55 protein-coding genes and 2 tRNA genes (2 of these 57 running past the window's edge) are annotated in these 56,429 nt (G+C 69.3%); 36 read left to right on the forward strand and 21 right to left on the reverse strand.

What is annotated here, in order from left to right; translation table 11 throughout:
• From AOP72_RS12675 to gyrA, 3 genes are all read left to right on the forward strand, one after another.
• Positions 1 to 307: the 3' portion of a DciA family protein gene (locus tag AOP72_RS12675; RefSeq protein ID WP_062137803.1), read on the forward strand. 305 nt of this gene lie to the left of the window's left edge; only the last 307 of its 612 coding nucleotides appear in the window; the start codon falls outside the window, past its left edge; it ends in the stop codon at positions 305 to 307.
• Between the two features lie 172 nt (positions 308 to 479).
• The gene (gene gyrB, locus AOP72_RS12680) at positions 480 to 2,483 is read left to right on the forward strand and encodes a DNA topoisomerase (ATP-hydrolyzing) subunit B (RefSeq protein WP_062137806.1); all 2,004 of its coding nucleotides are present in this window, start codon (positions 480 to 482) and stop codon (positions 2,481 to 2,483) included.
• 46 nt (positions 2,484 to 2,529) lie between these two features.
• Entirely contained in the window at positions 2,530 to 5,136 is a 2,607-nt protein-coding gene (gyrA, locus tag AOP72_RS12685) for a DNA gyrase subunit A (RefSeq protein ID WP_084631972.1), read from the forward strand.
• Between the two features lie 106 nt (positions 5,137 to 5,242).
• Here gyrA and AOP72_RS12690 read toward each other — a convergent pair whose 3' ends face one another.
• Positions 5,243 to 6,625, reverse strand: a complete 1,383-nt coding sequence (locus AOP72_RS12690) for an MFS transporter (RefSeq protein WP_062137812.1) — start codon at positions 6,623 to 6,625, stop codon at positions 5,243 to 5,245.
• A 93-nt stretch (positions 6,626 to 6,718) separates the two neighbouring features.
• On the opposite strand from AOP72_RS12690, the gene AOP72_RS12695 reads away from it, so the two are divergent.
• Both AOP72_RS12695 and AOP72_RS12700 read left to right on the forward strand, forming a co-directional pair.
• Complete coding sequence (locus AOP72_RS12695) at positions 6,719 to 7,687, forward strand: alpha/beta hydrolase (protein WP_062137815.1); 969 nt, start codon at positions 6,719 to 6,721, stop codon at positions 7,685 to 7,687.
• Positions 7,684 to 8,454: a glycerophosphodiester phosphodiesterase family protein gene (locus tag AOP72_RS12700; protein WP_062137818.1), complete on the forward strand. Its 771-nt coding sequence runs from the start codon at positions 7,684 to 7,686 to the stop codon at positions 8,452 to 8,454. The genes AOP72_RS12695 and AOP72_RS12700 overlap by 4 nt, the downstream gene beginning before the upstream one ends.
• A gap of 12 nt (positions 8,455 to 8,466) precedes the next feature.
• Here the strand turns inward: AOP72_RS12700 and AOP72_RS12705 are convergent, their stop codons facing one another.
• The gene (locus AOP72_RS12705; protein WP_062137821.1) at positions 8,467 to 10,962 is read right to left on the reverse strand and encodes an FAD-dependent oxidoreductase; all 2,496 of its coding nucleotides are present in this window, start codon (positions 10,960 to 10,962) and stop codon (positions 8,467 to 8,469) included.
• Positions 10,963 to 11,223: 261 nt separating this feature from the next.
• Here AOP72_RS12705 and AOP72_RS12710 point away from each other — a divergent pair, with 261 nt between their 5' ends.
• From AOP72_RS12710 to AOP72_RS12755, 10 genes are all read left to right on the forward strand, one after another.
• A complete protein-coding gene (locus AOP72_RS12710; RefSeq protein WP_062138101.1) occupies positions 11,224 to 11,682 on the forward strand; it encodes a Fur family transcriptional regulator in 459 nt (152 codons plus the stop codon).
• A gap of 40 nt (positions 11,683 to 11,722) precedes the next feature.
• Positions 11,723 to 13,234 (forward strand): catalase, encoded by a 1,512-nt coding sequence (locus AOP72_RS12715; protein WP_062137825.1) that lies wholly within the window; start codon positions 11,723 to 11,725, stop codon positions 13,232 to 13,234.
• Between the two features lie 264 nt (positions 13,235 to 13,498).
• Entirely contained in the window at positions 13,499 to 14,404 is a 906-nt protein-coding gene (locus AOP72_RS13315) for a DUF3566 domain-containing protein (protein ID WP_084631963.1), read from the forward strand.
• Positions 14,405 to 14,489: 85 nt separating this feature from the next.
• Positions 14,490 to 14,563: transfer RNA gene (locus AOP72_RS12725), tRNA-Ile, on the forward strand.
• Positions 14,564 to 14,708: 145 nt separating this feature from the next.
• Positions 14,709 to 14,784: transfer RNA gene (locus tag AOP72_RS12730), tRNA-Ala, on the forward strand.
• A gap of 53 nt (positions 14,785 to 14,837) precedes the next feature.
• Complete coding sequence (locus AOP72_RS12735; protein ID WP_062137828.1) at positions 14,838 to 15,401, forward strand: GNAT family N-acetyltransferase; 564 nt, start codon at positions 14,838 to 14,840, stop codon at positions 15,399 to 15,401.
• Positions 15,402 to 15,540: 139 nt separating this feature from the next.
• A complete protein-coding gene (locus AOP72_RS13920) occupies positions 15,541 to 16,749 on the forward strand; it encodes an ice-binding family protein (protein WP_062137831.1) in 1,209 nt (402 codons plus the stop codon).
• Between the two features lie 392 nt (positions 16,750 to 17,141).
• Positions 17,142 to 19,211: a putative bifunctional diguanylate cyclase/phosphodiesterase gene (locus AOP72_RS12745; protein ID WP_062137834.1), complete on the forward strand. Its 2,070-nt coding sequence runs from the start codon at positions 17,142 to 17,144 to the stop codon at positions 19,209 to 19,211.
• Positions 19,212 to 19,213: 2 nt separating this feature from the next.
• Positions 19,214 to 19,765: a DUF5317 domain-containing protein gene (locus AOP72_RS12750; protein ID WP_062137837.1), complete on the forward strand. Its 552-nt coding sequence runs from the start codon at positions 19,214 to 19,216 to the stop codon at positions 19,763 to 19,765.
• An 84-nt stretch (positions 19,766 to 19,849) separates the two neighbouring features.
• Positions 19,850 to 20,359, forward strand: coding sequence for a gamma-glutamylcyclotransferase family protein (locus AOP72_RS12755; RefSeq protein WP_193746435.1), 510 nt, complete (start codon positions 19,850 to 19,852; stop codon positions 20,357 to 20,359).
• 96 nt (positions 20,360 to 20,455) lie between these two features.
• Here AOP72_RS12755 and AOP72_RS12760 read toward each other — a convergent pair whose 3' ends face one another.
• Positions 20,456 to 21,472, reverse strand: coding sequence for a hypothetical protein (locus AOP72_RS12760; protein ID WP_062137843.1), 1,017 nt, complete (start codon positions 21,470 to 21,472; stop codon positions 20,456 to 20,458).
• A 91-nt stretch (positions 21,473 to 21,563) separates the two neighbouring features.
• Between AOP72_RS12760 and AOP72_RS12765 the strand changes: the two genes are divergently transcribed.
• Positions 21,564 to 22,100: a peptidylprolyl isomerase gene (locus tag AOP72_RS12765; protein WP_062137845.1), complete on the forward strand. Its 537-nt coding sequence runs from the start codon at positions 21,564 to 21,566 to the stop codon at positions 22,098 to 22,100.
• A 10-nt stretch (positions 22,101 to 22,110) separates the two neighbouring features.
• Complete coding sequence (locus AOP72_RS12770) at positions 22,111 to 22,947, forward strand: rhomboid family intramembrane serine protease (RefSeq protein ID WP_152650423.1); 837 nt, start codon at positions 22,111 to 22,113, stop codon at positions 22,945 to 22,947.
• A gap of 156 nt (positions 22,948 to 23,103) precedes the next feature.
• On the opposite strand, the gene AOP72_RS12775 is transcribed toward AOP72_RS12770, so the two are convergent.
• A complete protein-coding gene (locus AOP72_RS12775; protein ID WP_062137851.1) occupies positions 23,104 to 23,352 on the reverse strand; it encodes a cell division protein CrgA in 249 nt (82 codons plus the stop codon).
• A 116-nt stretch (positions 23,353 to 23,468) separates the two neighbouring features.
• Between AOP72_RS12775 and AOP72_RS12780 the strand changes: the two genes are divergently transcribed.
• From AOP72_RS12780 to AOP72_RS12785, 3 genes are read left to right on the forward strand one after another with little or no spacing between them, the layout of a single operon-like run.
• Positions 23,469 to 24,251 (forward strand): class E sortase, encoded by a 783-nt coding sequence (locus tag AOP72_RS12780; protein WP_062137854.1) that lies wholly within the window; start codon positions 23,469 to 23,471, stop codon positions 24,249 to 24,251.
• Positions 24,248 to 24,412: a hypothetical protein gene (locus AOP72_RS13685; protein WP_193746440.1), complete on the forward strand. Its 165-nt coding sequence runs from the start codon at positions 24,248 to 24,250 to the stop codon at positions 24,410 to 24,412. The genes AOP72_RS12780 and AOP72_RS13685 overlap by 4 nt, the downstream gene beginning before the upstream one ends.
• Positions 24,409 to 25,035, forward strand: a complete 627-nt coding sequence (locus AOP72_RS12785; protein WP_062137857.1) for an aminodeoxychorismate/anthranilate synthase component II — start codon at positions 24,409 to 24,411, stop codon at positions 25,033 to 25,035. The genes AOP72_RS13685 and AOP72_RS12785 overlap by 4 nt, the downstream gene beginning before the upstream one ends.
• A 16-nt stretch (positions 25,036 to 25,051) precedes the next feature.
• Here the strand turns inward: AOP72_RS12785 and AOP72_RS12790 are convergent, their stop codons facing one another.
• The 17 genes from AOP72_RS12790 to flgN all read right to left on the reverse strand — a co-directional run bounded on the left by AOP72_RS12790 (position 25,052) and on the right by flgN (position 42,309).
• Positions 25,052 to 25,930, reverse strand: a complete 879-nt coding sequence (locus AOP72_RS12790) for a prenyltransferase (RefSeq protein WP_062137860.1) — start codon at positions 25,928 to 25,930, stop codon at positions 25,052 to 25,054.
• Positions 25,927 to 26,277: a lycopene cyclase domain-containing protein gene (locus AOP72_RS12795; RefSeq protein ID WP_062137863.1), complete on the reverse strand. Its 351-nt coding sequence runs from the start codon at positions 26,275 to 26,277 to the stop codon at positions 25,927 to 25,929. Before AOP72_RS12795 ends, AOP72_RS12790 begins: the two co-directional genes overlap by 4 nt.
• Positions 26,274 to 26,615 carry a lycopene cyclase domain-containing protein gene (locus tag AOP72_RS12800; RefSeq protein WP_062137866.1) on the reverse strand — a complete coding sequence of 114 codons (342 nt, stop codon included), beginning with the start codon at positions 26,613 to 26,615 and terminating at the stop codon, positions 26,274 to 26,276. Before AOP72_RS12800 ends, AOP72_RS12795 begins: the two co-directional genes overlap by 4 nt.
• Positions 26,612 to 28,261 (reverse strand): phytoene desaturase family protein, encoded by a 1,650-nt coding sequence (gene crtI, locus AOP72_RS12805; RefSeq protein ID WP_084631967.1) that lies wholly within the window; start codon positions 28,259 to 28,261, stop codon positions 26,612 to 26,614. The genes AOP72_RS12800 and crtI overlap by 4 nt, the downstream gene beginning before the upstream one ends.
• Positions 28,262 to 28,274: 13 nt before the next feature.
• Positions 28,275 to 29,183 carry a phytoene/squalene synthase family protein gene (locus AOP72_RS12810; protein ID WP_238581706.1) on the reverse strand — a complete coding sequence of 303 codons (909 nt, stop codon included), beginning with the start codon at positions 29,181 to 29,183 and terminating at the stop codon, positions 28,275 to 28,277.
• Positions 29,180 to 30,253, reverse strand: coding sequence for a polyprenyl synthetase family protein (locus AOP72_RS12815; RefSeq protein ID WP_193746436.1), 1,074 nt, complete (start codon positions 30,251 to 30,253; stop codon positions 29,180 to 29,182). Before AOP72_RS12815 ends, AOP72_RS12810 begins: the two co-directional genes overlap by 4 nt.
• A gap of 159 nt (positions 30,254 to 30,412) precedes the next feature.
• Entirely contained in the window at positions 30,413 to 32,509 is a 2,097-nt protein-coding gene (gene pknB, locus AOP72_RS12820) for a Stk1 family PASTA domain-containing Ser/Thr kinase (RefSeq protein ID WP_084631969.1), read from the reverse strand.
• 52 nt (positions 32,510 to 32,561) lie between these two features.
• Positions 32,562 to 33,587 (reverse strand): serine/threonine-protein kinase, encoded by a 1,026-nt coding sequence (locus AOP72_RS12825; protein WP_062137877.1) that lies wholly within the window; start codon positions 33,585 to 33,587, stop codon positions 32,562 to 32,564.
• The gene (locus tag AOP72_RS12830) at positions 33,584 to 35,053 is read right to left on the reverse strand and encodes a peptidoglycan D,D-transpeptidase FtsI family protein (protein ID WP_062137880.1); all 1,470 of its coding nucleotides are present in this window, start codon (positions 35,051 to 35,053) and stop codon (positions 33,584 to 33,586) included. Before AOP72_RS12830 ends, AOP72_RS12825 begins: the two co-directional genes overlap by 4 nt.
• Entirely contained in the window at positions 35,050 to 36,399 is a 1,350-nt protein-coding gene (locus AOP72_RS12835; RefSeq protein ID WP_062137883.1) for an FtsW/RodA/SpoVE family cell cycle protein, read from the reverse strand. Before AOP72_RS12835 ends, AOP72_RS12830 begins: the two co-directional genes overlap by 4 nt.
• On the reverse strand, positions 36,400 to 37,755 hold the full coding sequence (locus AOP72_RS12840) for a PP2C family protein-serine/threonine phosphatase (RefSeq protein ID WP_062137886.1): 1,356 nt from the start codon (positions 37,753 to 37,755) through the stop codon (positions 36,400 to 36,402).
• Position 37,756: 1 nt separating this feature from the next.
• Positions 37,757 to 38,278 carry an FHA domain-containing protein FhaB/FipA gene (locus AOP72_RS12845; protein WP_062137889.1) on the reverse strand — a complete coding sequence of 174 codons (522 nt, stop codon included), beginning with the start codon at positions 38,276 to 38,278 and terminating at the stop codon, positions 37,757 to 37,759.
• A gap of 4 nt (positions 38,279 to 38,282) precedes the next feature.
• Positions 38,283 to 38,990, reverse strand: coding sequence for an FHA domain-containing protein (locus AOP72_RS12850; protein WP_062137892.1), 708 nt, complete (start codon positions 38,988 to 38,990; stop codon positions 38,283 to 38,285).
• 55 nt (positions 38,991 to 39,045) lie between these two features.
• Positions 39,046 to 39,486: a flagellar assembly protein FliW gene (locus AOP72_RS12855; RefSeq protein ID WP_062137895.1), complete on the reverse strand. Its 441-nt coding sequence runs from the start codon at positions 39,484 to 39,486 to the stop codon at positions 39,046 to 39,048.
• Positions 39,483 to 40,382, reverse strand: coding sequence for a flagellar hook-associated protein FlgL (gene flgL, locus AOP72_RS12860; protein WP_062137898.1), 900 nt, complete (start codon positions 40,380 to 40,382; stop codon positions 39,483 to 39,485). Before flgL ends, AOP72_RS12855 begins: the two co-directional genes overlap by 4 nt.
• Positions 40,383 to 40,386: 4 nt before the next feature.
• A complete protein-coding gene (gene flgK / locus AOP72_RS12865; RefSeq protein WP_062137901.1) occupies positions 40,387 to 41,823 on the reverse strand; it encodes a flagellar hook-associated protein FlgK in 1,437 nt (478 codons plus the stop codon).
• A gap of 3 nt (positions 41,824 to 41,826) precedes the next feature.
• Positions 41,827 to 42,309 carry a flagellar export chaperone FlgN gene (gene flgN, locus AOP72_RS12870; RefSeq protein ID WP_062137904.1) on the reverse strand — a complete coding sequence of 161 codons (483 nt, stop codon included), beginning with the start codon at positions 42,307 to 42,309 and terminating at the stop codon, positions 41,827 to 41,829.
• Between the two features lie 418 nt (positions 42,310 to 42,727).
• On the opposite strand from flgN, the gene AOP72_RS12875 reads away from it, so the two are divergent.
• The 16 genes from AOP72_RS12875 to AOP72_RS12950 all read left to right on the forward strand — a co-directional run.
• A complete protein-coding gene (locus tag AOP72_RS12875; RefSeq protein ID WP_062137907.1) occupies positions 42,728 to 43,585 on the forward strand; it encodes a sigma-70 family RNA polymerase sigma factor in 858 nt (285 codons plus the stop codon).
• Between the two features lie 268 nt (positions 43,586 to 43,853).
• Positions 43,854 to 44,984, forward strand: coding sequence for a flagellin N-terminal helical domain-containing protein (locus tag AOP72_RS12880; protein ID WP_062137910.1), 1,131 nt, complete (start codon positions 43,854 to 43,856; stop codon positions 44,982 to 44,984).
• Positions 44,985 to 45,113: 129 nt separating this feature from the next.
• Positions 45,114 to 46,487 carry a flagellar filament capping protein FliD gene (gene fliD / locus AOP72_RS12885; RefSeq protein ID WP_084631976.1) on the forward strand — a complete coding sequence of 458 codons (1,374 nt, stop codon included), beginning with the start codon at positions 45,114 to 45,116 and terminating at the stop codon, positions 46,485 to 46,487.
• Between the two features lie 10 nt (positions 46,488 to 46,497).
• Positions 46,498 to 46,917 carry a flagellar export chaperone FliS gene (fliS, locus tag AOP72_RS12890; protein WP_062137918.1) on the forward strand — a complete coding sequence of 140 codons (420 nt, stop codon included), beginning with the start codon at positions 46,498 to 46,500 and terminating at the stop codon, positions 46,915 to 46,917.
• A complete protein-coding gene (locus AOP72_RS12895) occupies positions 46,914 to 47,255 on the forward strand; it encodes a hypothetical protein (protein WP_062137921.1) in 342 nt (113 codons plus the stop codon). Before fliS ends, AOP72_RS12895 begins: the two co-directional genes overlap by 4 nt.
• Before the next feature lie 184 nt (positions 47,256 to 47,439).
• The gene (flgB, locus tag AOP72_RS12900) at positions 47,440 to 47,754 is read left to right on the forward strand and encodes a flagellar basal body rod protein FlgB (protein ID WP_084631977.1); all 315 of its coding nucleotides are present in this window, start codon (positions 47,440 to 47,442) and stop codon (positions 47,752 to 47,754) included.
• A complete protein-coding gene (gene flgC, locus AOP72_RS12905; RefSeq protein ID WP_062137927.1) occupies positions 47,754 to 48,161 on the forward strand; it encodes a flagellar basal body rod protein FlgC in 408 nt (135 codons plus the stop codon). Before flgB ends, flgC begins: the two co-directional genes overlap by 1 nt.
• Positions 48,161 to 48,481 carry a flagellar hook-basal body complex protein FliE gene (fliE, locus tag AOP72_RS12910; protein ID WP_084631970.1) on the forward strand — a complete coding sequence of 107 codons (321 nt, stop codon included), beginning with the start codon at positions 48,161 to 48,163 and terminating at the stop codon, positions 48,479 to 48,481. The genes flgC and fliE overlap by 1 nt, the downstream gene beginning before the upstream one ends.
• Positions 48,481 to 50,112: a flagellar basal-body MS-ring/collar protein FliF gene (fliF, locus tag AOP72_RS12915; protein ID WP_062137930.1), complete on the forward strand. Its 1,632-nt coding sequence runs from the start codon at positions 48,481 to 48,483 to the stop codon at positions 50,110 to 50,112. The genes fliE and fliF overlap by 1 nt, the downstream gene beginning before the upstream one ends.
• On the forward strand, positions 50,109 to 51,113 hold the full coding sequence (fliG, locus tag AOP72_RS12920) for a flagellar motor switch protein FliG (RefSeq protein ID WP_062137933.1): 1,005 nt from the start codon (positions 50,109 to 50,111) through the stop codon (positions 51,111 to 51,113). The genes fliF and fliG overlap by 4 nt, the downstream gene beginning before the upstream one ends.
• Before the next feature lie 52 nt (positions 51,114 to 51,165).
• Entirely contained in the window at positions 51,166 to 51,720 is a 555-nt protein-coding gene (locus AOP72_RS12925) for a FliH/SctL family protein (protein WP_193746437.1), read from the forward strand.
• On the forward strand, positions 51,720 to 53,072 hold the full coding sequence (locus AOP72_RS12930) for a FliI/YscN family ATPase (protein WP_062137939.1): 1,353 nt from the start codon (positions 51,720 to 51,722) through the stop codon (positions 53,070 to 53,072). Before AOP72_RS12925 ends, AOP72_RS12930 begins: the two co-directional genes overlap by 1 nt.
• Positions 53,069 to 53,512 carry a flagellar export protein FliJ gene (locus AOP72_RS12935; RefSeq protein WP_062137942.1) on the forward strand — a complete coding sequence of 148 codons (444 nt, stop codon included), beginning with the start codon at positions 53,069 to 53,071 and terminating at the stop codon, positions 53,510 to 53,512. Before AOP72_RS12930 ends, AOP72_RS12935 begins: the two co-directional genes overlap by 4 nt.
• Positions 53,509 to 54,873: a flagellar hook-length control protein FliK gene (locus tag AOP72_RS12940; RefSeq protein ID WP_062137946.1), complete on the forward strand. Its 1,365-nt coding sequence runs from the start codon at positions 53,509 to 53,511 to the stop codon at positions 54,871 to 54,873. The genes AOP72_RS12935 and AOP72_RS12940 overlap by 4 nt, the downstream gene beginning before the upstream one ends.
• A 10-nt stretch (positions 54,874 to 54,883) precedes the next feature.
• Positions 54,884 to 55,303 (forward strand): flagellar hook capping FlgD N-terminal domain-containing protein, encoded by a 420-nt coding sequence (locus AOP72_RS12945; protein WP_062137948.1) that lies wholly within the window; start codon positions 54,884 to 54,886, stop codon positions 55,301 to 55,303.
• 28 nt (positions 55,304 to 55,331) lie between these two features.
• Positions 55,332 to 56,429 carry the 5' portion of a flagellar hook protein FlgE gene (locus tag AOP72_RS12950; protein ID WP_062137951.1) on the forward strand. Its footprint extends 108 nt past the window's final position, so the window shows 1,098 of its 1,206 coding nt (coding positions 1–1,098); its start codon is at positions 55,332 to 55,334; the stop codon falls past the right edge of the window.

The following is a 56,429-nucleotide window of genomic DNA, read 5'->3' on the forward strand; positions in this document are numbered from 1 at the left end:
CATGGGGTGGACCGAACAGATCGAGGTCTCTGGGGTCACGGCGAGATGGCGCGAGGTCGTGGGCGATCAGATCGCCGACCACTGCGAGCCGCTGACCTTCGAGGACGGCGTGCTGACGGTGAAGGCCACCTCCACGGCGTGGGCGACGCAGCTGGGGATCATGTCGGGACAGATCCGCCACCGCATCAATGAGGAGTTCGGCCGCGAGATCGTGCGTGAGCTCAAGGTGTCCGGACCCACCACGCGGTCGTGGACACGGGGACAGCGCACCGTCCGCGGACGGGGCCCACGCGACACCTACGGGTAGCCACCGGCCCGCCTCGAGGGGCACTCCGCGCCGCGTCGCTCAGATTGCGCAGTCACGACTTCCCCACAAGTGGCATCCACACGCGAAATTTCGGCCCTAGAACCGTCTAGAATGGTCACCAGTACGTCGCGGGCTGTCTCAGCCCGCGTGAACCGCTTGAAAGGCGAAATCTGTGGCCCAGAACGACGCGCCCGAGGCGCAGCCTGCGTACGGTGCTGCGAACATCACCGTCCTGGAGGGCCTCGAAGCGGTCCGCAAGCGCCCGGGCATGTACATCGGATCCACGGGCGAGCGCGGCCTTCACCACTTGGTCTACGAAGTCGTGGACAACTCGGTGGACGAGGCGCTCGCCGGACACTGCGACACCATCACCGTGACGCTCCTGCAGGACGGCGGCGTCCGTGTCACCGACAACGGCCGCGGCATCCCCGTCGATATCCACCCCACCGAGCACAAGCCCACCGTCGAGGTCGTCATGACGATCCTGCACGCGGGCGGCAAGTTCGGCGGCGGCGGCTATGCGGTCTCCGGTGGTCTGCACGGCGTGGGCATCTCCGTGGTGAACGCGCTGTCCGCCCGCGTGGAGACCGTCGTCAAGCGCCAGGGCAACGTGTGGACGCAGGTGTTCGCCGACGGCGGCAAGCCTCAGGGCACTCTCGAGAAGGGCGAGCTCACCGACGACACGGGCACCCAGCAGACGTTCTGGGCAGACCCCACGATCTTCGAGACCACGGTCTACGACTTCGAGACGCTGCGCGCACGCTTCCAGCAGATGGCCTTCCTCAACAAGGGCCTGACGATCTCGCTCACCGACGAGCGTCCTGAGCACATCGCCGCAGACTCGGACCCCGACGCGGACGAGCATCCCACGTCGCGGGTGGTGACCTACCGCTACGACGGTGGACTCGTCGACTACGTCACTCACCTCAACGACACCAAGAAGTCGGAGAGGGTGCACGCCGACGTCATCTCTCTCGAGGCCGAGGATGTCGAGAAGAAGATCGCGCTCGAGCTCGCGATGCAGTGGACCAACGGCTATTCGGAGTCGGTGTTCACGTACGCGAACACGATCGCGACCACCGAGGGCGGCGCTCACGAGGAGGGCTTCCGGGCGGCGTTGACGTCGCTCGTGAACCGGTATGCGCGCGAGAAGTCGCTCCTGAAGGACAAGGACGAGAACCTCACGGGCGACGACGTCCGCGAGGGCCTCACCGCCGTCCTCTCGGTCAAGCTCGGCGAGCCGCAGTTCGAGGGACAGACCAAGACCAAGCTCGGCAACACCGAGGCCAAGACGTTCGTCCAGAAGATCGTGGGTGAGAAGCTCACCGACTGGTTCGACGCGCACCCGCAGGATGCGAAGGAGATCATCCGCAAGGCGATGCAGGCCTCGCAGGCGCGCCTCGCGGCGCGCAAGGCACGCGAGGCCACTCGCCGCAAGGGCCTGCTCGAATCGGGCGGCATGCCGGGCAAGCTGCGGGACTGCTCGTCGAAGGACCCGAGCATCTCCGAGATCTTCCTGGTCGAGGGAGACTCGGCAGGCGGGTCCGCGGTGCGCGGACGCAACCCCGCGACCCAGGCGATCCTTCCGCTGCGCGGAAAGGTGCTGAACGTCGAGCGTGCGCGCCTCGACAAGGCCCTGGCGAACACCGAGATCCAGGCGCTGTTCACGGCCTTCGGCTCGGGAATCGGCGACGAGTTCGACCTCGACAAGTCGAGGTATCACAAGATCGTGCTGATGGCCGATGCCGATGTCGACGGCCAGCACATCCGGACGCTGCTGCTGACGGTGCTGTTCCGATACATGCGACCGCTCATCGAGGCCGGCTACGTGTATCTCGCACAGCCACCGCTGTACAAGCTCAAGTGGTCGAACTCGGATCACCAGTATGTGTTCACGGACCGCGAGCGGGACGCCTTCCTCAAGGAGGGCCTCGCCGCCGGCCACAAGATCCCCAAGGACAACGGCATCCAGCGGTACAAGGGTCTGGGTGAGATGGACTACTCGGAACTGTGGGAGACCACCATGAATCCCGAGACCCGCACGCTGCTCCAGATCACCATGGACGACGCCGCACTCGCGGACGAGACCTTCTCCATCCTGATGGGCGAAGACGTCGAGTCGCGACGCAACTTCATCCAGCGCAACGCGAAGGACGTGAGGTTCCTTGACATCTGAGATCCACAACCATGGCCGCATCGACAAGGTCGACCTCAATGTGGAGATGCAGCAGTCGTATCTCGACTACGCGATGTCCGTCATCGTGGGTCGCGCACTGCCGGATGTCCGAGATGGCTTGAAGCCCGTTCACCGTCGGGTGATCTACGCGATGTACGACGGCGGATATCGGCCCGACCGCGCGTTCTCCAAGTGCACCCGCATCATCGGCGAGGTGATGGGCAACTATCACCCGCACGGAGACAGCGCGGTCTACGACACCTTGGTCCGCATGGTCCAGGACTGGTCGCTGCGCTACCCGCTCGCGGACGGCCAGGGCAACTTCGGTTCGCCCGGAAACGATCCGGCGGCCGCGCACCGGTACACCGAGGCCCGCATGGCGCAGATCGCCATGGAGATGGTGCGCGACATCGACGAGGACACCGTCGACTTCCAGGACAACTACGACGGCCGTACGCAGGAGCCGGCGGTGCTGCCGGCGCGGTTCCCCAACCTCTTGGTCAACGGCTCCTCCGGCATCGCGGTGGGCATGGCCACGAACATCCCGCCTCACAACCTGCGTGAGGTCGCGGCAGGCGTGCAGTGGCACCTGGACAACCCGGACGCCACCAAGGAGCAGCTCCAGGACGCGCTGATCGCGCGGATCCAGGGCCCCGACTTCCCCACCGGCGCCGTCATCCTGGGTCGCCGCGGCATCGAGGAGGCCTACCGCACGGGCCGAGGCTCGATCACCATGCGATCCGTGGTCACCGTCGAGGAGCTCCAGGGCCGCCAGTGCCTCGTGGTCACCGAGCTGCCGTACCAGGTGAATCCGGACAACCTCGCGCTCAAGATCGCGGAGCTCGTCAAGGAGGGCAAGATCGCCGGCATCGCGGACATCCGCGATGAGACGTCGGGCCGCACCGGACAGCGACTGGTCGTGGTGCTCAAGCGCGACGCGGTCGCCAAGGTCGTGCTGAACAACCTCTACAAGCACACGCAGCTGCAGGACACCTTCGGCACGAACATGGTCGCCCTGGTGGACGGCGTCCCCCGCACGCTCAGCATCGACGCCTTCGTGCGTCACTGGGTCACGCATCAGATCGAGGTGATCCAGCGCCGCACGGCCTACCGTCTGGCGAAGGCCGAGCGCGAAGCACACGTGCTGCGCGGCTACGTCAAGGCGCTCGACATGCTCGACGAGGTCATTGCGCTGATCCGCCGCTCGCCGAACGTCGACGAGGCCCGCACGGGCCTGATGGAGCTGCTCGACGTCGACGAGGTGCAGGCCAACGCGATCCTCAACCTCCAGCTTCGCCGCCTGGCCGCTCTCGAGCGCCAGAAGATCGAGGCCGAGTACGAAAGCCTGATGGCTCAGATCAAGGACCTCACGGACATCCTTGGCTCCGAGCCTCGTCAGCGCGCCATCATCTCGGACGAACTGGCCGAGGTCGTCCGCAAGTACGGTGACGCGCGCCGCACGGAGATCAGCCCCTTCGACGGGTCCGTCGACATCGAGGACCTGATCGCCGAGGAAGAGGTGGTCGTCACGATCACCCGCAGCGGCTACGCCAAGCGCACGCGCTCGGACCAGTACCGGGCGCAGAAGCGAGGCGGCAAGGGCGTGCGCGGAGCGACGCTCCGCAGCGACGACATGGTCGACCAGTTCTTCGTCACGACCACGCACCACTGGCTGCTGTTCTTCACGAACCTGGGACGCGTGTACCGGGCCAAGGGCTACGAGCTTCCCGAGGGCGGCCGCGACTCCAAGGGTCAGCACGTCGCGAACCTGCTGGCCTTCCAGCCGGGAGAGCATGTCGCACAGGTGCTCGACCTCAAGTCCTACGAGGACAAGCCCTACCTGGTGCTCGCGACCAAGCGCGGCCTCGTCAAGAAGACGGACCTCACCGCCTACGACTCGAACCGCACGGGCGGCCTCATCGCCGTCAACCTGCGCGACGTCGAGTCGGAGGACGGCGAGATCCGCCCCGACGAGCTCGTGGCCGCACGTCTGGTGGGCCCGGACGACGACCTGATGCTCGTGTCCCGCAAGGGTCAGTCGGTGCGCTTCCACGCGACCGACGACGAGCTGCGTCCCATGGGTCGCGCCACCTCGGGCGTCAAGGGCATGAGCTTCCGCGGCGACGACGAGCTGCTGGCGATGGACGTCATCGACGCCTCCGTTCCCGATGCGCAGGACCTGGGCGTCTCGGACGAGTCCGACGAGGACGCCGCGGATGCTGCGGCCGATGCGGTCGAGGCTGCCGGCGGCCCGTTCTCCTTCGTCGTCACCGAGCATGGCTTCGCCAAGCGCACCGCCGTGTCGGCATGGACGCCCAAGCACCGCGGCGGCCTGGGGGTGAAGGTCGCGACCCTCACCGAGGAGCGCGGCGACCTCGTGGGTGCGCTGCTCGTCGACGACAACGACGAGGTGCTGGTGATCATGGAGTCCGGCAAGGTGGTCCGTTCCCGCGTGGACCAGGTCCCCGCGAAGGGCAAGAACACCATGGGCGTCACATTCGCGAAGCCCGCCAAGGGCGACGTGATCATCGGAGTGGCCCGCAACGTCGAGCGCAAGGTCGACGAGGAGATCGAGGAGGCCGAGGGCGACGCCCCCGTCGTCCTGACCGCCGACTCAGCCCCAGACGCCCCCACCCCCGCATCGGCCGAGTAGCACTCATCGCGAGGAACCAGACCCCCGTCTCCCACCTTGGCGTCCTCGCGGGCGCTGAGTGTCGGGATACGGGGGTTGGTGTTTTCTAGCGGACCGTCAGGGTCGGTCAGGCGGGCTCGACAGCGCCCCTGTCCGCCGGCGTGCGCACGAACAGCATGAGCACCATGCCGACCAGCACCACGGAGATCACGCCGAGCGTCCCCCAGATGGTGGCCCCGAAGATGGTGATGAACAGCGCCCACATCCCGGGCGCCAGGAACGATGCCGCGCGCCCGGTGGTCGCGTAGAGGCCGAACATCTCGGCCTCGCGACCGGCGGGCGACACCCGCGCGAGCAGCGACCTGGACGCGGCCTGCGCCGGCCCCACCATGCCGGACAGCAGCAGCCCGCACACCCAGAACACGATCGGGCCCACGCCATGGAGCACCACGATCACCCCGCCCGCAGCCACGATGACGCCCAGCGCCACCAGGATGACTCGCCGCGGACCCAGGCGGTCGTCGAACCTGCCCGCGATGATCGTCGACACGCCGGCCACCAGATTCGCGGCGATGCCGAACAGGATGACCTGACTGTCCGAGAAGCCGAAGGCCACGGCGGCGATGATCGCCCCGAAGGTGAAAACGCCTGCCAGCCCGTCGCGATAGACGGCCGATGCGAGCAGGAACCACAGCGTGGAACGCGCCTCGTTCCACAGGCGGCGGAGGTCCGCCACCAGGATCGCGTATCCCTTGACGATGCTGACGGTCGGTCGCGTGCGGACCTGCGTCTCGGGGACATAGCGGAACAGCGGCCAGGCGAAGAGGAGCGTCCACACCGCGCAGCCCACCGCGATCAGCCGGTACGCCATGCCGTTCGACGTGTCCATGCCGAACCATTCGAATGTGTCGAGCAGCACCACGATCACGAGGGCGACGATGCCGCCCATGTATCCCAGTCCCCACCCGAGGCCGGAGACGCGGCCCATGGTGCGGGGCGTCGAGACCTGGACCATCATCGCGTAGTAGTTCACGTTGGCGATCTCGGCCACGATCGATCCCAGGGCGATGAGCCCCACCCCCACCCAGAACGCCTCGGGCGTCGCCTCGACGAAGAAGAGCCCTCCCACGCAGGCGACGAGCACCAGGGTCATCACGCCCAGCCAGGACTTGCGCTTGCCGGACGCATCAGCGCGCTGGCCCAGCACGGGGGCCAGGAGAGCGACGAGGATTCCGGCGGCGGTGATGCCCCAGCCGAGACTCGACGCCAGGTCGTCGATCGCGGCCGAGTACGCAGCGTCGTCCTCGCCCAGCGCGGCGATGGCCGGATCGATGAAGCTGTCGGACGTCAAGTACAGCGCCGTGAAGACGAAGGTGATGATGACGGAGTTGAACGGCTGGGTCGCCCAGTCCCACAGCGCCCACGCCCACACCTGCTTGCGTGGAACGCGGTCGGAGTCGGGGAAGCCGGGCGCGTCCGCGATCGAGGGCAGCACGTCGTCGTTGCTCATGCGCTCAGTGTGCCCGGGCCCGATGAACGGACGGTGACGGGCGCGCCAGGACCCGCCTCGGTCTCCTTCATTCAGCGGGGCTAGCATCGAGGGATGGAACCTGGGAGCGCCCCCACCCGCGTGGAGTGGACAGATGGGCAGTGGCGCGACGATGTGCTGCCCGACTACGAGCAGGCCCCGCTCGGGCCCGCCACCCTCGTGCGCCGCATCGGCCTGCCCACCCGGACACGTGGCGTCGTGCTCCACGTCCACGGGTACAACGACTACTTCTTCACCACCCACGTCGCGGATGCGTTCACGCAGATGGGCCTCGCGTTCTACGCCGTGGACATGAGGCGCGCGGGCCGTTCGCTCTCGCCCGGGGACAAGCCTCACCACATCACCGACATCGCCGAGCTCGGCGAGGACATCACGGCAGCCTCGGCAGCGGCTCTGGCCGATGCGAGGGCTCGGACGGGTGAGGACCGCCTGCCCCTCGTCGTTCACGCCCATTCCACGGGAGGGCTCGCCGCGGCCATCTGGGCGTCCGACACTCCTCACCCCGATCTCGCGGCGCTGGTGCTGAACAGCCCCTTCTTCGGCCTGATGCTGCGACCGTGGGAGCGCTACGCGCTGGCCGCGACGCCGACCATCAGCCGACTGCATGCGGGCACGGTGCTCGCTCGGGTGCCATCGCCATACTCCGTGGCCCTGCGAGACAAGGGCGGCTGGATCTTCGATCCCCAGTGGAAGAAGCCGGGCGGAGAGCCTGCGACTGCGGGATGGCTGGCCGCGACCAGGGCCGCGCAGCGTCGTGTGGCGCGCGGTCTCGACATTCGCGTGCCGGTGCTCGTGGCCAGATCCGATTCGTCCGGCCCCGACCGCGACGACAATCCTCGCCACCAGAGCCAGGACGTGGTGGTCGACACCGCACTCATCGAGGCGTGGGCGCCGGGACTGGGGAGCGACGTCCGCGAGGCCGTAATCGAGGACGCGGTGCACGACCTCTCGCTCTCGGCCGAAGGTCCGCGACGCGCCTTCTTCGACGCGGTGGGCGACTTCGTGGATACAGTGCTGGAATGACGCCTCGACACCCGTACTTCGACAACGGCGGACGGCCGATCGCGCTTGCGCACCGCGGCTTCTCCCTGGAGGGCCTCGAGAACTCCATGAAGGCGTTCCAGGCGGCGGTGGACCTCGGGTACGGATACCTCGAGACCGATGCTCACGGCACGCGGGACGGCGTCGCAGTGGCGCTTCACGATGAGACCCTCGACCGCACCACGGATGCGACTGGCGTGGTGTCGGAGCGCGACTGGGACTCGGTGAAGGCCGCACGCATCGGCGGCGTGGAGCCGGTGCCGCGCCTTGAGGACGTGCTGGCCACGTGGCCGGACGTCCGCGTCAACATCGACGTCAAGGGCGAGTCCGGCATCGGCCCCGTGGCGGAGGCCATCGAGCGCACCCGCTCGCACGACCGCGTGTGCGTGGGATCGTTCTCGGCGGACCGCCGCCGCGCGACCCTCGCGCTGCTGTCGCGGCCGGTCGCGACCCCGGCGTCCGAACGCGAGGCCATCGCGTGGCTGCTCGGTACCTGGATCGGCGGCGACGCGCACGCGAGCCTGGGAGACGTCGACGCCTTGCAGATACCGTGGCGCAAGGGTCCGGTGCCGTTCCTCTTCAGGCGGCAGATCGAGGCTGCCCACGCCGCGGGTCGTGAGGTACACGTGTGGACGGTCAATCGTCGCGACCACATGGCGCACCTGCTCGACCTCGGCGTCGACGGCTTGGTCTCCGACCGCGCGGACATCCTCAAGGAGGTGCTGGTCGCGCGCGGCCAGTGGGCGTAGTGCCCGTTCCTCCTAGATGAACAGGGTGCTTCCCGACTCCTGAGACTCGCCCAGGAACGTCGCGACGCCGCCCAGCTCGACGCCGTCGATCAGGTCCGATGCCGCGATGCCCAGCAGGTCCATCGTCATGGTGCAGCCGATCAGCCGCGCGCCGCCGTCCTGGGCGGCCTGGATGAGCTCCTCCAGCGGCTGGACATCGTGACGCTTCATGACGCTCTTGATCATCGCGGTGCCCGCGCCCGCCATATGCATCTGCGACAGCGTGAGCTTGCTGGCGCCCCGCGGCATCATCACGCCGAACATCTTCTCCATGGCCTTCTTCTCCCTCCGCGGAGGGTCTTCTCGCCGCAGAGAGTTGAGGCCCCAGAACGTGAAGAACATCGACACGTCCTGGCCCATCGCGATCGCGCCATTGGCGATGATGAACGCCGCGATCAGCTTGTCCAGGTCGCCGGAGAAGACCACCATCGACATCTTGTCGGGACCCTGCGCACGGGTCGTGACGGGCGCGAATCCGCCCTTGCGGAAGGTGGCCACATAGCCGGCGCCCTGGGGCTCCAGGTCGACCAGCGTGTGGCCATTCTTGGATGCCCAGGCCGGCCCGTCCAGCGCGAAGCCGGGGTCGGACACGGTGACGCGGATCTCGTCCCCCGCATCGGCCGCCTTCATGGCCGCCGCGAGGCGCATGATGGGGCCGGGGCACGCGAGCCCGGTGCAGTCCAGGTCGGTGCGCGCACCGGTCGCGGTGGCGACGGCCGATGCGACGCTCACCTGCTCCGCGTAGTTCTCCATGGGCGGCTGCGCCTCATACGTGTCGCTCGTGCGGCCGTGCACGTGGGTGAAGGTGGTGGAGCCGCCGGAGAGGGTCGCGACGTCGGCGAACCCGCTCTGCACGAGGATGCGGTGGGCGAGGTAGGAGCGGAATCCCACGGCGCAGTAGAGGCGGAGGGGGGTGGCGCGGTCCCAGTCGGCCATCGCCTCCCGGAACGTGGCCAGCGGCACCGACTCGGCGCCAGGGATGTGCCAGACGTCGTACTCCTCCGGGGTCCGGACATCGATGAGCCGGGCGCCTTCAGTGGTGGCGGGATAGTCCTCGGCATACCAGAGCGTGAGATCGCCCTTCAGCACGTTCGCCGCCACGAAGCCGGCCATGTTGATCGGGTCCTTCGCGGATCCGAACGGGGGCGCGTACGCGAGTTCCTGCTGCTCGAGGTCGTGCACGGTGAGCCCGGCGCGGATGGCCATGGCGAGCAGGTCGAGCCGCTTGTCGACGCCGTCGAAGCCGCACGCCTGCGCGCCGAGGAGTCGGCCGTCGTCCGGGGAGAACAGCACCTTGAGGTGCATCATCGCGGTGCCGGGGTAGTAGCCGGCGTGGCCCGACGGGTGCACGTGCACCACACGGTGCTCGATGCCGGCGGCGTCGAGCTGGCGGCGGGTCGCACCCGTCCCGCCCGCGACCATGTCGAACACCTTGACGATGCTGGTGCCCTGCGTGGACAGATACTCGGTGTCGCGTCCGCAGATGTTCTCGGCCGCCACGCGCGCCTGCCGGTTCGCGGGCCCGGCGAGCGGGTTGAGGTGACTCCCGGGCAGCACGGGATGAGGAGTCTCGATCGCATCGCCCGCGGCCCAGATGTGGGGGTCGGAGGTGCGCATGTGGGTGTCGACTGCGATGCCGCCGTGAGTCCCCAGCTCCAGACCCGACTCGGCCGCGAGAGCGACGGCCGGACGTACACCTGCGGCCAGGATCACCAGGTCCGCCGCGATGGTGGTGCCCGAGTTGAGCTCGACGGAGACGCGATCCGTGCCGTCGGAGTCCGCGAGCGGGCGGAATGCGGCCGCTGCGGTCGACAGGTGCAGGCCGATGCCGCGTGCACGCAGGTGCTGCTCGACGGGTGCGGCGATGTCCGGATCGACCGGCGGCAGGATCTGGTCCGCGAGTTCGACCACGTCCACGTGGACGCCGCGATGATGAAGATTCTCGGCCATCTCGAGGCCGATGTATCCGGCTCCCACGACCACTGCGGTGACGACGCCGCGCCGCCCGGCCTTCTGCTCCGCGAGCGAAGCATCGAGCCGCGCCTTGATGCGATCCATGTCGCCGATGCGCCGCAGCACCTGGACCGACGGCAGGTCGATCCCCGGCAAGGGTGGGCGCACCGGCTCGGCTCCCATGCACAGCGCGAGGGCGTCGTAGCTCTCCGTGTACTCGCGGTCGGTGTCGACCTCGCGCACCGTGACGACGCGCGCGTCGCGATCGATGGCGACGACCTCGGTGGCGATCCTCACGTCGATCGCGAGCGACTCGCGCAGGCTCTCGGGCGTCTGCAGCAGCAGCCTGGAGCGCTCGCTGATGACCTCGCCCACGTGATACGGAAGCCCGCAGTTGGCGAACGACACGTGGTGCCCTCGCTCGAACACGACGATCTCGGCGGACTCGTCGAGGCGGCGCGCTCGCGCCGCAGTGGATGCTCCGGCGGCGACGCCGCCCACGACTACGAGCTTCACGGGATACCTCCAGGGGTATTGGTGCTGTCTCGAACGTACGCTCGCGCCGTGGAGTCCGCCTGGGCCGAAGGTCACGCATCGGCGTGCGGTGCCTGGACGCGCATCGGCCCGTGCACCGCGCTCGGACCACCTGAGCCGCCCGAGTGCGAGCCCCGTCTGAGGGGGTCTTCGCGGCTCGGTTCGTCCGAGTCTCGTGTACGCCACACCACCCCGCACGCTCGTCTTTTGACCGTGTCAAAGAAAGCCGCTAGCGTCGTGTCCATGCCCCTTGCCTCTCCGCTGGACCCCACCGCGATGCTGCGCGGCGCCGGTCTGCGTGTCACCGCCACTCGCGTGGCGGTCATCGAGGCACTGGAGCAGCTGCCCCATTCGGGAGTGGAGACGCTCGTGGCGCGCGTCGAGGCGGACCTGCCCACCACGTCGCGCCAGGCCGTCCACCACGTGCTCGGCGACCTGGCCGGCGCGGGGCTCGTCCGCCGCATCGAGCCGGCGGGACACCCCGGCCTGTATGAACTGCGCGTAGGCGACAACCATCACCACTTGGTGTGCCAGCGCTGCGGCACCGTCGCCGACGTCGACTGCGTCACCGGCCATGCGCCCTGCCTGACGCCGAGCGAGACCAAGGGCTTCGACCTCGCTCAGGCCGAAGTCACCTTCTGGGGTGTGTGTGCCGACTGCTCGACCTCGCCCGCCGGTCTCGCTCCGGCCACCCACGCTTGAAGACCTGTACCCGTCCACCGTCAATCAAGGAGACAACGACGTGACTGAGAAGTTCACCACCACCAACGCAGGGGCGCCCGTCGCCTCCGACGAGCACTCGCAGACCGTGGGCCAGGACGGCCCCATCTCGCTCACCGACCACTACCTGGTCGAGAAGCTCGCGCAGTTCAACCGCGAGCGTGTGCCGGAGCGGGTGGTCCACGCGAAGGGCGGCGGCGCCTACGGCACACTCACCGTCACCAACGACGTGTCGCAGTACACCCGCGCCTCGCTCTTCCAGCCGGGCGCGACCACGGACATGCTCGCGCGGTTCAGCACCGTCGCCGGCGAACAGGGCTCGCCCGACACCTGGCGCGACCCCCGTGGCTTCGCCCTGAAGTTCTACACGGACGAGGGCAACTACGACCTCGTGGGCAACAACACCCCGGTGTTCTTCATCAAGGACGGCATCAAGTTCCCGGACTTCATCCGTTCGCAGAAGCGCCTGCCGGGATCGCACCTGCGCGACAACGACATGCAGTGGGACTTCTGGACCCTGTCGCCCGAGTCCGCTCACCAGGTGACGTGGCTCATGGGCGACCGCGGGCTGCCGCGCTCGTGGCGCGAGATGAACGGCTACGGCTCGCACACGTACCAGTGGATCAACGCCGAGGGCGAGCGGTTCTGGGTCAAGTACCACTTCCACACCGAGCAGGGCGTGCACCACCTCACCGGGGACGAGGCCGCTCAGCTGGCCGGCTCGGACGCCGACCACCACATCCGCGACCTATACACCCACATCGAGGACGGCGACTTCCCGCGCTGGAAGCTGAGCGTGCAGGTGATGCCGTACGAGGATGCCAAGACCTACCGCTTCAACCCGTTCGACCTGACCAAGGTGTGGCCGCACGGCGACTACCCGCTGATCGAGGTCGGGTCCATGGAGCTCAACCGGAACCCCGAGAACTACTTCGGCGAGATCGAGCAGGCGGCGTTCGCACCGTCCAACTTCGTCCCCGGCATCGGCCCGTCGCCTGACAAGATGCTCATCGCGCGCATCTTCTCGTACGCCGATGCGCAGCGCTACCGGGTGGGCACCAACCATGCGCAGCTGCCGGTGAATGCTCCGAGGAACGTGCACCAGGATGCTCACTCGTATTCGAAGGAGGGCTCGATGCGCTACTCGTTCTCCTCTGCTGACACTCCGGTGTACGCGCCCAACTCGCGCGGCGGCGCCCACGCCGACCCGGCCCGCGCGGCCGAGTCCGGCGGCTGGGAGTCCGACGGTGAGATGGTGCGCACGGCCGCGGCCCTGCACGCCGAGGACGACGACTTCGGTCAGGCAGGCACCATGTACCGCGACGTGTTCAACGACGAGGAGAAGGCCCGCTTCCTCGAGCAGATCACCGGTCACGTGGGCGCCGTGATGTCCGACGACATCCGCGAGCGTGCGATCCAGTACTGGACGAACGTGGATGAGGGCCTCGGCGCGCAGCTGCGTGCGAACCTCGCGGGCGACGCTCCCGTGGAGGCAGGCGAGCCCGGCACCAAGTGGGCTCCCGCCGACGTCTGACAGGCACGATCCTGTGACACGACAGCCGGGCCGCTCTGCCTCACGATGGTGTGCAGCGCGGCCCGGCTTCGTCGTGTCGACGGCAGCATCGCTGGACGAACGGCCGGTGCGCGGGGAACCTCTCGTGCACCCCGGAGCGTTCCCGTACAGTGGGCCACGCACATCGAAGGGCGAGTGGGGCGATCCCCGCCACCGGTGTGCCACCGCCCTCCAGTACCCTGGACACCATGCCCGCGCGGCCGCGCGGTCGAGGAGGAGACGCACATGAACGCGGATAACCGCGCGAACCCCGGAACCGGGCCCAGTTCCAGCGCCTGGTCGGACGAGGCGTCAGGCGACGCCGCGCGCACGCCGACGCGCTCCTCGCTGCGCCCCATCACGAGCGAGCAGCCGGTCTCGGGCCAGCAGCCACGCTCGCCCTACGAGTCCCCGGCTGCCTCGCCGACGTCGGCTCAGCAGCCAGTGTCCAGCCAGCAGCCCACCTCGGCTCAGCAGCCCCTCTCGCGCCAGCATTCGGCAGGCGGCGTGTTCTCCCCGGTGAACGGTCCCGGCGCGGACGCTCCGGCGACCCGTGCCCCCTCCGCCCCGAGCAGCGCGCCCACCACGGGTCAGCACCCAGTGAGTGGCCAGCACCCCACCTCAGATGCTCACGCCACCACGACCGGCCACTCGTCCGCGTTCGCGGGCGCGGCGGCCGGCGTGGGCGCCTCCGCGTCGGCCGGATTCGGACGGTTCAAGGATTTCGCCGCGAGGGCCAAGGAGGATCTGACATCCGCTGACGACATCGCGGCCTCCGAGCGCAAGGGCGGCCCCCGCAAGGTTCGCGTGCTCGTCTCCCGCATCGATCCGTGGTCTGCGCTCAAGATCGGATTCCTGCTGTCGATCGCTCTCGGCATCATGATGGTGGTCGCCGTCTACGTGCTGTGGGGCGCGCTCGACAGCATGGGCTTCTTCACTCTCGCGAACGGGTGGGTGCTGGACCTCTTCACCGAGGACCAGGAGGTGGACCTGCTGCAGTTCTTCGCGCTCAACAAGTGGATGTCCGCCACCGTCCTGATGGCCGTGGTCAACGTGGTGCTGCTGACGGCGCTGTCGACGCTCAGCGCCTTCCTCTACAACACCATCTCCAAGGTGGTGGGCGGCATCTACGTCACCCTCACCGACGACTGACCCGAGCCCCGCGCGCCCGGCCGATGCCGGTTTGGTTGGCCGGATGCGCGTGGGGTATCGTAGGTCGCCGCGGCTGTGCCGCATCGGGCCCATAGCTCAGGCGGTTAGAGCGCTTCGCTGATAACGAAGAGGTCGGAGGTTCAAGTCCTCCTGGGCCCACCGAGGTGGACGTATGAAGAGAATGGTCATCATCGCCGCAGTGATCGCAGCGGTCGCCGTCGCCTACGGGTCTCTCGCCCGTGACGCGCGGCGTGACATCTGGGAGGATGTCCACCACGAGTTCTGATCTTCACGGTCAGGGCACGGGGCCTTAGCTCAATTGGTAGAGCGCCTGCTTTGCAAGCAGGAGGTCAGGGGTTCGATTCCCCTAGGCTCCACCATCGAAGGTTCGCCCCCGCTCGGGCACCCGGCCGATGCCGAGGATTCTGTGCACATGACACCCCCCATCCGCACCGCGACCGTCGCAGACGTCGACGCGGGGGCCCTGACCCTCGCCCGCGCCTTCGACCGCTACGCGTGGACGCGGTGGGCGATTCCGGATGAGGACTACGCGGCGCGTCTGGTCGAGATGCAGCGCCTCTACCTGGGGCACGCCCTTCAGCACGGCCGCGTCTTGGTGGAGCAGCACGTGCGTGCCGTGGCCGCGGTCCTCCCGCCCGACGCACCACCTCCCGCGCCGTCCACCCAGGACCGCATCGGCGCTCTGCACGGGGACCGGCTCGGCGCTCTCGCCGCCATCGCACTCCCGAACCCACCCGAGCGGGCATGGCTCCTCGCCACCGTGGGCGTGGCTCCGGCGCATCAGGGGGCCGGACTGGGAACCGCGCTCGTCGAGGCGGGCCTGCGCGTGGTCGACGAGCGGGGCGCGTCGATCGCCCTCGAGACCTCGGATGAGCGCAACGTCCGGCTCTACGAGCGCTGCGGGTTCGCCGTGGTCGCGACGACGAAGGTTCCCGGCGGCCCCGTGGTGCATTCGATGGTCCGCAGCCGCCGCTGACTCTCGCCGCCGGATGCGCGGAGTGATGTTGCCCACTCGGCCTGTGGTCCCGTCCCCCGTGCGTGTGATACTCGACAAATCGGGACCTTCCGGACGTCGTCGGCGTGTGCGTGCGTCTCGCTCGCAGTCAGGGGCCGCCATGGCCAGCACCTTCCTCACCCGTACGCCGTTGTTGGCCGCCGCGGTACTGGGGCTTGCCGCGACGCTGCTCCTCGGCACGGGCGGCCCGGCCTCGGCCGCCACGGTCCTCGACGGTCCCGTGAACCTGGGCACCGCCGCGACGTACGGCGTTCTCGCCACGAGCGAGATCACCAACACCGGTCCGTCGGTGGTCAACGGCGACCTCGGGCTCTCACCCGGGACGGCGATCACCGGCTTCGAAGGTGCGCCGGACGGTGTGGTCAACGGCACGGTGCACCAGACCGACGCGGAGGCGGCACAGGCCCAGGACGACGCGACCACGGCATATACCATCGCCGCATCGCTGTCCCCTACCCAGACCGGCGTCGGCGAACTGAACGGCCTCAGCCTGACCCCAGGGGTCTACACGGGCGGTGAGCTCGCACTTGCGGGCGCGGGCATCCTCACTCTCGAGGGCGCCGCCGACTCCGTCTGGGTGTTCCAGGCGTCGTCGACGCTCACCATCGGTGGGGCGAGCCAGATCGTCATCACCGGCGGCGCGAATGCGTGCAACGTCTTCTGGCAGGTCGGGAGTTCTGCCACGATCGAGGGAGCGGCCGCTTTCCAAGGGACCATCCTCGCCGCAGCGTCCGTGACCGCCGTGACGGGCGCCTCCGTCGAGGGCCGGCTGATCGCGCTCGATGGTGCGGTCACGCTCGACACGAACGACATCACGGCGCCGACCGGCTGCCCGGCGCCTGGCACCGTCTCCGAAGTCTTCGCCCCCACCATCACGTCAGGTGCACCGACGGACGCAACGGCCGGCACGCCCTACGAGTTCACCGTGACCGCAGAGGGCACCCCGACCCCCACGTTCACCCTCACCGGTGAGCTGCCCGCGGGGCTGACGTTCGACGAGGACACGGGCGTCATCTCGGGCACCCCCACCTCGCCGGGCACCACCACCTTCACCGTCACGGCGGCGAACGGCACCACGCCTGACGAGTCGGCCACGTACACGATCACCGTCGAGGCGCCCGCCCCCGAGGGAGCCGTCGCCGCCGCAGCGGCGTCGGACGCCGGAGTCGTCGAGGGTGCGGAGCTGGCGGCGACCGGACCGGTGACTCCCGGGCTCGTGCCCGTCGCGATCGCTCTGATCACTGGCGGCGTCGCGCTGGCAGTCATCAGTGAGCGGCGCCGCGTGCGCGTGACGGGGGTGCCCCGCTGACGGCGCAGGCCCAGCCCACCACGCTCGCGAGTGGCCTCAGCGACCGTGGGGCCCTGCCATGCGCTCCTGCGTCGTCGTGCCTGCTCCGGAGGGTCGATTCGGACAGAAGCGACTCTCACAATGCTGGCCTTGTGCTCTCGAATGCGAGAGTATGAACTGTGGGACGCAGTCCGGCGGACCGCAACAAAGCGGACGATGGCCGCACATTTGAATACCCGGGCCTCCCGGGGACACAGGTGTCGGCAGGCGGGTTTGGCCGTCACCATCGTCTCCTCAGCAAGGGAGAGATATATGAACAAGTGGAGCGTTCTTCAGAACAGCAAGGTCGTGCGTGTCGCGGCGAGCGCGAGCACCCTCGTCGCCGTCGCCGCCATCGTCGGCGCTGGCTATAAGTGGGTCTGAGACCAGACTCTGGCGAGGGCGATGCCGGGGCTCGCGCCTCGGCATCGTTCTCGCCGCTCGCCATCTACCTCGCGGTCGTCAGCACCGCCGGGTTGGGAAGCGTGATCGCAGCGCTCGCGCTGAGCCCGTGGGCGGCCTTGCTCACCGCCTTGCCGCTGGCCTCGGTAGCGTTCCTCGCCGTCGCGGCGATCGCAGGCGAGGTCAAGCCCATCCTGCTCGTCCTGGCGGGCTCGGAGACCAGGTCGCTGTCGACGTCGGCGCCGTTCGTGCTCGCGCTGATCGCCGTGGGAGGCCTCGGCCTCGCGATCGTGGTGCAGGTCGTCTCTAGCCTCGCCGACGACATCGTCAATCGCCGCGAGTTCAAGAAGTCGCTCTTCAACACGGCGCAGTACGCGCTGAGCGTTCTCGCCGCCGGCGTGGTCTACGGGCTCCTGACGGGCAAGGCCACCTTCGGCGTGCCCGAGTCAGTGACGCCTGGGCATGTCGGCGCGCTCCTCGTCGCCGGCGTGGCGATGGTCATCGTCAACTGGTTCCTTGTCGCCGCGGTGGTCGCGCTCGCCTCGGGCCAGCCCCTGACTCTCGTGCTGCGCACCGATGCGCGCAATTCCTTCCTCACGCACCTGGTGCTGCTGAGTGTGGGCGGCATCGCCGCAGACGTCGCCTCCGACGGCGTCGGCGTGCTGGCACTGCTCGCCGCCCCGGTGGTCGCGGCCCACCTCTTCGCCACCGTCGTCGCGCGCCATGCGTATGACGCGGCGCACGACTCCCTGACGGGCCTGGGCAACCGCGGCCAGCTCGACAGCGCCCTCACTCGGGCGTTGCGCGCCTCGCAGCACACCACCACGCAGGGCCCGGGTCTGGTGCTTCTGGACCTGGACCACTTCAAGGACTTCAACGACACCCTGGGCCACCCCGTGGGCGACACGATCCTGCGGGACGTGGCCGAGCGGCTGCGGAACGCCGTGCCGGATGGCGGGTCGGTGCACAGGCTCGGCGGGGACGAGTTCGCGGTGGTCGTCAACGGCGGCCTAGCGGACTCTCGGCGCGTGGCGCGCGATCTGCTGGCTGCGTTGGACGCGCCCATCCGCATCGAGAGCCTCGAGCTGCTGGTCCGCTCGAGCGCGGGTGTTGCGGTCGCTCCGATGCACGGCACCGACGCCGAGACCCTGATGAAGAACTCGGACATCGCCCTGTATCACGCGAAGCTGGAGCGGGACCGGATCAGCACCTACTCCCCGGAGTACGACGTCAACACCGTCGAACGCCTGCAGCTGCTCGCCGACCTGCGCTCTGCGCTCGACTCTCAGCAGCTGCGGGTGGTGTACCAGCCGCAGGTGGACCTCAACTCCCGGCGGACCGTGGCGGTCGAGGCGCTGGTGCGGTGGGATCACCCCACGCGCGGCACCATCGCGCCCGACGACTTCATCCCGCTGGCGGAGAACTCGGGACTGATCTTCCCCGTCACCCACTTCGTGCTCGACGCCGCGCTGGCCCAGCTTGCGAAGTGGCGAGAGGCCGGGCACCAGGTGCGCGTGGCCGTGAACCTGTCGGCCCGCCACCTCTCCGACGTGGGTCTGGCACAACAGATCTACGAGGCTCTCGCGCGTCACCAGATCCCGCCCTCTGCGCTGGTGCTCGAGATCACGGAGACCGGGATCCTGTCCGATACGGTGCGTGCCGACATGGTGATCCGCGCCGTGCGCGGCATCGGGGTCGAGATCGCGATCGATGACTACGGCACGGGAAATGCCTCGCTGAGCTACCTCAAGCGCCTGCAGATCGACGAGCTCAAGGTCGACCGGTCGTTCGTGAGCAACATCGGGTCCGACCACCATGACCTGATCATCGTGCGCTCGACCATCGCACTCGCGCTCGCGTTGGACCTGCGCGTGGTCGCGGAGGGAATCGAGGACGACGCGACGGCAGAGGCCCTCGCCCAATTGGGAGGCGTGATCGGTCAGGGCTACCACCTGGGCAGTCCCGCCTCCGTGGACGAGATCAGCCAGCGGCTCGACCTTGAGCGGCGCACGGCGCCCACCGCACGCGGCGCAGGTCGCTGACGATGCTCCTTCTCGCCGTCTGCGCACTCGTCGTCGTCTCGCCGCTCGTCGTCGGACGGTGGCCCGCGGGTCTGCTGCTGCACCGTTGGCGCTGGCCGGCGCTCGTGTGGGTGGCCCTGGCGCTGCAGGTGGTGATCATGCAGATCGACGCCCTGCACCGGATCGCCCCCGTGATGCACATCCTCACCTACGTGGCCGCAGGCGTGTTCCTGTGGCTCAACCGTGCCATGCCAGGCGCGCTCATCGTGGGCCTGGGAGCGCTGTCGAACGGCGTCACCATCGCGCTGAACGGAGGCGTGCTGCCGGCCCGGGCGGGCGCGGTCGAGGCAGCGGGCCTCGGCGCTGACGACGCGTTCGCGAACTCGGCGGTGGTCGAGGACCCCGTGCTGCCCTGGCTGGGTGACAACTTCGCGTGGCCCGATCCGCTGCCGCTGGCCAACACCTTCAGCGTGGGAGACGTGCTGATCGTGGTCGGCGTGATCGTCGCGGCCTGGGCGCGCACTCGCCGCATCGGCGCGGCATCGGTGCCGGCCCAGGAGCACACGGCGGGCTGAGCTCCTCTCCTCGTGGCAACTCGACTGCACGCTCGTGCGGCGCGTGCGCTCGTGCGGGCCGCCGGTCACGGCAGAATTGCCGTCGTGGACCTCTCTCGCGCCGGGGCGCCTCACGTCGCTTCTTCGCACCGCCAGGCTTCTGACGTCCCCACGCCCGATGCTCCTGCGCTCGCCGGGGGTCTCGACCTGCCGTACCTCGTGTACGGAACTCTGAGGCCAGGCGGCTCCAACGCAGCGCTCGTGGAGCGCCATGGCGGCGTGCACGCCGGGTCCCTGACCCTGGGCGGCTACGCGATGTACGAGGCACCCGCCGGCTACCCGTACATCGTGCCGCGCTCGACCGCGGGAGCCATCACGCTCGACGTCCTGGTCCCACCGGCCGGTGCGGGGGCGCAGGAGTCCCTCCGCGCGGATCTCGACACGCTCGAGGGCTTCGAAGTGGGCGGGCGGCTCAACCACTATGAGCGGGTGGCGGTGAGCTTTCCCGACCCCGCCACCGGCAGCGTGCGCTGGGGATGGCTGTACGTCGCTGGGCCGGGCGCGCTCATCGATGGGCTCGCACAGATCGAGTCGGGCGACTGGTTCGCCCGGTGAACCAGGGGGCTGCGAGGCGGCCCTGAGCTCTGCACAGACGCAGGAAGCCCCGGCCGCATTCGGCCGGGGCTTCCGTGACGGTGATGCGCAGCGGTGCTACTTGCTGGCGCCGCCCGGCTTCTTTGAGGCAGTCGAACCGGTCGACGACGGCTTCTTGGCAGCAGCCTTGGTGTTCTTCGCGGCGGCTGCCGCGGTGGCCTGAACCTTGGCGGTGGGCGTCTCTCCCGTGGAGTCGTCCTCCCACACGTCCTCGGCGTCGTCGATGGTGCTGGCGGCCGCCGCCGTCGCGCGATCGCGAGCTTCGTCGACAGATGCCCTCACGCGGTTGACCTCGGAGGTCGCCGACTCGCGCACCTTGTTGACGCTGGCCTCTGCCTGACCGGCGATCTTCTTGCTCTGCTCGACTGCGGTGTCGCGAAGGCGCTCAGCCGTGGGGCTTGCCTGCTCCTTGACCTTCTCGACGGTCGGGCCGGCCTGCTCCTTCACTGCGGTCGCGGCGGAGGCGGCTGCCTCGGCAGCCTTCTTCGCCGCGTCCACGGCCGCGTCGGTGGCCTTGTTGACGTTGTCGCGGAGCTGGCGCTTGAAGTCGCCGTCGCCTGCGAGCTCCCACTCCTCGTCCTCGCCGGCCCACGTGTCGCGGCCCGGGTCGCGACGCGCCCACACCACGACGGCTGCGGCGGCGGCGCCCACGAGAGCGATCGGGATGAGCACGCGGCCCCAGCTGCGCTTCTCGTCTTCATGCGCGGCGTTCTCCACGGCGTGGAGCGCGGCGGGGATCGCGGCGCTCACGACGGCTGCGTGGGCGACGTCGGCCCAGTGCGTCGCGGTGTCGCCGGCGCGGCGCACGTAGGGCTCAGCCTTGCGAGCGCCGGAGTGGTAGGCCTTCTTGGCGTAGGGCTTGGCCCACTCCTTGGCCTTGTGTGCCTGGGGCACGGCCCAGTCGACGGCCTTGTCATACTGCGGGGCGGCCCACTTCTGAGCCTCCTTCGCCGCCTTCTTGGCGGACTTCGATGCCTGCTCAGCCGCAACCTTCGCGTGCGCGGCGGCCTCCTGAGCCTGCGCGCGATACTGGTCCACGTCGAGATGATCGAGGGGATTCTTCTTGCGTGCCACGTGAGGTGCCTCCAATTAGCAGGGGGTGTCCTGATCCCCCATATTGTCACTTCCATATGAGTAACGCGAGCGGCATGCGAGAATAGTCCCCATGATCGCAACTCTTGAGACCACCGCAGGCGACATCCGCATCGAACTGATGCCGAACGACGCCCCCACCACCGTCAAGAACTTCGTTGGCCTCGCCACCGGCGAGAAGGAGTGGACGGACCCCGAGACGGGCAAGCCGAGCACCGAGCCGTTCTACAACGGGCTCATCTTCCACCGCATCATCGAAGGCTTCATGATTCAGGGCGGCTGCCCCGAGGGCACCGGCACCGGCGGTCCCGGCTACACGTTCGACGACGAGATCCACGCCAACAACCAGTTCTCCGAGCCCTACATGCTCGCCATGGCGAACGCCGGCAAGCGCACCAACCCCATCACGGGCAAGCCCTCCGGCACCAACGGCTCGCAGTTCTTCATCACCGTCGGCCAGACCCCGCACCTGAACCAGGCCCACACGATCTTCGGAAAGGTCGCAGACGACGAGTCGCGCGCGATCGTCGACAAGATCGCCGCGACGCCCACGGACGGGCGGGACCGCCCGCTCGAGGACGTCATGATCACGGCCGTGACCGTCTCCTAGAGGAACTCGCGTGACCCAGCCGCCTGGCGAATCGTCCGCACCCACCTGCCCTCGGCACCCGGACCGCGTCGCGTACGTGCGCTGCCAGCGCTGCGAGCGGCCGGCGTGCCCGGAGTGCCAGCGGCCGGCGGCGGTCGGCGTGCTGTGCGTGGACTGCCTCGCTCAGGCGAAGGCTCAGGCACGGCCGATGCGCTCGCGGCTGGGATTCACGGCGGCCTCGGGGCCGCCCCTGGTCACGTATGTGCTGATCGGGCTGAACATCGCGGTGTTCCTGCTCGCGCCGATGCTCATCGGCGACGGCTGGCAGGGCTACCTGGGGCTGTGGCCCGGGGCGAGCGAGTCGCTGATCGCTCAGTACGTGAACGTGGGCGACGAGTGGTATCGGTGGATCACCGCCGGGTTCGTCCAGTTCGGCTTCTTCCACATCGCGATGAACATGGTCGCGCTCTGGCAACTCGGCAATGCGCTCGAGCCGGCGATGGGACGCGTGCGCTTCGCCGCGCTGTACTTCGGTTCGCTCCTCGGCTCGTCAGCGGGCGTGATGCTGCTGGCGAACGAGGGCGTCCACGGCGGTGCATCGGGAGCGATCTTCGGCCTGCTCGCCGCCTACGGCATCGTGCTCAAGCGCCTGCGGCTGCCGTATCAGTCCGTGCTGGTGATCGCCGCGATCTTCATCGGTGGTCCGCTCGTGTCCGAGTTCATCCCTGCGCTGTCGTTCTTCGCCGGCCTGTCATGGCAGGGCCACCTCGGCGGAGCGGTGGTCGGCGCGATCATCATGCTGGTGATGTTCCGCGGCGTCGACAGCCGTGAGCGCGCCGCGCGCGCCGGTGCCCAGCCCGGCAACTGAGCGTCCGCCGCCCCGGGTCCCGCGCATCGGCCGGGCGCCGGCATCCCCCGTTCCACCCCCAGATGTGAATAACACCGGTGTAGTTGTCCCCAAGGTTGTCCACAGCGGGGGAAAACTACACCGGTGTCACTTCACGGCGAGGACGGGGTCGGTGCGCTACTTCCAGCGGGTGAGCAGCATCATCGCTGCGGCCATGAACGCGAAGCCCACCAGCAGGTTCCAGTCGCCGATGTCGAGCGGGTACTGAGCGCGCGAGATGTAGTACGTGATGATCCACGCCGGGCCGATGATCAGCAGCGTCACCGCCGTGGGCAGCAGCCACCGGGGGTTGTCGGTGTCGTCCGGCTTCCCCAGGTTGCGGGGGGCCTTGTAGACGTTCTTGTCGCGCTTCTTCGAGACGGCCACGGTGGTACTCCGATGCAGGGTTCGGCCCGCGGCGTGCGGGCATGAATGGGGTCCAGCGTACCTACGCACGGGCCAGACGTCAGCACCCCCACGCGCTCGCGTACGCTTGTCGCATCATGACGACCGATACCCGCGTCCGCGACCACGCGGACGTCCCCGCGCCGGCGCGGCCCCCGCAGCGTCGCCTCAGCGTGGTGGGGATCCTGGGCGAACTGTTCATCGCGGCGGGCGTGCTCATCGCGCTGTTCGTCGTGTGGCAGCTGTTCTACACGGACGTTCAGGGCGAGCGCGTGCAGCGCGAGGCCGTCGAGGAGACGGAGTGGGTGCAGCCGGCCATCGTCGCCGCCGACATCGTCGAGACCATCCCGGACGAGTTGAAGATGCGCGACACGGACCCGCCTGAGATGAGGTACCCCGACTTCGCCGAGAAGCTCGCGGCGCTGATGGTGCCGCGCTGGGGCGAGGACTACACGAAGATGATCTACGAAGGGGTCACCCGTGCGGACGTGCTCGACCCGCTCGGGATCGGCCACTACCCCGACACCGCGCTCCCCGGTCAGACCGGCAACTTCGCGATCTCCGCGCACCGGACCACCTACGGCAAGCCGTTCGTGGACATCGACCAGCTCGCTGTCGGCGACGCGCTGATCGTCCAGACCGGGGACGCCTGGTTCGTGTACACGGTCGAGTCCTGGGACATCGTGACGCCGCAGGACGTCCAGGTGATCGCACCGATGCCGGGCGAGCCCGGCGTCGAGGCAGACGACCGCTACATCACGCTCACCACCTGCCACCCCAAGTTCTCCGCTGCCGAGCGGTGGGTCGTGCACGGTCGCCTGGACTACTGGGCCCCGACCGGGAACGGCGTTCCCGAAGAGCTGCTGGTGGCAGCGCCATGATCTCGACCATGATCTGGAACGCGCTGCCGGGGCCGGCGGTGCTGCGCGTGCTGCTGCTCCTCCTCATGCTCGCCGCGGTGGTCTTCGTGCTGTTCGAGTATGTGTTCCCCTGGGCGTCCGAGTACTTTGCGATCCAAGAGACCACCGTGGAGGAGCCATGACCCGCATCCTTGTGATCGACAACTACGACTCGTTCGTCTACACGATCGTGGGCTACCTGCGCCAGATGGGCGCGGAGACCGTGGTGGTGCGCAACGACGCGGTGGCGGAGGCCGATGCGATCGCTGAGTATGACGGCGTGCTGGTGTCACCGGGTCCCGGCACTCCTGCGGAGGCGGGCGCCTCGAACGACGTCATCCGCGAGTGTGCGCGCACCCGCACCCCCATGCTGGGCATCTGCCTGGGCCACCAGGCCCTCGCCGAGGTCTACGGCGGGGTCGTCTCACACGCCCCCGAGCTGATGCACGGCAAGACCTCCCACGTCAGGCACGAGGGCGGTTCGGTGCTGCGCGGGCTCGCATCGCCGTTCACCGCCACGCGCTATCACTCGCTCGCAGTCGAGACCGACACGGTCTCGGATGAGCTCGAAGTGACGGCCCGGACGGACAACGGCATCATCATGGGCCTGCAGCACCGCGAGCTGCCACTGCACGGCGTGCAGTTCCACCCCGAGTCGGTGCTGACCGAGGGCGGCCATCGCCTGCTGGCGAACTGGCTCGAGGTGTGCGGGATGCCCGATGCGGAGGGGCGGTCAGCGGGCCTGTCCCCGCTCGTGCGTCAGTAGGCGGTCAGCGCCGCCGCTAGAGCCAGCCGTTCCACACGACGATCAGCAGCATCGTCACGAGGAACCCCACGGGCTGGTTGAGCCACAGGAAGGTCCGCCACCCGCGGTTCGCCTGTTCGCAGGTGACGTCGGTCACGTTCCAGAACCGGGCGGTCGACGCCGCGTACGCGAGCGGCAGCGCGGCCGCCAGGATGCCGGGCCACGGCATCGCGAGCAGCACGGCCGATGCGGCGACGTAGAGCACGGTGGCGAGGCGGGCGGTGGCGCGCGCGCCGAGCACGGTCGCGATCGAGCCGATGCCTCCTTCGCGGTCCGCGCGGACGTCCTGCACCGCGCCGAAGGCGTGGCTCGCCATTCCCCACGCGATGAACGCCGCCCACACGGGCCAGACGCCCGGGTCCGTGAGTGACACGCCGGCGAGCACCAACGCATACAGCAGCGGGCCCACGAAGTGCAGCGACGAGGTCAGGGAGTCGAGGAATGGGCGCTCCTTGAACCGCAGTCCCGGCGCCGAGTAGGCGACGACCCCGAACAGCACCAGCGCCAGCGTGATCGCCGCCGCGACGCCGCCCTGCAGCGCGAGCCAGATCGCCGGAGGCAGCGTGGTGAGCGCGCTCGTCCACAGGATGCCTCGGTGGATGCGGGCCGCCTCGGCCCGGTCGCGGATGACGTCGCCCTCGACGCCGCCCTTGCGCGGGTTCGCGAGGTCGGACTCGTAGTCGAAGACGTCGTTGACGCCGTACATCAGGAGGTTGTACGGGACGAGGAAGAACAGGGTGCCCACCACGAGCACCGCGTCGATCTCGCGCACCGCCATGAGAAAGGCGGCGGCGAACGGGAACGCGGTGTTCACCCAGCTGATGGGGCGCGAGGCCCTCACGATGGCCGCGATCACGGCTGCGGCTCCTGGGCATCGTGGTCCGCGGCGCCGGTGCTCGTGGCGCCCGCGCTCCCGTCTCGACGTCGCCCGAACAGGATCCACAGTGCCGGCACCAGCATGACCGAGCCGATCGCGTACGCGAGGTCTTCGATGGGGGCGATGGGCATGAGCACGCCGCTGATGAGCGACTCGTCGTAGGCCACGAGCCCCACTCCGACGATGATGTTGTCGAAGACCACCGTGAGCACGAGCAGCACCAGCGCGGTGAGCAGCAGTGGCGGTCGCTCGACGCGCCTGAGGACGGGCACGGTCGCGGCCGCGATGAGGGCGAGCGCGACCACGGACAGCACCACGTAGGTCACAGCTCCGCTCCGCCCTCGACGGCTCGGGAGCGGCGCGAGCGCGAGTACGCCCGCCACAGCAGCAGCGTCTGGTAGGTCAGCAGCGTGAGGAACGCGACCTCCTCGATGGGCACCTCGGGCGCGACCAGCACGCCCGTCATGTAGGGCGCGTCGCCGCGGAAGAAGATTCCAAGACCCACCCCCACGAGGTCCCACACAAGAAAGACCATGACGGCCGACGCCAGCGTGAGAAGAGTGCGGCGGGTCTCCACGAACAGGGCGAGGCGATACCGCCAGTCGAGCGTGCCGAGGCCCAGCAGGCTCACGGTGAGCGCACCCAGGTAGAGCCAGGAGGTCACGACCCCGCCTGCGGTGGCGATGCGGGACGCGGCGCGGAGGAGGCCCCGAGCGAGCGCGCGAGGTCGCCGAGCGGGCCCCGTCTGCGGGAACGCGCGAGGTAGCCGGCCGGGAGCGGGGTGTTCAACGGGTGGGCCGAGGTCTCCCCGAGCAGCCGCTTCGCCACGAGCTCTGCCGAGATGAGGCAGATCGGCACCCCGATGCCGGGCGCGGTCGACGCGCCCGCGTAGAGCAGGTGGGACACCTTGCTGGAGATGTTGCGGGGGCGGAACATGGCGGACTGCAGGAGGGTGTGCTCGAGCCCGAGCGCGCCACCCTTGAAGGCGGACAGTGACGCGGCGAAGTCCGAGGGCGTCAGGATCGCCTTGATCGAGGTGCGCGAACGCAGGTCGGGAACCCCAGCCCAGGCGCCCACCTGGTCGAGGTAGCGCGCCGCGTGCTGTTCCATCGCCTCCCGCGACTCCGGAGTCGCCCCGAGCGCGGGCTCGGCGGGGAACGGCACCAGCATCACGAGGTTCTCGTGCCCGGCCGGCGCCGTGGAGGGGTCGGTGGCCGTGGTGCGGGACACATAGACAGAGGCGGGATGAGGCACCTCGCCGCGCTCCATGATCGCTTGGAAGTTGGCGTCCCAGTCCTGGGTGAAGAACAGCGAGTGGTGCTTCAGCTCGGGAAGCTCGCCTTCGACGCCGGCCATCACGAGCAGCGCGCTGACGCCCGGCCGCACCTTGCGCCACGACTTCTCGGGGCGGGCGCGGTGCTCCTCCTCGAGGAGCTCAGTCTCGGTGTGGTGCATGTCCGCGGAGGACACCACCGCATCGGCCCGGAGCGTCTCGCCGTCCGCGAGGGTGACGCCCACGGCCCGGCCGTCCTCGACCACGATGCGGCGGACATCGGCGCCGGTGCGGATGGTCACTCCCTCGGCCACGGCTGCACGCTCGAGGGCCTCCACGACCGCGTAGAGACCGCCGCGCGGATAGCGGACGCCGTCGCGCAGGTCGAGATGGCTCATGAGCGAGAACAGCGACGGCACGCGATCGGGGGAGGATCCCAGGAACACGGCGTGGAAGCCGAGCAGCTGACGCAGGCGGGGATCCTGCACACGTCCCGCGATGCGAGATCCAAGGGAGCGCGTCAGCAGCGGGAGGAGCGACCCCAGGCGTGGGAGAAGGGAGCGATCAGCGACCGACAGCGGACGCTCGAAGGTCGTGTAGAGGAACCTGTCGAGAGCGAGCCGGTAGAGGTCTGTGGCCTCATCCACGTAGTCGGCGATCGCCTGGCCATCGCCCGGAGACATCTCGTCGAACCGGGCACGGTTCGTGTCTGACGACGCTGTGACCTCGAGCACGTCCGCCAGCGCGGCGCTGTCGCGCTCGAAGAACACCTGGTACCGCGGGTCGAGGTCGATGAGGTCGAGCTCGTCCTCGACGCGACGGCCGAGCAGCGCGAAGAAGTGCTCGAAGGCCTCGGGCATCAGATACCAGGACGGTCCGGTGTCGAACGTGAAGCCATCGACCTCGAGCCGGCCGGCGCGGCCGCCCACGCGATCGTGCCGCTCCACCAGCGTGACGTCCGCGCCGCCGCGCGCGAGCAGCGCGGCGCTCGCGAGACCGCTCACCCCACCGCCGATGACCACCACGTGACCGCTCATGAGTTGTCGCCTTTCACGCCGATGCCTGCAGGGAGTCCCGCCGGGGCGCGGTCCATGGACACGAGTTCCGCAGCGCCAGGTACAGCTTGGTGCCGTTCGCGACGCGGACGCGCGCGCCCGCGAGGGACGCGGCGGGGGTGGCCTCGATCTCATCGAGGAGCCGCGCGTAGATGTCGATCGTGGTGCGGACGGCTGCAGCAGAGCGCCGGGGCAGGCCGGCGAGGCACGCCTCGGCGGCGGCCACGTCCGCCCGACAGTCCGCGACCAGTTCCGCGACGCGGGCGTCCGTGAGGGTGGATGAGGTGACGCCCGGGAAGTAGGAGCGACCCAGGCGGTCCTCGTCCGCACCAAGATCGCGCAGGAAGTTCACCTTCTGATATGCGGCGCCCAGTCGGCGCGCGCCCTCGCGCATGTCCGCGTCGAGCGGCCGCGGCCCGGAGCCGGCGTTCGCGAAGACCGCGAGGCACATCTCGCCCACCACCTCGGCGGAGCCGAAGACGTACGACGCGAAGGACTCCTCGTCGTGTACCGCGCGCTCTAGGTCCATCCGCATGGACGCGAAGAACGGGTCGGTCTGCTCGCGGGTGATGCCGACTGCGGTCGCGGTGGCGCCGAACGCGTGCGCCACGAGGTTGGTCGAGTATCCGGAGGTCATGGCGCGCCACACCTCGGCCTCGAAGCCATCGAGCAGTTCGGCGGCGTCGGCGCCCTGATAGGTGTCGACGATCTCGTCCGCCACCCTCACCATCGCGTAGACCGACGCGATGTGGCGCCGCTGGGTGGGACTCAGCATGCGCGCGCCCATGCCGAACGACGTGGAGTAGCGGGAGATGACCTGGGCGGCGGCGGCGTGAGCCGCCTCGTCGTACAGCGCCATCGACGTCTCGTTGCTCTGATGCACCCGGCGGCGAGCAGAGGTCACGACGACCGCCCGTCGAGAGTGTCGACCAAGTCGACCAGGTACCCGCTCAGTGGTGCCGGCACTCGCTCACGGGCGATGCGGGCGGCGTCCCTCGCGTAGCGCCGAGAGAGGGCCGTGGTGCGTCCGCGCGCCCCCGTCTCGACCAGGATCTCCCGCACGCGATCCGCATCGGCGCTCGTGAGGTCCGGGTCTCCGACGTGGCGCTCCAGCACGGCGAGCTGATCCGCAGAGGCGGCCACGAAGCCCTGGCGCACCAGCTCTGTGCGCTTGCCCGCGCGCAGATCGGACAGGTTCGACTTGCCCGTCTCGCCCGGGTCGCCGAACACCCCCAGGTCGTCATCAGCCAACTGAAAGCTCAGTCCCAGACCGGTGCCGATGCGCTCGAGGTGGGACACCATCGTGGGGTCCGCCCCCGCGAGTTGGGCTCCCGCGAGCAGCGGCACGACGAACGAGTAGGTCGCGGTCTTGAGCTCCGCGACGCGGAGGGCGTCCGCCTCCGCGACGGGAGTCAGGTCGCCGTACATGTCGAGCAGCTCGCCCGCGATGGTGGCGCGCACCGCCCGGGTGATGAGGTCGAGGCACGCGATCCGATGGTGCGCGGGCAGGCTCGTGCGCGACACCAGGTCGTAGGCGCTCGACAGCGCCAGGTCTCCGCCCAGCAGTGCGGCCGAGAGCACATGGTCCTCGACCTGGTCGGCGGGAAGGTCGCGATCCGCGAGGTCCGCTCGACGGCAACCGGCAACGTTGGGGCGACCGCGCCTCACCTCGTCGTGATCCAGAATGTCGTCGTGCACGAGCATCGCGGTGTGGAGCATCTCCATCGCGGCAGCGACGGGAACCACGGCCTCGGCATCGTCGCCGCCCAGTCCCGCGTAGGCGGCGAGGGTCAGCGACGGGCGGAGGTTCTTGCCGCCGGAGAACTGCTCGCCGATGGATCGCCACAGCCGCGCGTAGTCGGGGCCCGCGACCGGGAGTTCCGCAGCGGCGGCGCGGACGTGTGCGCCGAGGGTCTCGTGGACGTGCGGAAGCCGCGCATCCACGAAGGAGCGCAGGCCGTCTGTGGTCAGCACCGGTGACATGATGACCCGGTCAACGTCGGGCAAAGCCCGCGACATTCCCGGAGAGTCGCGGCCGTGTCAGGCCTGCCTTCACCTGCGGTGCGGAGAGCCTCGGAGCGGCGCACGCGCGCATCGGCCGTGGTCATGGCTCATCGCCGATGCGCGCCATGGCTAAGCACCGCCCGTGGGCTCGGGCTCCGGCTCCGGTTCCGGTTCGGGGCCCTTGGAGAGCACCAGCCTCACCTGAGTGCCGGGGGCGACCTGGGTGCCGCCGTTCGGGTTCTGGGAGATGACGGACCCCGAGGGGATGTCGTCCGAGAACTGCTCGGCGTCGTACGCGAAGCTGAGGTCCTGCGTGCCGAGCTCGCGCTCCGCATCGGCCTTGGACCGCCCCGTGACATCGGGCACGGCGACGGTCGAGGGAGCGACCGCGACCTCGAGGTTCACGGTCGAGCGCTGGGGTACGCGCCCGGCGCCTGGGCTCTGCGACAGCACCGTGCCGGGTGCGACGGAATCATCCGGCACGTCGGTGGTGTCGGGGATGAGGCCCAGCTTGTTCAGCTGTGCTCTGGCGGCGTCCTCGTCCGCGCCCACGAGGTCGGGAAGCTCCACCATGCCGCTCGACAGGAACAGCTCGACGGTGGATCCGCCCGGGACCTCCGTGCTCTCGACCGGCTCGGTGCGGGTGACGCGGCCCTCTTCGAGGTCGGGGTCGTCGTCGTCGGGATCGCCGATGGTGACCACGAGACCGAGTTCCTCCAGCTGGCGCACGGCATCCTCTTCTCGCAGCCCGCGCACGCTCGGAATCTCCACGGCATCGGGGCCAGCGGACACCAGGACGGACACCGACGTGCCCTCCTCGACCTCGTCGTCGGCGGCGGGGTCGGTGCTGATGACGAGCCCCTCGTCGATCTCGGCCGACGGCTCGGTGGTCGTCTCGCCCACGAGGCCCACGTCGTCGAGTTCGGCCAACGCCTCCGCCTCAGTCATCCCCACCACGTCGGGGACGGCCACCATGATGACCTCGGGCTCGTCGTCGCGGTTGAACAGCAGGATGAGCAGGATGATCGCGATCAGCGCGGCCACGCCGAGCGACACCCACAGGATGATCTTGCGACGACGGGAGTCGTCCTCGTCGTCGAGCTCGCGCTCGTCGCTCACCGCGACGGTCGAGGACTGCGGCGGCGGGACCGACCCGGCGCCTCCGACGGAGGCCCACGCCGGCGACGCGTCGGCGGGCATGACCTGCGTCGCGTCGGTGGCGGGCCCGGACTGCTGTGCGGGCATCGCCTGAGTGGGCTGGTCCTCGATCTGCTCGGGGGTCATGCCGGCGGCGGCCGCCACGCCGGCCGCTCCGGCGCCGAACGCTGCAGATCCTACGGCGATGGCTCCCGTGGAGGGGCTGACCTGGCCGCCGCCCATGACGGCGCGCAGGTCGCCCAGGAACTCCTGAGCGGTCGCGTAGCGGTGATCGCGGTTCTTCGCGAGCGCGCGCAGCACCACCTGGTCGAGTGCGGTGGGCACGTCCGAGGCGAAGTCGGAGGGCTTGGGGGCCTCCTCGCGGACGTGCTGGTAGGCGACGGACACCGGGGAGTCGCCGATGAACGGCGGACGTCCGGTGAGCAGCTCGAACAGCAGGCAGCCGGCGGAGTAGAGGTCGGAGCGGGCATCCACGGTCTCCCCGCGCGCCTGCTCGGGCGACAGGTACTGCGCCGTTCCGACGACCGCCTGGGTCTGCGTCATGGTGTTGCCGGCGTCCGCGAGGGCGCGGGCGATGCCGAAGTCCATGACCTTGACCGCGCCGGTGGGGGTGAGCATCACGTTCGCGGGCTTGATGTCACGGTGCACCAGGCCGGCGTGGTGGGCGTAGTCGAGGGCGGTGAGCACCCCCGACGCGATCTCCACCGCCTCGTCGATGGGGGCCGCCACGTCGCCCTTGAGGATGTCGCGGACCGTGTGGCCCTCGACGTACTCCATCACGATGAAGGGCACCGCCTGCGGATTGCCGGTCGCGCCCGGAATGTGGTCCTCGCCCGTGTCGTACACGGCGACGATGGAGGGGTGGTTGAGTCCCGCCGCCGACTGCGCCTCGCGGCGGAATCGGGTCTGGAAGGACGGATCGCGCGCCAGGTCGGCGCGCAGGATCTTAATGGCGACCGTTCGGCCCAGGCGGGTGTCGTAGCCGATGTGAACCTCGGCCATGCCACCACGGCCGATGAGGTCGCCGACCTCGTATCGTCCCGCAAGCATGTTCGCGTCGTCGTTCATCAGTCGTTCAGTCTCCTACGTTCCGCAGCGCTGTCGGGTGCCATTGTCGCACTCATCCTTTCGAATCCCGCGTGGGCCGCATGTCGGGGCGGGGTCGATGCTCGGTGGGGGCGATGCTGGGCGGCATGGTCCGGGTGGCGCGGCCGCGCGTGCGCGTCCCGCCCGTGCCCGGCGATCGAGGGGAGGAGGCGCTCTCGGGATGGCCCCCGGGCGCGGCCGCGCGGACACCGTCTGCACCCGGACCGCGCGTCGACTCGCCGCGGTGAAGACGTGCGGACAGGAGCCGTTGTGCCAGCGCATCCGGAGTGCGAGGGCGCTTGCGCGGGTTCTTCTCCAGCACGTCGTGAATGATGCGTGCGAGGTCCTCGGACACGCTCCGGGGCAGCGCCGGGACCGGCTCGTTCACGTGGGCGATCGCGATGTCCACGGCCGATGCGGCGGTGAAGGGTCGTTTGCCGACGACGGCCTCGAACGCGATGATTCCCAGCGCGTAGACGTCCGATGCGGGGGTGGCGGGCTTGCCGAGCGCGAGCTCAGGGGCGAGGTACTGGGCCGTGCCCATCACCATGCCGGTCTGGGTGAGGGTGGTCTGGTCCACGCTGCGCGAGACTCCGAAGTCGGTGATCTTGACCGCGTCGCCCTCGGACACCAGCAGGTTGCCGGGCTTGATGTCGCGGTGCATCACGCCGGCGTCATGAGCGACCTGGAGGCCGCGGCAGGTCTCGATCAGGATGTGGGCGAGACGAGGCTCGTCGATGGTGATCTCACGCTCGAGGATCGACGACAGCGGCTCGCCCTCGACGAGCTCCATCACCAGGTACGCGGTGCCCTCCTGGTCGCCGTAGTCGAGCACCTGGGCGATGTTGGGGTGTGTGAGCCCGGCAGCGTTGCGCGCTTCGTTGGTGAACCTCTTGAGGAACGTCTCGTTCGCGGCCGCGGAGTCCTTGAGCACCTTCACGGCGATCGGGCGATCGAGCTCGGTGTCGGCGGCGCGCCACACCTCGCCCATGCCCCCTACGGCGAGAAGCGACCGCAGCACGTAGCGACCGCCGAGCGTGGTGCCCGCGTGAATGCTCACAGGTCTCCCTCCGCGTCGAGCTGGATCGCCCGCTCCATGATCGAGCGCGCGATCGGTGCCGCCACCGATCCTCCGGTCGCGCCCGAGCCGGTCTCTCCGCCCTCCTCGACGATGACGGCGACCGCGATCACCGGATCGTCTGCGGGAGCGAATGACACGAACCACGCGTGGGGAGGAGTGTCCTGGCCGGTCTGCGCGGTGCCCGTCTTGCCGGCGACCTCGACCCCGTCGATGCGCGCGGCGCGGCCGGTGCCGTCGGACACCGCGCCCACCATCATCTGCGTCAGATCGGAGGCGTCCTCCGCGCTCATCGACTGGCGGTACTCTTCCGGCTCGGTCTGCGAGACGACGGTGAGATCAGAGGCGCGCACGGTGTCCACCAGGTAGGGCTTCATCAGCACGCCGTCGTTGGCGATCGCGGAGGCCACCATCGCCATCTGCAGCGGGGTGGCGCGCACGTCGAACTGGCCGAGCGCGCTCATCGCGGTCTCGGACTCGTTGGGCGACTCGGGCAGGCGTGATGCCGTGACCGGCAGCGGGATCTCGAGGGGCTCGTCCCACCCGAAGTCGCGCGCCTTGCGCTCCAGGACGCCCCACCCGAGAGACATCCCCAGGTCAGCAAACGCCGTGTTGCAGCTGATGCGCAGAGCGTCCGACAGCGGCAGGTACTCGTCGCCCGCGCACTCGGCGTCGCCGAAGTTGCTGATGGTCCGGCTCGTGCCGGGCAGCGCGAGCTGCTGGGGGCCGTACAGCTCGGTGTCCGGCGTGTACCCGCCCTCGAGCGCCGCGGCGGCCACCACCAGCTTGAACGTGGATCCCGGGGGGTACGTATCGCCGGCGATGGCGCGGTTGATCAGCGGACCGTCCTCCCGCGCCAGCAGCTCGGCGTAGTTCTCGTTGACGGTGGCGGTGTCGTGGCCCGCGAGCACGGCGGGGTCATAGGTGGGACTGGTGACCATCGCGAGCACCTCTCCCGTGGCGGGATCGAGCGCGACCACGGCGCCGCGCTGACTGCCCAGCTGCTCCGCCGCGACCTCCTGCAGGCCCGCAGACAGAGTCGTCTCGACCGAGGCTCCCTGCTGCTGCTCGCCGGCGAACAGGTTCCCCAGGCGCGTCCAGAACAGCGCATCGGCGGAGCCGTTCAGCAGCGCGTTCTCCGTCTGCTCGAGACCGCTGCGGCCGTACACGATCGAGTAGAACCCCGTGGCAGCGGCATAGAGCGATCCCTGGGTGTAGCTGCGCTGGTAGTTGAAGGGGTCATCCACGGGCTGCGACCACACGACGGCCTCGCCGTCGACGACGATGGGGCCACGGAAGTTGCCGTACTCGCGGTACAGCGTGCGCACGTTGCGGGGGTCCTGGTTGAGATCGTCCGCGCCAATCACCTGGATGTAGGACGCGGCGCCCATGAGGGCGAGGAACAGCACGAGGACGACGACGGACAGCCTCCGGGCGGGTTCGTTCACTCGGCCACCTCCGCCGTGGTGCGACGCGCCTGGTCGGAGATGCGCAGCAGCAGTCCCACGATGATCCAGTTCGCCAGCATCGATGATCCGCCGTAGGCGAGCCACGGCGTGGTGAGTCCCGTGAGCGGGATCACCCTGGTCACGCCGCCCACCACGATGAACACCTGGAGCGCGAGAGCGAAGCCCAGTCCACCGGCGACGAGCTTGCCGAAGCCGTCCCGGACGCCGATCGACGTGCGGAATGCGCGCTGCACGAGGATCAGGTAGAGCGCGAGGATCGCCATCAGGCCCGTAAGGCCCATCTCCTCGCCGATCGACGCGATGATGAAGTCGGACTCCGCGTACGGCACCAGGTCCGGACGCCCCTCGCCGAGGCCGGTGCCGAACAGACCGCCGGACGCCATGCCGAACAGTCCGCGCACGAGCTGTTCGGAGGTGCCCGCCGAATAGAGGTCGGGGTCGAGCGCGTTGAGCCACGCGTCGTAGCGCGCGCGCACGTGCGGGAAGATCGTGCCCGCGAGCACCGCGCCGGCCCCGAACAGCGCGACGCCGGTGACGACCCAGCTGATGCGCTGGGTGGCCACGTAGAGCATTCCCAGGAAGATGCCGAAGAACAGCAGCGATGCGCCGAGATCGCGCTGGTAGACCATGAGCAGCAGCGCAGCGGCCCAGACCAGCAGCAGCGGCCCCATGTCGCGGGGGCGCGGGAACCGCAGCCCCAGGAACGTGGGCCCCGCCAGCGCGAGGGTGTCACGATTGGTCACGAGGTAGCCGGCGAAGAACACCACCATCGCGATCTTGGCGAACTCGCCCGGTTGCAGCGAGCGGCCGAACAGGTCGATCCAGATCCGGGCACCGTTGATGGTGACGCCCAACCCGGGCACGAGCGGAAGCAGATACAGCGCCAGCCCCACGACTCCTGCGGTATAGGTGAAACGCCGCAGCAGGCGGTGGTCGCGGATCACGAAGATCACGGCCATCGCGAGCAGCACGCCCGCGACGGTCCAGCCGATCTGCGTGTCGCCGAACGCGGTCTCACGTCCCCGGTATTGCGCGTAGCCGAAGTCGATCCGACGGATCATCGCGAGACCCACGCCGTTGATGGCGAGCACGGCAGGCAGCAGCACCGGGTCGGCCGACGGGGCGTAGCGCCGCAGCAGCAGGTGGCATCCGAGCATCAGCGCCGCCGCCGCCGCCGCATAGATGCCGAGCGTCCGGAGCTCGAGGAAGTCGGCGTGGTAGTCGACGAGAGCGCGAGCGAGAACGATGATCGCCCACGACACGCCTAACAGGGCGATCTCGGCGCGCCGCCCGGTGCGCACCTGCAGCTCGGAGACGGTAGCCACTCAGGCCCCGTTCTCCGGCGGCGCGACCTCACTGTGACGGGCCGATGCGGCGGAGGCGTCTGCGCTCGCGGCAGGGCTGGGGGAGGGGGTGGCGGTGGGACCGGGTGAGGGTCCGACGGAGATGCTGGGCGACGGCAGGGGATCCGGGGTCGGAAGGTTCGCCTCGAGCGCCTCGACGATCGCCCTGGCGCCGTCGAGGCTGTCGGCACGGATCGTGTCGTCGATGCGCTGCTGCTGGTAAGGCGCCAGGTCCTCGAGAGGGATGCCGGTGGTCTCCACGAGCGTCTGGAGGGCGACGATCGGGAGCTCTTGCGGGATGCCGCGGTAGATCGCGACCTCGTGGTCCGACGCGCCCACGTAGTACTGAGTCTGGGTCCACGCGTACGCGCCCCAGGCTCCGCCGATCACGACGAGAAGCGCGGCGAGGGGAAGCAGCCACGGGCGAGCGCGAGACCAGACTCGGGACGCTCGGGAAGGCTCCTCGTCGTCGTCGACCTCGTCCGGAGTCGACAGCCGCGCGGCCTTGCCCGCGGCGGAGCGTCCTGCGGCGGAGGGACGATGGCGATCGCGCGCTGCGGAACCCACGATCTGCGATGCTGTGGGCGGCCCCACGCCGTCGGGCGACGCGTCGATGTCGACCACGTCAGCGACGATGCAGGTCACGTTGTCGGGTGCTCCTGCGGAGAGCGCGAGCGACACCAGCGCGTCGGCGCAGTCCGCGGGGTCGGCGACCTCGACCAGAGTCTTGTGAAGAGTGTCGCGGCTCACGACGCCGGAGAGTCCATCGGAGCACAGCAGCCAGCGGTCTCCGGCGCGCGTCTCGCGCACGGAGATGTCCACGGGGACGTCGGCATCCACGTCCCCGAGCACGCGCAGCAGCATCGAGCGCTTGGGGTGGTGCTCGGCGTCCGCGGCGCTGAGGCGCCCCGTGTCGACCAGGTGCTGGACGAAGCTGTGGTCGGTGGTGACCTGATCGAGAGAGTCGTTCCGCAGCAGATACGCGCGCGAGTCTCCAATGTGCGCCATGCACAGGGTGGAGCCCGCCCGCAGCAGGGCGGTCACCGTGGTGCCGAGCCCCGACAGCTCAGGGTCATTGTGCGCGCGGTCCACGATCTCGGCATGGGCCTCGGCGATCGCGGCCTTCAGTTCGTCGAGGGCATCGTCCGGTCCGTGGGACTCGCCGTCGAGCCCGGCCAGGCGTCCCACCGCAATCGAGGAGGCGATGTCTCCGCCGGCGGCGCCGCCCATGCCGTCCGCGACCACGAGCAGGTGAGGCCCGGCGTAGGCCGAGTCCTGGTTGTTGGACCTGATGAGGCCTACGTCAGAGCGCGCGGCGAAGTGGAGACCGAGGAACACGTCAGCTCCTCAGCTCGAGCGTGGTGCTGCCGAGGCGCAGCTTGTCGCCTCGCTTGAAAGGCATGGGGTCGTCCACCCGCTGGTTGTCGAGGAACGTGCCATTGGTGGAGCCCAGGTCCTCGACGAGCCACCCGCCCGCCTCCGGGAACACGCGGCAATGCCGTGCGGAGCAGTAGTCGTCGTCGATGACGAGGGTGCACGTGGGGGAGCGGCCGATGAGGATGGGAGCGGAGCCAAGCGGAATCGTGGTGCCCTTGAGCGTGCCGGCCGTGACGGCCAGGTGAGCGACGGCGTCGTCCCGCGTGGAGATGGACCCCGTGCGCACACCCGTGTTCGACCTCGCCGGCGCGGCGACCTTGTCCGCCCTCGCATCGTCCCTCCGCCGCGCCGCCCTGCCCCGCCCGCGCGACGTGACGCGCGTGCCGTACAGGTCCGCGCGCAGGACGCCGATCGCGGCGAGCACCAGCGCCCACAGAAGGATGAGGAAGCCGAAGCGCAGCAGCGTGATCGAGAGTTCACTCATACGGTCACACGTCCTCGTCGACCGGGAGGCCGTCCCAGTACATGATCGTGGTGCGGCCCACGGTCACGGCGTTCCCGTCGACGAGGGTGACCTCGTTCACGCGCTGACCCTCCACGAGGGTGCCGTTGGTGGATCCCAGGTCCGTGAGAATCGTGCCCTGGTCGGTGACCTCGAAGCGGCAGTGCTGGCGCGACACTCCGGTGTCGTCGACCACGATGTCTGACTCCGAGCCGCGCCCGACGACTGTCATCTCGCCGGTGAGGTGGTATCTCTCGCCGTCGATGTCCAGCAGCGGGTAGCGGGAGTGGTGATCTCGTGCAGTCGCCGGCGCGACCGGTCCGCGCGTGGTGCGGCTGGTGACCGCCAGCCGCCCGGTCGACAGCGAATCGTCGCGCTCGAAGTCCACGCTGACCGCGCCCACGAAGCTGTAGCGCTGCCGTTCCGCATGGTCACGCAGCGCGTCCTCGAGCTCGTGAGCGAGAGCATCGGCGCCCCAGGCCTCGATGGTGTCGTGATCCGTGGCGCTGAGAGCGATCATGTACTCGTTGGGAGCGACGGTGCGATGACGGTCGACGGCGGCGGCGCGCGCGTCGCACTGGCGCCGCACGGCGCTCGCCAGCTCCACCGGCTTCACGCCGGACTTGAAGGTCTTCGCGAACGCACCGTGGACGGCGTTCTCGACGCCCTTCTCGAAGCGATCCAGGACTCCCATACCTCGAATCGTATAGGTCGTGCCTGTGCGGAGCCATCACCCCCCGCGGGGCGGGTCAGGTTGCGGCGGCCTCTGCGCTCAGGGGCGCCCGCAGCGGCCACTCCTCGTCGTCGAGCACTGCCTGTGCGGCCGCGCCCGTCGCGGGGTTGATCGCGACGGGCGCGAGCAGGTTGGCGGTGATGAGCCCATCCGCGGTCGGGTTCACGATGACGAGCAGGACGGGCTCGTCACCGGGATGCATCCCGATCCCGCCGCGCACGTCCTCTGAGATCCGGGGGGCGTACGACGGGAAGTACGGCCGCGGTGAGACCGCGAACAGCCGGGTCTCGACATGGTCCGTGGCGCGCAGGGTGAACATCAGGCCCAGCGCATCGAGAGCCGCCACGTCGAAGCGGGTGAGGGCGGACATCCCGGGAGGCGGCTCGACGAACGTCAGCTGCTGAGGCAGGGCGCAGGTGGACGTCTGCTGCGGGTCGATCATGATCGAGACGCTCATCGCAGGAAGTCCATGAGAGTCGGCTGCAGCACTCGAGCAGTCGCGCCCAGTGCCCCCTGGTACGCGACCTCCTGCATCTGAAGCTCCAGGATGGTGTGCGCCAGGTCGATGTCCTCGATGCCCGAGAGCATGGACTTGGTGTCCTGGAGCCGGAGCGTGAGGGAGTTCTGAGCGTCGGTCAACTGCTTGGTCCGTACGCCGACGTCGGTGAGCGAGGTCAGCATGGTCTCGAGGCGATCGTCCAGCTCGGTCAGCCGACCAGAGACGTTCACGCCTGCGTTCAGGTCGGCGGCGATGTCGTCGAAGAGCTGGAACACCGAGGTGGCTCCCGCTCCGAATGCGGCGGCGCCGTCAGCGTCGACGCGCACCAAGGCGTCGGGTCCGATGCGGCGATCCACCGTGGCTCCCGGTGTGCCATGCCACGCGTAAGGCGTGGCAGACGCTGCGTCGTCGAAGGCCACTCCGTCGGCAGAGGTGCCCGCGAACAGCGATCGGCCGTTCAGCGAACTGTTCGCGATGTCGAGCATCGCGTCGCGCAGGCCCACGAGCTCAGTAGCGATCGCATCGGCCGCAGGACCGCTCACGGACGCAGTGTTGGCGCCGCGGACGGTGAGTTCGCGAGCCCGGTGCAGCACGCTGACGGCGCCCTGGAGTGCGGTGTCGATCTGCGCGAGCCAGCTGACGCCGTCGTCGGCATTGCGCCTGGCCTGGGTCGCCGCGGCGTGGTCTGCCCGGAGGTTCATGGCACGGTTCGCCGCACTCGGGTCGTCGGAGGCCTTCGTGATCGTCTTGCCGGAGGACAGCTTGGCCTGCAGGTCGGACATCGTGCGCAGATTCTGTTGGAGATTGCCCAGCGTCGAGCGCTGGACGGTCTGTTGGGTGACGCGGGAGATCATCGGGCTACCTTCCTACCACTCCGGTGCGATTGATCAGGGTGTCGAGCATCTCGTCGATCGCCGTCATGACGCGGGCGGCGCCCTCGTAGGCACGCTGGTACGCGAGCATGTTCGTCATCTCCTCGTCCAGATCGACGGAGGCGTTCGAGAGGTGAAGAGTCTCGGATGTGGAGCGTGCACTCTCGGCGACCGTGGCACGTCGCGTCGCCGCTGCGGACGTGACACCGAGGTCCACCACGAAGGCGCGCCACTGCGCGTCCGGGCTGTCGACCGCCACCCCGATCTGCGAGATCGCATCGGCGATGGAGCCATCCCACGTTCCGCCCACTCCATTGCCCGCAGCGACCATCTGGGGGTCTGTGACTGCGACGGTGAGCCCGAGCGCGGCCGGCGCGCCGGCGGTGAACGAGAAGAAGTCGACGCCGGTGTCTGCCGGCGGCGCCGCGAGCGTGGTGCCGGTGGTGTGCACGGCGTTGACCGAGGTCGCCACCTGCGTCGCGAGGTCGTCGACCGCGGCGACCGCGTTCGCGATAGGGCCGCCGAGAGAGGCTGGCTGCACGGCGGTGAGGGTGCCCGCAAGCTCGCCACCGTCGAGTGCGAGCGCGGTGCCGTCCGCCCAGCGCAGGGAGACGGCATCCGGCGACGGGGCGGGCTCGCTCACGGCGGCCGTCATCACGTACGAGCCCTGCACAGAGATCGCGCTGGTCCGGTCGCCCTGCACGAGCGGGTTGCCGTCGACGAGCACCGTGACGGTCCCATCCTGCTGCGGCGTGGCGGTGGCACCGACGAGGTTGGACAGCGTGGTGATCAGCTGATCGCGGTGGTCCATGAGTTCGTTGGGCGACCCTCCGGACGCGAGTACGCCGCGAATCTGCTGGTTGAGGTGGGCGACGGATTCCGCCGCCGTGTTCACCTCGGTGACGAGGGCGTCGGTCTCAGCGCGCGCCTGGCTCCATTGGGATTCGAGTGCGCGATAGGTGTCGCCGATCTGAGTCACGAGCGTGCGTGCGCTACCGAGCAGTGCGGTGCGCGTCGCGGCGTTGTCAGGAGAGTTGGCCACGTCCTGCCATGCGTCCCAGAACTCGTTCAGACCTGAGGCGAGACCCGTGTCGCTGGGTTCGATCACGGCCGTCTCGAGCCGTCCGAAAGTGGTGGCGAGCGAACGCGTGTGCGCCGCCTGCGAGGTCTGCGTCCGCAGCCTGGCGTCGAGGAACTGGTCGCCGAGCCGTGCGATGTCGACCACCCCGACGCCGTTGCCCGTACCCCTCGAGGTCTCGAAGAGCGCGGTCACATTGGACGTGCTCGCGGACTGAAGGTCCGCCCGCTGGCGCGTGTATCCCACCGTGTTCGCGTTGGCGATGTTCTGGCCGGAGACCTCGAGCGCCTGGCGCTGGGCGATCAGTGAGGACAGTGCGGTCGACAGTCCGGAGAAGGAGCTCATCGGTCAGATCTCCTCATCGATCAGGAAAGAGGTGTCAGGGCGGCTGCCCGCTGAACCCTTCGGGTCGTATGTCTGGGCCTGGTGATCGAGACCGAGCAGCGCCTCTTGCGTCGAGCGCAGGGTCTGTTCGAGCAGTTGGTGATTGCTGGTGCTCACTGCCGCGATCTGAGTGGTCAGCTCGGACAGCGCGGCATGGTGGCCGTGCATCAGCTCGTTCCACGGCTCGGGCGCCACTGAGGCGATCTCTCGCAGGCTCGCCCCTGCGTCAAGTCCGACGCTCGTCGCGGAATCCTCCGCCTCCACCGCGCGGCCGAGCTCCGCCTTGCGGATGCTCTCGAGGACGAACTCGACCTCCTTGACTGCACGCCCGACCCAGCGAGTGCGGCCGTGAGCGACCAGCAGCTCCTCTTCCTCGAGCTTGAACAGCAGCGTCTCCAAGAGCTCACGCTCGCGCCACAGCGCTTGTGACAGCTCGTCGAATCCCATCGCAGCTCCCCGCCTTCCGAGCCTTCCGGCCCGCTTCATTGTGCATGCCGTGGCCCGTGTGGGCTCGCCTATGAGGCCCATCGGTCAGAATCCTGAGTGTTGAGTGAGTCGCCGCATCATTCTCGAAAATAAGAGAATCGTGACGCCCGGCCGCGCCGCACTTCGAGTATTCCACAGGCGCCTTCCCATGTGACGAGGTCGACACCAAAGTCGGCCCTGAGCGCCTGCATTGGGGGCTTTGGGCCTCTTGTCGCCCGAAATGCCCGAATTCGGCGTCGAAACTTTCGAAAACGAAACGATCCGAGAGGGATTGCGACGACTGTGGCGCGAATCACTGCCGTAATCAATGTCCGTTTTGCGCCGGACGGCGCCGAACTTGCACTATGCATGCTGGCTGTTGTCTGCGGATACTTCCACCATGAACGAGTCCTTCACGTCCTCCGATGCCCTCATCGAGGATAACCTCGCGCTGATCGGCTACAGCGTCAACGAGGTCTGCGCCCGGGTGCCTGCCCACGTCTCTCGCGCCGACCTCGCCTCTGCCGGCGCCCTTGCTCTCGTCCGCGCTGCCCGCGGCTTCGACGCATCCAAGGGCGTGCCCTTCGCGAGGTACGCGTCGATGCGCATCCGGGGCGCGCTGATCGACGAGCTGCGCTCGATGGACTGGGCGCCACGCGCCGCCCGTCGCCGTGCCAGAGACGTCGCCGCGATCGCCGACACTCTCGCAGGGGAGCTCGGACGCAACGCCACGACGGCCGAGATCGCCCGCTCGATGGGCGTCGACGCCAGCGAAGTCGAGGCCGCGCGGGTCGACATGGACACCCGCGTGCTCTCGATTGACGCATACGACGGTGCCGTGGCGGAGATGGTCGTGGATTCGACCACCGGTCCGGCGGACGCGCTGCTCGGTGCGGAACGCCTGGGCTATCTTCGCGCTGGCGTGGACTCGCTGCCCGAGAAGCTGCGTCACGTCGTCGAGCAGCTGTTCTTCCATGATCGCCCCGTGGTCGAGCTCGCCGAGGAGATGGGCGTGACGCGATCCCGCATCAGCCAGCTTCGCACCGAGGCGCTGGGGATGCTCAAGGACGGCCTCAACGCCAACCTCGAGTCGGATGCGCCCGTCGTGGTCGACCCCGCCGCGGGCGTCGCGGACCGCCGCCGCCAGGCCTACTACGCCTCGATCGCTGCGCGCGCAGCGCAAGCCCGCGGCACGGCAGCGGTCGCTCCCACCCTCAACGCCGTCGGCCATCTGGTCGACGAGGTTCAGGTCAGCTGAGCCCGTTCCCCGTCATGGGCCGCCGCGGCGGCAGGATCGTCGCGTCATTCCAGGGCCCCGCTCGCTCCATTCGGTGAGCGCGAGGCTCGCCCCATGAGCGCTCGCGTGCGCCGCTGGGCCGACGATGCTGCCTTGCCGGCAACCGTCGCGAAGAGCTGCAGAACGATCCTCGTCACATCCCTCAACAGTGGGAGTCAGGGGCCGATGAGGCCAGTGCGCACCCACGGATGGGTGCCACGTCTGTACCCAATCAAGGAGGAGCAGCATCATGGGTCTCTCGATCAACCAGAACATCGCCGCGATGAACTCGTATCGCAACCTGTCCAACACTCAGAACGACCTGAGCAAGTCTCTCGAGAAGCTGTCCAGCGGCTTCCGCATCAACCGCGCTGCGGATGACGCGGCCGGCCTGGCCATCTCCGAGGGCCTGCGCTCGCAGGTGGGTGGCCTCAAGGTCGCCGCCCGCAACGCGCAGGACGGCATCTCCGTGGTGCAGACCGCAGAAGGTGCTCTCACCGAGGTTCACGCGATGCTGCAGCGCATGCGTGACCTGGGTGTTCAGGCCGCCAACGACTCGAACAACGCCGAGGCTCGCGCCAACATCGCGACCGAGGTGACGAACCTGCAGTCCGAGCTCAGCCGGATCGCTGACACCACGAACTTCAACGGCACCAAGCTGCTCGACGGCTCGGCTGGCACGATGCAGTTCCAGGTCGGCGCCAACGGCGACGCGAACTCGCAGATCTCGGTGAACCTCACCAACGTCGACGTGTCCGCGATCGCCTCCAACCTGGGCAACGCTGGCGCATCGTTCGCAGTCGTGACCCCCACCGCCGTGACGGGTGCCATGGCGTTCACCAACGGCACCACCGACGTGTCGGTGACGCTGGGTGCCGCTGGCTCCTACAACACGGTCGGGGATGTCGCTGCCGCGTTGAACTCCAACGCCGACTTCTCCAACACGTTCTCGGCCTCCGTGAACCAGGACAACGACCTCGTCGTGACCTCGAAGACCGGTGGCACTGTGACCGGTGGCACCGCGGCAACCCCCGCAGCCGCCGGAACCGGCGTCGGCACCGCTGTCGCCATCGCTGGTGGACTGGACTTCACGTCGGCCGCCGGTGCGCAGGCAGCGATCAACCTGATCGACACCCAGATCTCGACGGTCTCGACCGCTCGCGCCAACCTGGGTGCTGTGCAGAACCGCTTCGAGCACACCATCAAGAACCTCAACGTGGCGGTGGAGAACCTGTCCGCCTCGGAGAGCCGCATCCGCGACACCGACATGGCGTCCGAGATGGTGCAGTTCACGCGTGCGCAGATCCTGTCCCAGGCAGGCACCGCCATGCTTGCGCAGGCGAACCAGATCCCGCAGGGCGTCCTCTCTCTCCTGCGCTAAAGGTGAGGTGGATCCCGCCAGGCCCCGGCGGGATCCACCCCTCCACCCCCCGATGCAGGGCGGGCAGCCCGATGGCTGTCCGCCCTCCTCGGGAGCCTCGCGACCTTCTGCACGAAACGGAGCATGACCATGGCAGCGTTCGGCATCGATGGGCTCTCGTCGGGCCTCGATACGACCTCGATCATCGCTCAACTCATGCAGATCGAGGCCGGGCCGCAGACGCTCCTGAAGAGGAAGCAGCAGACGACGCAGGACGTCGTCACCGCGCTCCAGGCGATCAACACCAAGCTCCGCTCGCTCTCGGAGTCGGCAGGCAAGGCCGCCGATCCGACCAGCTGGAAGACATTCACCGCCACCTCGACTTCGACGGCGGCCACCGCCACCGCCAGCGGCAGCGCCACGGGCGGGTCCCTCACCTTCTCCATCGGCGCCGTCGCGTCCACCCAGGTGTCCCTGAGCGCAGAGATCGCCGACGGCGATGTGCTTCTCGACCCCCCCACGCTCACCGTCAAGCGCGCGGACGGCACGACCCAGTCCGTCACCGCGACGTCCGGCGCGCCGGCCGACATCGTGTCGGCGATCAACGGTGCGGGCCTGGGCGTCTCCGCCACCGTGGTGCGCGTCTCCTCGGGTGGCGTCACCCAGAGCCGCATCCAGTTCACGTCCGAGACGTCAGGCACGGACGGCGCCTTCGAGGTCTACGCCGGCGATGAGGCGGCCGTCGCGGGCGGCGGCGCGGTACGGCTCGACGCGTCCGTGGCGCGCGAAGCGAGCGATGCCTCGATCACCTTGTGGAAGGGCTCTGCCTACGAGCAGACGTACACGCAGTCGTCCAACACCTTCACGGGGCTGATGACCGGAGTCGACGTGACGGTCGCCAGCGCGAGTGCGCCAGGGGACGAGGTGACGATCACCGTGGCGCCCGACGCCGCAGGGGTGAAGAGCCTGGTCAGCGGCGTGGTGGGCGCGCTGTCCGTCGCGCTCGCGGACATCGACTCGCGCACGGCCACGACCAGGACGACAAAAGACGACGGCACGACCTCGGTCACCCCCGGGCTGCTCGGTGGCGAGGCGTCGGTGCGCTCGCTGCGCACCCAGCTCATCGAGGCGGCGAGCTATCCGGTGAATGGGGTGTCGCCGTCGTCAGTGGGCGTGAACCTCAGTCGCGATGGCAAGATCACGTTCGACGAGGCCACGTTCGCCGCCGCCGTGGCGGAGGACCCTCAGGGCACCGCCGACTTCGTCCAGGCCCTCGCCGCTCGGATCGAGAAGGTGGCGGATTCCTCGTCCGATCCGTACGACGGCACGCTGACGCAGCAGGTCACCAACCGCCAGTCGCTTGCTGAGAGGTATGCGGACGAGGTGACTGCGTGGGACGTGCGGCTCGAGATGAGACGAGCGACGCTGCAGCGGACCTACTCCAGTCTCGAAGTCACCCTGTCGAATCTGTCCTCGCAGTCGTCGTGGCTCGCGGGCCAACTGGCACAGCTCCCGGGATCTTAGGAAGGTCGCCATGCTCAACTACGCCTCGGCGCGCACGCGCTACTTGGACGACACGGTCGCGACCGCATCCCCCGCGACGCTGCTGGTCATGATGTACGACCGGCTCGTGCGCGACCTCGAGCGCGCTGAGTTCGCCCTCACCGACGGCCGCCGCGACCTCGCCCACACGGAGCTCACGCACGCGCAGGACATCATCTCCGAGCTGGCGGCGACGCTCGACCGGGACGCGTGGGATGGTGCCGAGCAGCTGATGGGCCTGTATTCGTTCCTGGGAACCGCACTGGTCGACGCGAACGTGGCGGGAGACGTCGCCGAGGTCGCGGCCTGCCGCGGTCTCATCGAGCCGTTGCGCGACGCGTGGAAGCAGGCGGCGGAGCAGGTCGCCCAGCAAGAGTCCCAGCGCACTGCTGGCGACCTCGGTGCGGCATGAGTCTCTCAGAGGCGGACGCACCCCTCTTCGCCGTGTCCACGTGGGATGACGCGATCGCCGCGCTTGCGCTCTCCGTCGAGCACGCAGAGAACCTCCTCGACGCGGGTGAGGCCCCGGAGCATCTCCCCGCGCGATGGTCGGCGCCGAGGGGACTCGGCCCGATTCCGCTGGAGCTTGTCGACACCGCCCGCGCGCTGCTGGCACGACAGGGCATCGCGTCGCAGCGGTTGGCTGCCGCCGCGCGAGACTCCCGTCAGCACGATCGTGCGCTGTCCCAGCTGTCCCAGCTGTCGCAGGACAGCCCGCGGCCGCCGGTGTACATCGACACCCCTGCCTGACGTCCCTCAGCGCGCCCGGCGCCGTCCAGAAGGTGACATTTCTCACGCGGCACAATCCTTAATGCAGGCATCGCCGGCCCGATGAGGAGCCTGAGCACGGATCGCTCACTGCCTCGGCCATGGATCGGCCCCGCCTTGCGATGAAGGGTGCTGCCCTGTGTTCGGATCCGTCAGCTTCTCTGCCATGACGAGCGCGCTCGACGCCTTGTCGATGCGCCAGCGAGTCATCGCGCACAATATTGCCAACGTGCAGACCCCCGGCTTTCAGGGCCGACGGGTGGCCTTCGAGGACGCGTTGGCGGCGGCGGTGCAGGACGGAGACGGCCGAGTCAAGGCCACCGTCGCGCGCTCGCTCGAGCCCACTCGCGAAGACGGCAACAACGTCAACCTCGACACCGAGGTGGTCTCGAACACCGACACGGGCCTGCGCTACCAGCTCGCCACTCGTGCCGTCGAAGGCCAGTTCACCGCCGTCCGCACCGCACTGCGGACCACCTGATGAGCACCTTCGCTGCGATCGGGATCGCCGGCACCGGACTGGGAGTGCACCGCAAGTGGCTCGATGCCGTCTCGGACAACCTCGCGAACATCAACACGGTCCGCGCCACTGACGAAGAAGCCTTCCGAGCGCGCTACATCGTCGCCCAGGCCAACGATGTCGACGGCGGCGATTCCGGCGGCGTCCACGTGGCCGGTGCGGCGTTCGGCGATGCCGAGGGCCGCCTGGTCTACGAGCCCGCCCACCCCCTCGCCGACGAGGAGGGCTACGTGCGATACCCCGAGATCGACATGTCCAGCCAGATGACCCAGCTGATCATGGCCCAGCGGGGCTACCAGGCGAATGCCGCCGTCATCGATCGCGCTCGCGACATGTACTCGTCCGCTCTCACCATCGGGAGAAACTGATGTCCATTCCTCCGATGGCCGCTCCCGGCGGCATCTCGGTGCAGCCCAGTGCCTATCTTCCCGAGGCGCCCGCTGCGGCACAGGCGCCGAACGGCGCTCCGGGCGCGTTCGCCGCCTCCTTCTCGAGCGCGGTGGACAACCTCCAGGGACTGCAGTCGACGAGCTCAGGGCTCGCCGTCCAGGCCGTCACGGGTGACCTCGCCGACGTGCACGACTACACGATCGCCGCGACGGAGGCGGCCGTGGCGCTCGAGCTCACGGCCGCGGTCCGCAACCGCGCGGTGGAAGCGTTCACCGAGATCATGCGGATGCAGGCCTGATGCCGTCCCAGATCACCTCGGCGCTCGAGAGCCTCAAGAAGTCCGCCGAGGGCCTGTCGGCCGCGCAGAGGGTGTTCGCAGGTCTGCTGGCCGCGCTGCTGGTGCTCGGAGTGTTCGCCCTGGTGCAGTGGACCAGCAAGCCGTCGATGGTGCCGCTGTACACGAACCTCTCTCCCGCCGATGCTGCAGCGGTGGTGGAGCAGCTGGAGTCCACGGGCGTGCCCTACGAACTCAGCAATGGCGGCGGCACCATCCTGGTGGCCCAGAGCCAGCTCTACGACACGCGGCTCTCCGTCGCTGGGGCCGGCCTGCCCACTGGCACCGAGTCCGGGTACGCGCTGCTCGATGACATGTCGATCACCAGCTCCGAGTTCCAGCAGCAGGTGACCTACCAGCGTGCGCTTGAGGGCGAACTGGCGGCCACCATCTCTGCCATGGACGGTGTCGAGGTGGCATCGGTCAAGCTGGCGCTGCCCCAGGAGACAGTGTTCGTCTCCGAGGCCGAGACCCCCACCGCTTCAGTATTCATCGAGGCCACGCCCGGCGTCCCGCTCGGCACCCAGAATGTCCAGGCGATCATCCACCTCGTCTCCGCATCGATCGAGGGCATGACCTCCGCCGACGTCGCGGTGATCGACGCCAACGGTGTGGTGCTGTCGACGGTGGGCGGGGAGTCGGCCCCCCTCGAGCACTCGGGCCAGACGGCCGAGTACGAGCAGCGCGTCGCGTCGGGTGTGCAGGCCATGCTCGACCAGGTGGTGGGCCCCGGCAACGCGGTCGTGTCCGTGACCGCCGAACTGAACTTCGACCGCACCCAGACCACGAGCGAGACCTTCACGTCGGACCCCGAGGTCGACCCGTTGTCCGAGTCGACCACGCTCGAGGAGTACACCGGTGTGGGACAGATGGAGGCCGGCGTGCTCGGTCCGGACAACATCGCCGTGCCGGGAGTGACGGGCGAAGGCGGGGAGTACCGCAAGGAAGACACTGTCACGAACAACGCCGTCAACAAGGTGACGCAGACCACCGAAGCCGCGCCTGGCGTGGTGCGCCGGCAGTCGGTCTCGGTGGTGGCCAACGAGGCGGCCGCAGCCGCGATCAACCTCGATGACCTGCAGGCGATGGTGGCAGCCGCCGCTGGCATCCAGGAGGAGCGCGGCGATGTCGTCTCCATGTCCCGGATGGCCTTCGACACCTCGACGGCCGACGCGGCACAGGCCGCGTTGGAGGACGCGAACAACCAGGCGCAGCAGGCCGCATCACAGAGCATGTATATCGAGATCGCCAAGTGGGCGGCCATCGCGCTCGGCGTGCTGGCCCTGATCGTCACCTTCATGGTGGTGGCGCGACGCCGTCGGAAGAGCGAGCGCATGGAACTGAGCCTCGAGGCTGTCGAGGAGCTCGAGGCGCGCGCGCAGGCGGCGCTGGAGGCGCGCACCCAGGTGCTGCTCGAGCAGGCCAACGCGGCGGCGGATGCCGACTCGGGCTTCGCGCTCGAGGCGGCGCCCGTCCCGGATATGGAGGCCATGGCCGCCTACGTCCGGGAGGAGATCGCCGAGTTCGCGACACAGCAGCCAGCAGAGGTGGCTGAGGTGCTGCGCGGCTGGATCGGCGCGGGGAGGGCATCATGAGCGTCGCGCTGACAGGGGCACAGAAAGCTGCTCTCGTTCTCATTCAGATGGGCGGCGCGTCCGCGTCGCGCGTGATGGCCGAGTTCAACTCCGCGGAGATCGATCAGGTCACCGCCGAGATCGCGAGCCTGCGCAGCGTCGAGGACGACACGGTCTCGGAGGTGCTCGAGGAGTTCAAGCGCGCCGCGAGCCGGGGCATGGCTGCCCAGGGCGGCCTTGCCTACGCTCAGAAGCTGCTCGAGGCCACCCTCGGCCCCGAGAAGGCGGCCGAGGTTCTCGAACGACTCTCGAGCCGCGTTCAGGTCCAGCCCTTCGAGTTCCTGAGGCGCGCCGATGCCCGTCAAGTGGTGTCGCTGCTGACCGGCGAGCACCCGCAGACGATCGCCCTGGTGCTCGCGCACCTGCGTCCCGAGCACGCGTCGGCGATCATGGCGGGCTTCGCTCCTGAGACGCAGACCATCGTCGCGCGGCGGATCGCGCTCATGGAACGAGCCTCGCCGGACGTGGTGGAACTCGTCGCAGACGAGCTCAAGCGCAAGGCCACCAACCTGATCACGTCCCAGGAGATGAGCGCCGTGGGCGGCGTCGAGCCGCTGGTCGAGATCATCAACCGGGCCGACGCCGCCACGGAGAAGCTGATCCTCGAGGGCCTCTCCGAGCAGGACCCTGAACTCGCGGACCAGATTCGCCAGCTGATGTTCGTCTTCGCGGACATCACGGTGCTCGATGATCGGGCGATCCAGCTGGTGCTGCGCGGCATCGAGCCAGCGACCCTTGCCACTGCGCTCAAGGGCGCGGACGACGCGGTGCGGGACAAGATCCTGGCGAACATGTCGGAACGCGCTCGCGATGGACTGCTCGAGGAGATCGACCTGCTGGGCAAGGTCCGCATGTCGCTGGTCGAAGAGGCTCGCTCACGGGTGGTGCAGGTGATCCGCGGTCTCGAAGAGAGCGGAGACATCATGATCAGCCGGGATTCGCAGGACGAATATGTCGCCTGAGGCTCGCACGTCGAGATTCGTCCCCACGGCAATCGTGCCGGGGCGCGCCCACGTGTCCGACGCCGCTCGCACGGCCGGCTACGCCGCAGGGTGGGCCGCAGGCGCCCGCGCCGCCGCAACGCTGGCCGAGGCGCAGCGAGTCCGCGAGCAGGAGGAGCACGAGCGTCGCGAGGCGATGCGGGACGAGCAGGTGCGCTCTGCAGCGAACGCCCTGCACGCCGCCGTCGCTCAGTGGCAGGCGCTCGCAGCGCCCGTGCTGGCCGAGGCCGAGGCCACGCTTCACGGGGCGGCCATCGATCTGGCGGAGGCCGTGGTCGCGCGCGAGGTGCGCCCGGGACCGGACGGCGTCGAGTCGCTCCTCGCCAGGGCGCTTGCCCTGCCGAGCGGCGCGCACGCGACCGCGCTGCGGCTCAGCGCGCACGACATGCCATACGTCGAGAGTGCGCGGGAGCGCGGCACGATCAGCGTGCCCGATGGCATGACGATCTCCGTCGATGCCGGGCTCGGTCCCGGCGAGTCGATCACCGAGCACCCCGCAGGGATGCTCGATGCGCGCATCGGACAGGCTCTTGCGCGCGCCCGCGCCGCCCTCCAGGACGAGGAATGATGAGCGCCCCGAGCATCGGCCGCCCCGTCAGGCACGGCGCCCGGTTCCCGCGCGCCGTCGCGGCCGCAGCACCGGAACTCGTCGGCACGGTCTCTCAGGTGCTCGGGCTGTCGGTCGAGGTGGCCGGGCTTCCAGGTGCTGTCGGAGACCTGGTCCGCATCGATGCGGGCGGGCCGGCGGGCACTCTCGCCGAGGTGGTCGCGGCCACGCCCACCGCACTGCGATGCATGCCGCTCGCCCCGGTCGAGGGACTCCGCGTGGGCCTTCACGCGCGTGCCACGGGCAACGCGCTCACCGTCCCCACGGGACCGCGGCTGCTGGGCCGCGTCCTTGACGGGCTGGGACGCCCGATGGACGGGCGTCCACTGGCGCAGCCGGGTTCTCCGATCCCCCGCGTCCCCGTGGCCGGCTCCGCCCCCGATGCGCTCGACCGGATGAGGGTCGACACTCCGCTCTCGCTCGGCGTGCGCGCGATGGACACGCTCATCACCGTGGGTCGTGGGCAGCGCATGGGGCTCTTCGCCGGCTCCGGGGTCGGCAAGTCGAGTCTGCTGTCGATGATCGCTCGCGGCACCGATGCCCAGGTGAGCGTGATCGCCCTCATCGGTGAGCGCGGCCGCGAAGTGCGTGAGTTCATCGAGGACGACCTCGGGCCGGACGGGCTCGCCCGTTCCGTCGTGGTGGTGGCGACCTCGGACCAGCCCGCCATGGTGCGGCTGCGCGCCGCCTTCGTCGCCACCCGGATCGCCGAAGAGTTCCGCGCGGGCGGCGGCGACGTGGTGCTCATGATGGACTCCCTCACGCGGGTGGCGATGGCGCAGCGGGAGATCGGCCTGTCAGTAGGGGAGCCGCCGGCGACGCGCGGCTACCCGCCATCGACCTTCTCCGTGCTCGCGCAGCTGCTCGAACGGGCGGGCACCGCTGCCCGAGGCTCGGTGACGGGCATCTACACCGTGCTCGTGGAGGGCGACGATCACAACGAACCGGTGGCGGACGCGGCGCGGTCCATCCTCGATGGTCACGTGGTGCTCACCCGCGAGCTCGCGACCGCGGGTCACTTCCCGGCGATCGACGTGCTCGGGTCGGTGTCACGGGTGGCGAGCAGAGTCACCAACCCCGCGCAGCAGTCTCTCGCGCTGCGTCTGCGGCGCGTGCTCGCCGCCCGCCGGCGTGCGCAGGACCTGCTCGACGTGGGCGCGTACGCCGCGGGCTCGGATCCGTTGGTCGACGCCGCCGTCACGCACGCCGGTGCGATCGATGCCTTCCTGAGGCAGGACCTCGACGCACCCGACGGCACCGCCGTGGCCTGGGAAGGGCTCGAGCGTCTCGTGGCACAGCTGGAGGTCTCATGACTCGTCACTTCCCGCTCGCTGGCCTGCTGCGTACGCGGCAGCTTCAGGAAGACCAGGCCGCCGCGATGCTGGCGCGCGCCAACAACGCCAGCGCGCAGGCCGAGATCGCCGTCCGGACCGCTCACCAGAATCACGCCCGGCTGGGCTTCCATGCGAGCGCGATGAACGGCACGGATCCTGCGGCTCACCGCTCATGGCAGGCAGTGGTCACCGCGCGAGCGGCGTCCTCCGCTCGCGTCCAGGACCTGGCGCTGGCGCTGGAGTTGGCGCGCTCCACGGCGGTGGACGCGACGTCGGTGTGGACCGATGCGCGTCGACAGGCCGAGGCCATCGCCAAACTGCACGCGCGCCACGAGGCGAGCGTCGCGTCCGAGAACGTCAAGGAAGAACAGCGTGGGCTCGACGAGGCCGCGCTGCGGCAGACAAAGGAGAAGCCATGACGGTCACTGAGGCGCTGCTGTCGCCGCCACCCCGGTCCCGCGCCGCGGAGGGGCGAGCCGCCGGAGGGAGAGACTTCGACCGCCATCTCGAGACGGCTCAGCAGTCCGATTCCGGCGAGGCCGTCGGCGGGAAGGACCGCGCCGAGCGGCGATCGGCTGACCGCCGGGACCGCGCCCCGCGCCACGAGGACGCCGACAGGGCCGCGTCCTCCACGCCCACTGTCCACGACGCGAAGGCCCCCGAGGCACAGGCCGCCGACGTTCCGGTCAGCGCGACGGCGCCGGGCGAGGCCACCTCTGAGGAGACCGCCGCGCTCGCGATCGAACTCGCCGGCGCCGACCAGGCCGCCGCTGAGTCCGCTGACGGAGACCTCGTGGGCGGTGGAGCCGCGCGGGCCGGAGCCGAGACTGGCACCACGGCCACGGCGGCGACGCTCATGGCAGCGTCGACGTCCGCCGACGACTCGACCGCGCCCGCCGCGAACGGCAGGGGCCAGGCCGGTGCCGCGTCCTCCGCCAGCGCCGCTTCTCTGGTCGCGCTCGGTGGCGACACGACCGAGTCCGGCTCTGGCATGCCCGGCAATTCGACGTCGCCCGCTGCCGCGACGTCGGCCGACACTGCGAGCTCTGGTGGCACCGTGCCGTCTGACACCACAGTGACGACCGACGTCACCGTGCCGGCGGCCGCGCCGCGTCCAGCCCCCGGTGCCGCTGCCGCCGTCCCCGCTACGGCCGTGGACGCCGCTGCCATCCCTGCGGCAGGAGCGGCGAGCATCGCTCAGGCGGCGCCCACCTCCGGCGCGGCCGCCGCCGGCACGTCCCGGACCGACGGCGTGGCAGTGGAGGGCGCGGGCACCACGGCTCAGGCATTGCCGAACTCGGCTCCCGCCGCCGTGCCGTCATCCGCAGCGCCTGCGGCCGCGACGGCCCCCTCGCACCCGCCGCTCGCGCCCCAACTGGCGCCCCAGTTCGCGCAGATCCGTCACCTTCCTCAGGGCGAGCACGTCCTGACAGTGACCGTGGACCCCGAGCACTTCGGGCCGGTGAAGGTGGTGGTGCACATCACCGCCGACGGCGCCTCGGTGCAGCTGCTCAGCTCGACCGAGGCCGGCCGAGAGGCGCTTCGCGGCGCCCTCGCCGACCTCCGTCGCGATCTCGCCGCGACCGGGATGAACGCCGACCTCGACCTCGGTCCCGGCCAGGACGAGCAGGCGGGCCGGGAGGAGGCCCAGTCCGAGCGAGAGGCCGCACGCCTCGCCGTGATGCCGACGGGGACGGCGCCCGCGCTTGTCGGGCCGGCCGGCAGCTCCGTGACCACCGCTGGGTCCAGCGGCAGCCAAGGCGTTGATCTGTACCTATGACAGGAGAATCATGACCATCGAATCCACCGCGTCGACCCCGGGCCTCAACTCGGGGTTCGCCCCCGCGACGGCCCCCAAGCAGGAGCTCGACTCCGAGGTCTTCATGTCGCTGCTGGTCGCCCAGCTGCGCAATCAGGACCCGTCGAGCCCGATGGACACCAACGAGATGATGTCGCAGCAGACCCAGCTCGCCTCCATGGAGAAGCTCACCCAGATCTCCGAGACGAGCCAGGAGCAGTTCGCGCTGACGATGCGCATGGCTGCCATGGGCCTGGTCGGCAGCGGAGTGTCCTACACCGATGAGGACGGCACCGTCGTGACGGGCACCGCCGTCTCCGCCTCGTTCGCCAACGTGGTGCCCACGATCTCCGTCGACGGCACCGACGTGAACCTCGACCACATTCTCGCCATCCAACCTTCCGACGACTGATCCCCCCTCACCCGAAAAGGACCCCACCATGCTCCGCTCACTGTTCTCCGGGATCTCCGGACTCCGCGCCCACCAGACCATGCTCGACGTCACGGGCAACAACATCGCCAACGTGAACACCGCAGGCTTCAAGACCTCCCAGGTGCAGTTCCAGGACACCCTGTCCCAGGTGGTCAACAACGCGGGCGCGCCCCAGGCAGGCATCGGTGGCACCAACCCGGCCCAGGTGGGCCTCGGCGTGAAGGTCGCCGGCATCACCACCAACTTCCAGCAGGGCGCCGCGCAGCTCACCAACCGCGCCACCGACATGATGATCTCCGGTGACGGATTCTTCGTCGTCGACAAGGGCGGGCAGCAGCTGTATTCGCGCGCCGGAGCCTTCAGCTTCGACGCTCTCGGCCAGCTCGTGACGCCCGACGGCGGGATGGTGCAGGGATGGAGCGCCGATGCGGCAGGAGAGATCGATCTCAACAGCCCCCTCCGCGGCCTGCAGCTGCCGGTGTCCACCTTGATGGGGGCGGCGCCCTCGACCACGGCGGACTACAAGGGCAACCTGCCTTCCGACGCGGCCGTCGGCACCGTGCTGAACCGTCAGATCGACGTCTTCGATGCGGCGGGTGGGGCGCGTTCCATGAACCTCTCGTTCACGCGGACAGCGACGGGTTGGGACATCGCGGGCTCCGTCGCGGGAACCACCTCGACCCAGACGGGCTCCATCACCTTCACGACGGCAGGCGCCATCGACACGCTGACGTTCCCGCCGTTCCCGGCCGATGCGGCGGCTGGCACCTCGGCCATTGCCGTGGACCTGACGGCGCTGACCGGCTTCGCCGAGCTCGAGACCGTTGCCGCCGGCGCACAGGACGGTCGCGCCGCCGGAACGCTGCAGGCCTTCGCCATCAACTCCGACGGCACCGTGATGGGTTCGTTCTCCAACGGCCTCAAGCAGGCCATCGGCCGCGTGGCGCTCGCGAACTTCGCCAACCCCTCCGGTCTCGAGAAGAGCGGCTCCTCGCTGTACGCGCCGACGGTCAACTCCGGAGACGCCCAGGTGGGGGCAGCGGGCACCGGCGGCCGCGGCACGCTCGCGGGAGGTTCTCTGGAGATGTCCAACGTGGACCTCTCG

Origin of the sequence: Demequina aestuarii (assembly GCF_000975095.1) — a bacterium.
GTDB lineage: Bacteria > Actinomycetota > Actinomycetes > Actinomycetales > Demequinaceae > Demequina > Demequina aestuarii.

What these genes read in the sequence shown, in the direction of transcription:
- gyrA (WP_084631972.1), top strand. Translation starts at nt 2,530, where the DNA reads ATGCAGCAGTCGTATCTCGACTACGCGATGTCCGTCATCGTGGGTCGC.
- AOP72_RS12690 (WP_062137812.1), bottom strand. Translation starts at nt 6,625, where the DNA reads ATGAGCAACGACGACGTGCTGCCCTCGATCGCGGACGCGCCCGGCTTC.
- AOP72_RS12695 (WP_062137815.1), top strand. Translation starts at nt 6,719, where the DNA reads ATGGAACCTGGGAGCGCCCCCACCCGCGTGGAGTGGACAGATGGGCAG.
- AOP72_RS12700 (WP_062137818.1), top strand. Translation starts at nt 7,684, where the DNA reads ATGACGCCTCGACACCCGTACTTCGACAACGGCGGACGGCCGATCGCG.
- AOP72_RS12710 (WP_062138101.1), top strand. Translation starts at nt 11,224, where the DNA reads ATGCCCCTTGCCTCTCCGCTGGACCCCACCGCGATGCTGCGCGGCGCC.
- AOP72_RS13315 (WP_084631963.1), top strand. Translation starts at nt 13,499, where the DNA reads ATGAACGCGGATAACCGCGCGAACCCCGGAACCGGGCCCAGTTCCAGC.
- AOP72_RS12735 (WP_062137828.1), top strand. Translation starts at nt 14,838, where the DNA reads ATGACACCCCCCATCCGCACCGCGACCGTCGCAGACGTCGACGCGGGG.
- AOP72_RS13920 (WP_062137831.1), top strand. Translation starts at nt 15,541, where the DNA reads ATGGCCAGCACCTTCCTCACCCGTACGCCGTTGTTGGCCGCCGCGGTA.
- AOP72_RS12750 (WP_062137837.1), top strand. Translation starts at nt 19,214, where the DNA reads ATGCTCCTTCTCGCCGTCTGCGCACTCGTCGTCGTCTCGCCGCTCGTC.
- AOP72_RS12765 (WP_062137845.1), top strand. Translation starts at nt 21,564, where the DNA reads ATGATCGCAACTCTTGAGACCACCGCAGGCGACATCCGCATCGAACTG.
- AOP72_RS12780 (WP_062137854.1), top strand. Translation starts at nt 23,469, where the DNA reads ATGACGACCGATACCCGCGTCCGCGACCACGCGGACGTCCCCGCGCCG.
- AOP72_RS13685 (WP_193746440.1), top strand. Translation starts at nt 24,248, where the DNA reads ATGATCTCGACCATGATCTGGAACGCGCTGCCGGGGCCGGCGGTGCTG.
- AOP72_RS12785 (WP_062137857.1), top strand. Translation starts at nt 24,409, where the DNA reads ATGACCCGCATCCTTGTGATCGACAACTACGACTCGTTCGTCTACACG.
- crtI (WP_084631967.1), bottom strand. Translation starts at nt 28,261, where the DNA reads ATGAGCGGTCACGTGGTGGTCATCGGCGGTGGGGTGAGCGGTCTCGCG.
- pknB (WP_084631969.1), bottom strand. Translation starts at nt 32,509, where the DNA reads ATGAACGACGACGCGAACATGCTTGCGGGACGATACGAGGTCGGCGAC.
- AOP72_RS12845 (WP_062137889.1), bottom strand. Translation starts at nt 38,278, where the DNA reads ATGAGTGAACTCTCGATCACGCTGCTGCGCTTCGGCTTCCTCATCCTT.
- AOP72_RS12850 (WP_062137892.1), bottom strand. Translation starts at nt 38,990, where the DNA reads ATGGGAGTCCTGGATCGCTTCGAGAAGGGCGTCGAGAACGCCGTCCAC.
- AOP72_RS12855 (WP_062137895.1), bottom strand. Translation starts at nt 39,486, where the DNA reads ATGAGCGTCTCGATCATGATCGACCCGCAGCAGACGTCCACCTGCGCC.
- flgL (WP_062137898.1), bottom strand. Translation starts at nt 40,382, where the DNA reads ATGATCTCCCGCGTCACCCAACAGACCGTCCAGCGCTCGACGCTGGGC.
- flgK (WP_062137901.1), bottom strand. Translation starts at nt 41,823, where the DNA reads ATGAGCTCCTTCTCCGGACTGTCGACCGCACTGTCCTCACTGATCGCC.
- flgN (WP_062137904.1), bottom strand. Translation starts at nt 42,309, where the DNA reads ATGGGATTCGACGAGCTGTCACAAGCGCTGTGGCGCGAGCGTGAGCTC.
- AOP72_RS12875 (WP_062137907.1), top strand. Translation starts at nt 42,728, where the DNA reads ATGAACGAGTCCTTCACGTCCTCCGATGCCCTCATCGAGGATAACCTC.
- AOP72_RS12880 (WP_062137910.1), top strand. Translation starts at nt 43,854, where the DNA reads ATGGGTCTCTCGATCAACCAGAACATCGCCGCGATGAACTCGTATCGC.
- fliD (WP_084631976.1), top strand. Translation starts at nt 45,114, where the DNA reads ATGGCAGCGTTCGGCATCGATGGGCTCTCGTCGGGCCTCGATACGACC.
- fliS (WP_062137918.1), top strand. Translation starts at nt 46,498, where the DNA reads ATGCTCAACTACGCCTCGGCGCGCACGCGCTACTTGGACGACACGGTC.
- AOP72_RS12895 (WP_062137921.1), top strand. Translation starts at nt 46,914, where the DNA reads ATGAGTCTCTCAGAGGCGGACGCACCCCTCTTCGCCGTGTCCACGTGG.
- flgB (WP_084631977.1), top strand. Translation starts at nt 47,440, where the DNA reads ATGACGAGCGCGCTCGACGCCTTGTCGATGCGCCAGCGAGTCATCGCG.
- flgC (WP_062137927.1), top strand. Translation starts at nt 47,754, where the DNA reads ATGAGCACCTTCGCTGCGATCGGGATCGCCGGCACCGGACTGGGAGTG.
- fliE (WP_084631970.1), top strand. Translation starts at nt 48,161, where the DNA reads ATGTCCATTCCTCCGATGGCCGCTCCCGGCGGCATCTCGGTGCAGCCC.
- fliF (WP_062137930.1), top strand. Translation starts at nt 48,481, where the DNA reads ATGCCGTCCCAGATCACCTCGGCGCTCGAGAGCCTCAAGAAGTCCGCC.
- fliG (WP_062137933.1), top strand. Translation starts at nt 50,109, where the DNA reads ATGAGCGTCGCGCTGACAGGGGCACAGAAAGCTGCTCTCGTTCTCATT.
- AOP72_RS12930 (WP_062137939.1), top strand. Translation starts at nt 51,720, where the DNA reads ATGAGCGCCCCGAGCATCGGCCGCCCCGTCAGGCACGGCGCCCGGTTC.
- AOP72_RS12935 (WP_062137942.1), top strand. Translation starts at nt 53,069, where the DNA reads ATGACTCGTCACTTCCCGCTCGCTGGCCTGCTGCGTACGCGGCAGCTT.
- AOP72_RS12940 (WP_062137946.1), top strand. Translation starts at nt 53,509, where the DNA reads ATGACGGTCACTGAGGCGCTGCTGTCGCCGCCACCCCGGTCCCGCGCC.
- AOP72_RS12945 (WP_062137948.1), top strand. Translation starts at nt 54,884, where the DNA reads ATGACCATCGAATCCACCGCGTCGACCCCGGGCCTCAACTCGGGGTTC.